The 57,671-nt window shown below is 73.9% G+C and carries 43 protein-coding genes and 1 tRNA gene (1 of these 44 running past the window's edge); 22 read left to right on the top strand and 22 right to left on the bottom strand.

Annotated features, from left to right (window positions below):
* Positions 1-965: the 5' portion of a DNA-directed RNA polymerase subunit beta' gene (locus ABD249_RS16110; RefSeq protein ID WP_344345262.1), read on the bottom strand. Its footprint begins 2,923 nt before the window's first position; the window shows 965 of its 3,888 coding nt (coding positions 1-965); its start codon is at positions 963-965; its stop codon lies beyond the left edge, outside the window.
* Between the two features lie 40 nt (positions 966-1,005).
* Positions 1,006-4,470 carry a DNA-directed RNA polymerase subunit beta gene (gene rpoB / locus ABD249_RS16105; RefSeq protein WP_344345259.1) on the bottom strand — a complete coding sequence of 1,155 codons (3,465 nt, stop codon included), beginning with the start codon at positions 4,468-4,470 and terminating at the stop codon, positions 1,006-1,008.
* 811 nt (positions 4,471-5,281) lie between these two features.
* On the opposite strand from rpoB, the gene ABD249_RS16100 reads away from it, so the two are divergent.
* The 9 genes from ABD249_RS16100 to ABD249_RS16060 all read left to right on the top strand — a co-directional run bounded on the left by ABD249_RS16100 (position 5,282) and on the right by ABD249_RS16060 (position 14,565).
* On the top strand, positions 5,282-6,079 hold the full coding sequence (locus tag ABD249_RS16100; protein WP_344345269.1) for a spermidine synthase: 798 nt from the start codon (positions 5,282-5,284) through the stop codon (positions 6,077-6,079).
* 116 nt (positions 6,080-6,195) lie between these two features.
* On the top strand, positions 6,196-6,759 hold the full coding sequence (locus ABD249_RS16095; protein ID WP_344345257.1) for a hypothetical protein: 564 nt from the start codon (positions 6,196-6,198) through the stop codon (positions 6,757-6,759).
* Between the two features lie 520 nt (positions 6,760-7,279).
* Complete coding sequence (locus ABD249_RS16090; protein WP_344345254.1) at positions 7,280-8,455, top strand: polyamine ABC transporter substrate-binding protein; 1,176 nt, start codon at positions 7,280-7,282, stop codon at positions 8,453-8,455.
* Positions 8,456-8,457: 2 nt separating this feature from the next.
* The gene (locus ABD249_RS16085) at positions 8,458-9,588 is read left to right on the top strand and encodes an ABC transporter ATP-binding protein (protein ID WP_344345252.1); all 1,131 of its coding nucleotides are present in this window, start codon (positions 8,458-8,460) and stop codon (positions 9,586-9,588) included.
* Positions 9,585-10,523 carry an ABC transporter permease gene (locus tag ABD249_RS16080; protein WP_344345249.1) on the top strand — a complete coding sequence of 313 codons (939 nt, stop codon included), beginning with the start codon at positions 9,585-9,587 and terminating at the stop codon, positions 10,521-10,523. The genes ABD249_RS16085 and ABD249_RS16080 overlap by 4 nt, the downstream gene beginning before the upstream one ends.
* Complete coding sequence (locus ABD249_RS16075; RefSeq protein WP_344345247.1) at positions 10,520-11,389, top strand: ABC transporter permease; 870 nt, start codon at positions 10,520-10,522, stop codon at positions 11,387-11,389. The genes ABD249_RS16080 and ABD249_RS16075 overlap by 4 nt, the downstream gene beginning before the upstream one ends.
* A 70-nt stretch (positions 11,390-11,459) precedes the next feature.
* On the top strand, positions 11,460-13,124 hold the full coding sequence (locus ABD249_RS16070) for an amidohydrolase (RefSeq protein WP_344345245.1): 1,665 nt from the start codon (positions 11,460-11,462) through the stop codon (positions 13,122-13,124).
* Between the two features lie 98 nt (positions 13,125-13,222).
* Entirely contained in the window at positions 13,223-13,672 is a 450-nt protein-coding gene (locus ABD249_RS16065; protein WP_344345242.1) for a SprT-like domain-containing protein, read from the top strand.
* Between the two features lie 89 nt (positions 13,673-13,761).
* On the top strand, positions 13,762-14,565 hold the full coding sequence (locus tag ABD249_RS16060) for a spermidine synthase (protein WP_344345240.1): 804 nt from the start codon (positions 13,762-13,764) through the stop codon (positions 14,563-14,565).
* Between the two features lie 69 nt (positions 14,566-14,634).
* Here ABD249_RS16060 and ABD249_RS16055 read toward each other — a convergent pair whose 3' ends face one another.
* Together ABD249_RS16055 and ABD249_RS16050 are read right to left on the bottom strand one after the other, a co-directional pair.
* Complete coding sequence (locus ABD249_RS16055; RefSeq protein WP_344345238.1) at positions 14,635-15,081, bottom strand: hypothetical protein; 447 nt, start codon at positions 15,079-15,081, stop codon at positions 14,635-14,637.
* 110 nt (positions 15,082-15,191) lie between these two features.
* Positions 15,192-15,731 carry an NUDIX hydrolase family protein gene (locus ABD249_RS16050; RefSeq protein WP_344345237.1) on the bottom strand — a complete coding sequence of 180 codons (540 nt, stop codon included), beginning with the start codon at positions 15,729-15,731 and terminating at the stop codon, positions 15,192-15,194.
* A 242-nt stretch (positions 15,732-15,973) separates the two neighbouring features.
* Between ABD249_RS16050 and ABD249_RS16045 the strand changes: the two genes are divergently transcribed.
* Entirely contained in the window at positions 15,974-16,405 is a 432-nt protein-coding gene (locus tag ABD249_RS16045; RefSeq protein ID WP_344345236.1) for a YdeI/OmpD-associated family protein, read from the top strand.
* Positions 16,402-17,064, top strand: coding sequence for an alpha/beta hydrolase (locus tag ABD249_RS16040; protein WP_344345234.1), 663 nt, complete (start codon positions 16,402-16,404; stop codon positions 17,062-17,064). The genes ABD249_RS16045 and ABD249_RS16040 overlap by 4 nt, the downstream gene beginning before the upstream one ends.
* A 1,039-nt stretch (positions 17,065-18,103) precedes the next feature.
* On the opposite strand, the gene ABD249_RS16035 is transcribed toward ABD249_RS16040, so the two are convergent.
* Together ABD249_RS16035 and ABD249_RS16030 are read right to left on the bottom strand one after the other, a co-directional pair.
* A complete protein-coding gene (locus ABD249_RS16035; protein WP_344345232.1) occupies positions 18,104-18,643 on the bottom strand; it encodes a LysR family transcriptional regulator substrate-binding protein in 540 nt (179 codons plus the stop codon).
* A 107-nt stretch (positions 18,644-18,750) separates the two neighbouring features.
* Entirely contained in the window at positions 18,751-19,767 is a 1,017-nt protein-coding gene (locus ABD249_RS16030) for a GNAT family N-acetyltransferase (protein WP_344345229.1), read from the bottom strand.
* 341 nt (positions 19,768-20,108) lie between these two features.
* On the opposite strand from ABD249_RS16030, the gene ABD249_RS16025 reads away from it, so the two are divergent.
* Both ABD249_RS16025 and ABD249_RS16020 read left to right on the top strand, forming a co-directional pair.
* Positions 20,109-20,999: a carbohydrate ABC transporter permease gene (locus ABD249_RS16025; protein WP_344345226.1), complete on the top strand. Its 891-nt coding sequence runs from the start codon at positions 20,109-20,111 to the stop codon at positions 20,997-20,999.
* Position 21,000: 1 nt separating this feature from the next.
* The gene (locus tag ABD249_RS16020; RefSeq protein ID WP_344345223.1) at positions 21,001-21,948 is read left to right on the top strand and encodes a carbohydrate ABC transporter permease; all 948 of its coding nucleotides are present in this window, start codon (positions 21,001-21,003) and stop codon (positions 21,946-21,948) included.
* Here the strand turns inward: ABD249_RS16020 and ABD249_RS16015 are convergent.
* Positions 21,881-22,513, bottom strand: coding sequence for a TetR/AcrR family transcriptional regulator (locus ABD249_RS16015; protein ID WP_344345220.1), 633 nt, complete (start codon positions 22,511-22,513; stop codon positions 21,881-21,883). The genes ABD249_RS16020 and ABD249_RS16015 overlap by 68 nt on opposite strands.
* A gap of 23 nt (positions 22,514-22,536) precedes the next feature.
* Between ABD249_RS16015 and ABD249_RS16010 the strand changes: the two genes are divergently transcribed.
* Entirely contained in the window at positions 22,537-23,709 is a 1,173-nt protein-coding gene (locus ABD249_RS16010) for an MFS transporter (RefSeq protein WP_344345217.1), read from the top strand.
* Between the two features lie 4 nt (positions 23,710-23,713).
* Positions 23,714-24,232: a metallophosphoesterase family protein gene (locus tag ABD249_RS16005; protein WP_344345214.1), complete on the top strand. Its 519-nt coding sequence runs from the start codon at positions 23,714-23,716 to the stop codon at positions 24,230-24,232.
* Between the two features lie 274 nt (positions 24,233-24,506).
* Here the strand turns inward: ABD249_RS16005 and ABD249_RS16000 are convergent, their stop codons facing one another.
* Positions 24,507-25,850 carry an ABC transporter substrate-binding protein gene (locus tag ABD249_RS16000; RefSeq protein ID WP_344345211.1) on the bottom strand — a complete coding sequence of 448 codons (1,344 nt, stop codon included), beginning with the start codon at positions 25,848-25,850 and terminating at the stop codon, positions 24,507-24,509.
* A gap of 229 nt (positions 25,851-26,079) precedes the next feature.
* Here ABD249_RS16000 and ABD249_RS15995 point away from each other — a divergent pair, with 229 nt between their 5' ends.
* Both ABD249_RS15995 and ABD249_RS15990 read left to right on the top strand, forming a co-directional pair.
* Positions 26,080-26,451 carry a hypothetical protein gene (locus tag ABD249_RS15995; RefSeq protein ID WP_344345208.1) on the top strand — a complete coding sequence of 124 codons (372 nt, stop codon included), beginning with the start codon at positions 26,080-26,082 and terminating at the stop codon, positions 26,449-26,451.
* Between the two features lie 129 nt (positions 26,452-26,580).
* Positions 26,581-26,937, top strand: coding sequence for a hypothetical protein (locus ABD249_RS15990; protein ID WP_344345205.1), 357 nt, complete (start codon positions 26,581-26,583; stop codon positions 26,935-26,937).
* Between the two features lie 56 nt (positions 26,938-26,993).
* On the opposite strand, the gene ABD249_RS15985 is transcribed toward ABD249_RS15990, so the two are convergent.
* The 4 genes from ABD249_RS15985 to ABD249_RS15970 form a co-directional block, all read right to left on the bottom strand.
* Positions 26,994-27,084, bottom strand: a tRNA-Ser gene (locus ABD249_RS15985).
* Positions 27,085-27,141: 57 nt separating this feature from the next.
* A complete protein-coding gene (locus ABD249_RS15980; RefSeq protein WP_344345266.1) occupies positions 27,142-27,684 on the bottom strand; it encodes a GNAT family N-acetyltransferase in 543 nt (180 codons plus the stop codon).
* 5 nt (positions 27,685-27,689) lie between these two features.
* Positions 27,690-28,247 (bottom strand): GNAT family N-acetyltransferase, encoded by a 558-nt coding sequence (locus ABD249_RS15975; RefSeq protein WP_344345202.1) that lies wholly within the window; start codon positions 28,245-28,247, stop codon positions 27,690-27,692.
* 579 nt (positions 28,248-28,826) lie between these two features.
* Entirely contained in the window at positions 28,827-29,216 is a 390-nt protein-coding gene (locus tag ABD249_RS15970; RefSeq protein ID WP_344345199.1) for a VOC family protein, read from the bottom strand.
* Between the two features lie 291 nt (positions 29,217-29,507).
* Between ABD249_RS15970 and radA the strand changes: the two genes are divergently transcribed.
* Both radA and ABD249_RS15960 read left to right on the top strand, forming a co-directional pair.
* Entirely contained in the window at positions 29,508-30,863 is a 1,356-nt protein-coding gene (gene radA / locus ABD249_RS15965; protein ID WP_344345196.1) for a DNA repair protein RadA, read from the top strand.
* A 90-nt stretch (positions 30,864-30,953) separates the two neighbouring features.
* Entirely contained in the window at positions 30,954-31,184 is a 231-nt protein-coding gene (locus ABD249_RS15960; protein WP_344345193.1) for a hypothetical protein, read from the top strand.
* A gap of 84 nt (positions 31,185-31,268) precedes the next feature.
* Here ABD249_RS15960 and ABD249_RS15955 read toward each other — a convergent pair whose 3' ends face one another.
* The 4 genes from ABD249_RS15955 to ABD249_RS15940 form a co-directional block, all read right to left on the bottom strand.
* The gene (locus tag ABD249_RS15955; RefSeq protein WP_344345190.1) at positions 31,269-32,813 is read right to left on the bottom strand and encodes an APC family permease; all 1,545 of its coding nucleotides are present in this window, start codon (positions 32,811-32,813) and stop codon (positions 31,269-31,271) included.
* A complete protein-coding gene (locus ABD249_RS15950) occupies positions 32,810-34,186 on the bottom strand; it encodes a flavin monoamine oxidase family protein (RefSeq protein ID WP_425546351.1) in 1,377 nt (458 codons plus the stop codon). The genes ABD249_RS15955 and ABD249_RS15950 overlap by 4 nt, the downstream gene beginning before the upstream one ends.
* A 283-nt stretch (positions 34,187-34,469) precedes the next feature.
* Positions 34,470-35,135, bottom strand: a complete 666-nt coding sequence (locus ABD249_RS15945; RefSeq protein WP_344345187.1) for a hypothetical protein — start codon at positions 35,133-35,135, stop codon at positions 34,470-34,472.
* Between the two features lie 27 nt (positions 35,136-35,162).
* Entirely contained in the window at positions 35,163-35,663 is a 501-nt protein-coding gene (locus tag ABD249_RS15940; protein WP_344345185.1) for an amino-acid N-acetyltransferase, read from the bottom strand.
* 130 nt (positions 35,664-35,793) lie between these two features.
* Between ABD249_RS15940 and ABD249_RS15935 the strand changes: the two genes are divergently transcribed.
* Complete coding sequence (locus tag ABD249_RS15935; RefSeq protein ID WP_344345184.1) at positions 35,794-36,741, top strand: sensor histidine kinase; 948 nt, start codon at positions 35,794-35,796, stop codon at positions 36,739-36,741.
* A gap of 10 nt (positions 36,742-36,751) precedes the next feature.
* Here the strand turns inward: ABD249_RS15935 and ABD249_RS15930 are convergent, their stop codons facing one another.
* Together ABD249_RS15930 and ABD249_RS15925 are read right to left on the bottom strand one after the other, a co-directional pair.
* Entirely contained in the window at positions 36,752-38,509 is a 1,758-nt protein-coding gene (locus tag ABD249_RS15930) for a hypothetical protein (RefSeq protein ID WP_344345181.1), read from the bottom strand.
* A complete protein-coding gene (locus ABD249_RS15925) occupies positions 38,506-39,174 on the bottom strand; it encodes a response regulator transcription factor (protein WP_344345179.1) in 669 nt (222 codons plus the stop codon). Before ABD249_RS15925 ends, ABD249_RS15930 begins: the two co-directional genes overlap by 4 nt.
* Before the next feature lie 172 nt (positions 39,175-39,346).
* On the opposite strand from ABD249_RS15925, the gene ABD249_RS15920 reads away from it, so the two are divergent.
* Entirely contained in the window at positions 39,347-41,299 is a 1,953-nt protein-coding gene (locus ABD249_RS15920; RefSeq protein ID WP_344345176.1) for an Hsp70 family protein, read from the top strand.
* 128 nt (positions 41,300-41,427) lie between these two features.
* Positions 41,428-41,979 (top strand): sigma-70 family RNA polymerase sigma factor, encoded by a 552-nt coding sequence (locus ABD249_RS15915; RefSeq protein WP_344345174.1) that lies wholly within the window; start codon positions 41,428-41,430, stop codon positions 41,977-41,979.
* A gap of 76 nt (positions 41,980-42,055) precedes the next feature.
* Here ABD249_RS15915 and ABD249_RS15910 read toward each other — a convergent pair whose 3' ends face one another.
* The 4 genes from ABD249_RS15910 to ABD249_RS15895 form a co-directional block, all read right to left on the bottom strand.
* On the bottom strand, positions 42,056-45,055 hold the full coding sequence (locus ABD249_RS15910; RefSeq protein WP_344345172.1) for an AAA family ATPase: 3,000 nt from the start codon (positions 45,053-45,055) through the stop codon (positions 42,056-42,058).
* The gene (locus ABD249_RS15905; RefSeq protein ID WP_344345169.1) at positions 45,040-45,606 is read right to left on the bottom strand and encodes a hypothetical protein; all 567 of its coding nucleotides are present in this window, start codon (positions 45,604-45,606) and stop codon (positions 45,040-45,042) included. Before ABD249_RS15905 ends, ABD249_RS15910 begins: the two co-directional genes overlap by 16 nt.
* 11 nt (positions 45,607-45,617) lie before the next feature.
* Positions 45,618-48,662 carry a hypothetical protein gene (locus ABD249_RS15900; RefSeq protein ID WP_344345167.1) on the bottom strand — a complete coding sequence of 1,015 codons (3,045 nt, stop codon included), beginning with the start codon at positions 48,660-48,662 and terminating at the stop codon, positions 45,618-45,620.
* Positions 48,663-48,731: 69 nt separating this feature from the next.
* The gene (locus ABD249_RS15895; RefSeq protein ID WP_344345164.1) at positions 48,732-57,155 is read right to left on the bottom strand and encodes a hypothetical protein; all 8,424 of its coding nucleotides are present in this window, start codon (positions 57,153-57,155) and stop codon (positions 48,732-48,734) included.
* Positions 57,156-57,671 lie beyond the last annotated feature (516 nt).

Genomic DNA, 57,671 nt, shown 5'->3' with positions numbered 1-57,671 from the left:
GGCGGGATGACCGGGACGACGTCGAGGACCATCGCAGCCGGGTTGGTGCCCGTCTGCAGGAACGAGTTGACGACCTTGAGGCGCTTGATCGCACGGATCTTGCGCTGGCCCTTGCCCTCGGCGATCTCGCGGTGGAGATCCTCGCCCTCGGTCTTGAGGTCGAACGCGAGCAGGCGACGCTTGATCGCCTCGGCGCCCATGTAGCCCTCGAAGTAGTCGCCGAAGCGGTCGACCAGCTCGTGGAACACGGCGTCCTCGGGCTTCAGGTCGCCGACCTTCAGCGAGCGGAAGTCGTCGAACACGCGCTCGAGGTGCGCGATCTGCTCGTCGGTGCCCTTGCGGATCTGCGCCATCTCGCGCTCGCCCGCGTCGCGGACCTTGCGCTTCTGGTCGGCCTTCGCGCCCTCCTCCTCGAGCTGGGCGACGTCGGTCTCCAGCTGCTGGAGGCGCTCGGCGATCGCGGAGTCGCGACGCTTCTCGAGCTCGGCCATCTCGAGGCGGATCTCCTGCTCGATGCCGGGCAGGTCCTCGTGGCGTCCGTCGACGTCGACCTCGATGATCATGTACGCGGCGAAGTAGATGACCTTCTCGAGGTCCTTCGGCGCCATGTCGAGGAGGTAGCCGAGACGGCTCGGCACACCCTTGAAGTACCAGATGTGCGTCACCGGGGCGGCGAGCTCGATGTGGCCCATGCGCTCACGGCGCACGGACGACTTCGTGACCTCGACGCCGCAGCGCTCGCAGACGATGCCCTTGAAGCGGACGCGCTTGTACTTGCCGCAGGAGCACTCCCAGTCCCTGGAGGGACCGAAGATCTGCTCGCCGAACAGCCCATCCTTCTCGGGCTTGAGCGTGCGGTAGTTGATGGTCTCGGGCTTCTTCACCTCGCCGTGGGACCACTTGCGGATGTCATCCGCCGTGGCCAGGCCGATCCGGAGCTCATCGAACGTGGTTGCGTCGATCAATGCTTGCTTCCTGTCAGTTCTGAATCTTGGGGCGGCCGGATCAGATCTCGTCGATCGACGAGAGCTCCGGGCGAGAGATGTTGATGCCGAGCTCCTCGGCCGTGCGGAGCGCCTCGTCCTCGTCGTCACGCAGGGTGACGACCTCGCCGGCGGCGTTGAGCACCTCGACGTTCAGGCAGAGCGACTGCATCTCCTTCATGAGCACCTTGAAGGACTCGGGGATGCCGGGGTCGTGGATGTTCTCGCCCTTGACGATCGCCTCGTACACCTTCACGCGGCCGACGATGTCGTCGGACTTCACCGTGAGGAGCTCCTGGAGCGTGTAGGCGGCGCCGTATGCCTCGAGCGCCCACACCTCCATCTCGCCGAATCGCTGGCCACCGAACTGCGCCTTGCCGCCCAGCGGCTGCTGGGTGATCATCGAGTACGGGCCCGTCGAGCGCGCGTGGATCTTGTCGTCGACGAGGTGGTGGAGCTTCAGGATGTACATGTAGCCGACCGAGATCGGGTACGGGTACGGCTCGCCCGAGCGACCGTCGAACAGTCGGGCCTTGCCCGAGCCGTCGATGAGGCGGTCGCCGTCGCGCGTCGGGAGCGTCGAGTCGAGGAGACCGATGATCTCCTCCTCCGTCGCACCGTCGAACACCGGGGTCGCGACCTTCGTGCCGGGGCCGGCCTTCAGGATCTCCTTGGGCAGGTTCTTCGCCCAGTCGGCCTTCGTGTCGGCATCCCAGCCCGTCGCCGCGATCCACCCGAGGTGGGTCTCGAGCACCTGGCCGAAGTTCATGCGCTTCGGGATGCCCAGCGGGTTCAGGATGATGTCGACCGGCGTGCCGTCGGGGAGGAACGGCATGTCCTCCTCGGGCAGGATCTTCGCGATGACGCCCTTGTTGCCGTGACGGCCGGCGAGCTTGTCGCCCTCGGTGATCTTGCGCTTCTGCGCGATGTAGACCACGACCTTCTCGTGGACGCCCGAGCCGAGCTCGTCGTCGCCCTCCTCGGCGTTGAAGTGCTTCACCGCGATGACGGTGCCCTGCTCGCCGTGGGGGACCTTGAGCGACGTGTCGCGGACCTCGCGGCTCTTCTCGTTGAAGATCGCGCGCAGCAGGCGCTCCTCGGCCGACAGCTCGGTCTCGCCCTTGGGCGTGACCTTGCCGACGAGGATGTCGCCGGGCGACACCTCGGCGCCGATGCGGATGATGCCGCGCTCGTCGAGGTCGGCCATGAGGTCGAGGCTCACGTTGGGGAGGTCACGGGTGATCTCCTCCTTGCCGAGCTTCGTGTCGCGCGCGTCGACCTCGTACTCCTCGATGTGGATGGACGAGAGGACGTCCTCCTTCACGAGGTTCTGGCTGAGGATCATCGCGTCCTCGTAGTTGTGGCCCTCCCACGGCATGAACGCCACGAGGAGGTTCTTGCCGAGCGCGAGCTCGCCGTTCTCGGTCGCGGGACCGTCGGCGAGGACCTGACCGACCTCGACGCGGTCGCCTGCCGAGACGATGACGCGGGTGTTGTACGACGTGCCCTGGTTCGAGCGGTCGAACTTGCGCAGGTAGTAGTCCTGCGTGCCGCCGTCGTCGAGCTGGATCGTGACGACGTCGGCCGACACCTCGGCGACGACACCGGCCTGCTCGGCGGTGACGACGTCGCCGGCGTCGATCGCCGCGAAGCCCTCCATGCCCGTGCCGACGAGCGGCGAGTGGCTGCGGAGGAGCGGCACGGCCTGACGCTGCATGTTCGCACCCATGAGGGCGCGGTTCGCGTCGTCGTGCTCGAGGAACGGGATGAGGCTCGTCGCGACCGACGCCATCTGGCGGGGCGAGACGTCCATGTAGTCGACGTCCTCGGGGGCGATGAGCTCGACCTCGCCGCCCTTCTTGCGGATGAGGACGCGCTCGGAGGTGAGCTTGCCGTTCGCGTCGAAGGGCGAGTTCGCCTGCGCGACGTAGTGCTCGTCCTCCTCGGAGGCCGTCAGGTAGTCGATCTTCTCGGTGACGACGCCGTCGACGACGCGACGGTACGGCGTCTCGATGAAGCCGAACGAGTTGATGCGGCCGAACGTCGCGAGACGACCGATGAGACCGATGTTCGGGCCTTCCGGGGTCTCGATCGGGCACATGCGGCCGTAGTGCGAGGGGTGCACGTCTCGCACCTCGACGCCTGCGCGCTCGCGGCTGAGGCCACCCGGGCCGAGGGCCGACAGCGTGCGCTTGTGGGTCAGGCCCGCGAGCGGGTTGTTCTGATCCATGAACTGCGACAGCTGCGACGTGCCGAAGAACTCCTTGATCGCGGCCGACACGGGTCGGACGTTGATCAGGGTCTGCGGCGTGATGGCCTCGATGTCCTGCGTGGACATGCGCTCGCGGACGACGCGCTCCATGCGAGCCAGGCCCGTGCGGACCTGGTTCTGGATGAGCTCGCCGACGGCGCGGATGCGACGGTTGCCGAAGTGGTCGATGTCGTCGGTGTCGAGGCGGACGTCGACGGCCTCGCCCTTGCGGACGCCCGGCAGGGTCTCCTGCTCGGCGTGCAGCGCGACGAGGTACTTGATCGTCCCGACGATGTCGGCGACCGACAGCACCGAGTCGCTCATGGGCACGTCGATGCCGAGCTTGCGGTTGACCTTGTAGCGACCGACCTTCGCGAGGTCGTAGCGCTTCGGGTTGAAGTAGAAGTTGTCGAGCAGCGCACGCGCGGCCTCGGCGGCGACCTGCTCGCCCGGACGGAGCTTGCGGTAGATGTCGCGGAGGGCGTCCTCCTTCGACATCACCGGGTCCTTCTCGAGGGTGGCGAGGATCGACTCGTAGCCCGCGAACTCGCGGGCGATGTCCTCGGCCTCGAGGCCCAGGGCCTTGAGGAAGACCGTGACCGACTGCTTGCGCTTGCGGTCGATGCGCACGCCGACGGCGTCGCGCTTGTCGATCTCGAACTCGAGCCAGGCACCGCGGCTCGGGATGATGCGAGCGGAGTAGACGTCCTTGTCGGAGGTCTTCTCGGCCGTGCGCTCGAAGTAGACGCCCGGCGAGCGGACGAGCTGCGACACGACGACACGCTCGGTGCCGTTGATGATGAACGTGCCCTTCTGGGTCATGAGCGGGAAGTCGCCCATGAAGACCGTCTGCGACTTGATCTCGCCGGTCTCGTGGTTCATGAACTCGGCGGCCACGTAGAGCGGCGCCGCATACGTCTTCGAGCGCTCCTTGCACTCGTCGATCGTGTACTTCGGCTCCTCGAGGCTCGGCTCGGAGAAGGAGAGCTGCATCTTCTCGCCCAGGTCCTCGATGGGGGAGATCTCCTCGAAGATCTCCTCGAGGCCCGACTGGCGGGAGATGTCGTCGCGACCCTCCGCGTCAGCGAGGGCGAGCCGGTCCTGCCAGCCCTTCGATCCGATGAGCCACTCGAAGCTCTCGGTCTGGAGAGCGAGAAGGTCGGGGACCGTCAGGGTCTCGGGGATCTTCGCGAAGCTCAGACGGGCGGCGCTGCGCCCGGTGATGGCATCTGCCAAGGTGACTACCTCCGTGCCGCATGCGGGTTGCAGCCGCTGCGGGTCGACGTCGTAAGGTGAGGTGCTCGCTGTCTCCGACTGCGCTGTGGGCGCACGCCGACCGCAATATGAGGGCATGGGGAGTCCAGGAGCAAAGTCCTACGATACGCCCGGGCGATTCGCGTGTCCACTCCCCGGCGTGTCTCAGGACCCGGATCCCGTGCGCTGGGGGCGAACGCCGGCGGTGGCGGGTGCGCGACCGGGGCTCCGTGCGTCGACTGGTCACGATCTGCGCCGACTGGTCGCGATCTGCGCCGATCAGTCACAATCTGCGCCCGACCGGTCGCCATCTGCGCCGACCGGTCACGATGCGTTGCCGACCGGTCACGATCTGCGCCGACCGGTCACGATTTGCGCCGACCGGTCACGATCTGCGCCGACCGGTCACGATCCGTTGCCGAGCGGTCCACATCTGGACCGCTCGCCCGTCGAACGGTCCAGATCTGGACCATTCGACCTCCCGCCGGGCACAGAGGTCCAGAGGTGGACCACTCGCTGCCCCGTTCCGGCTCAGCCCTCGATCGGTCACGATCGGCGGCCGAGCGGTCGACATCTGCGCCTCCGACCCGTCGAACGGTCCAGATCTGGACCGTTCGAGGTCCCGCCGAGCACAGTGGTCCCGATCTGGACCGGTCGAGCCGTCGGATGGGCCAGCAGGGACCGATCGACGCTCGGCGCCGCGCCCTCGGCTCGGCACCGTGCCGACGGGGAGGGCACGGGCAGGCAGGATGGAGGCGTGACCGGCCTTCCCTCGACGACGCTCTCGAACGGCATGCATGCCGAGATGCGCTTCGCCGGCGAGGGCGGATACCAGCTCGTCGTCGACGGCACCCCGCAGTCGCACGTCGACCCCGAGCGGCCCGAGCTGCTCGTCTACGAGTACGTGCAGCGCATCGGGCACGTGCTCGACGCCATGCGACCCGGACCCCTCACCGCCGTGCACCTCGGCGCCGGCGCGCTCACCCTCCCCCGCTACGTCGCGGCGACGCGGACCGGATCGCGCCAGCAGGTCATCGAGCTCGAGCCGGGGATCGTCGAGATCGTCCGGGAGGTTGCCCCGCTCCCGCGCGAGGCGAGCATCCGCATCCGATACGGGGACGCGCGCGCCGTGCTCGAGCGCCTGCCCGCCGGCCTCATGGGGGTGTGCGACCTCGTGGTGGTCGACGTCTTCGCCGGATCGCAGACGCCGGCGCACGTGACGTCGCTCGAGTTCCACGAGCGCGTGCGCGCCCTGCTCGCCCCCGACGGCGTGCTGTGCGTCAACCTCGCCGACGGGAAGGAGCTGCGCTTCGTGCGCTCGCAGCTCGCGACCCTCTCGACCGTGCACCCGCATGTCGCGGCCATCGCCGACACCGGGTTCCTCAAGGGCCGTCGCTACGGCAACCTCGTCGCCGTCGCCTCGGCCCAGCCGCTGCCGCTCGACGGCGTGCCCGCCGCGCTGCAGCGCGACCCGTGGCCCGCGAAGGTCGTCGTCGGCGACGAGCTGCGCCGCTTCGCCTCGAGCGGCGCGATCGTGACCGACGCCACCGCGCTCCCCTCTCCCCCGCCCAGCCGCTCCGTCTTCGGCTGACGACGCACTCGGTCGGCGCCCTCGACCGCCGCCGTGCTCGCCCATCCGTCGGCGTGTCTTCGGCACCCCGGGCGATGCGCCCCGATCCCGTCGGCGGTCGGGTGCAGGATGTGGCCATGCATGCGGTGCTCGGGTTCGACGTGACGACGTTGCGTCCCACCGTCGACGTCGCGGCCGCGACCGCGCGCATCGACGCGATCGGGCTGTCACGGGCGATGGCCGACCTCGCCGAGCGTGCGTGGCTGCTGCTCGCCGTCGGCCGCACCGACGAGGCCGCCGGCAGCGCGGCGCGGGCGCTCATGGTGGCGCGCGCCACGGGCGATCGGCGCGAGAGCGCGCGCATGCGGCTGCTGCGCGCCGCGATCGCCGTGGGCAGCGGACGCGTGCCGGCTGCGCTGCGCGACTGCGACTCCGTCGTCGACGAGGCGCGCGCATCGGGGTGGGATGCCGTGCTCGCCGAGGCGCTCCACGAGCGAGGCGTCGCGCGCTTCGCGGCGCAGCGCTGGCGCGAGGCGGCCGACGACCTCGGCGAGGCGCTCGCGCTGCTGCGCGAGGCCGAGGCGCCGCTGGAGGAGATCGACGCCGCGGAGGTGTCGCTGCTCGTCGCGCTCGACCGCGCCGATCGCGCCGACGGTGCCACGGGGCGTGCGCGGCCGACGCATCCGCTCTTCGGCCGCTGAGGGTCGCGAGCGCCGGGCGGCCGTGACCGCCGGGCTCATGAGTGGTCGCGTCCTGCGACACGCGGCCCGCTCGAGGGGTCACGTCCTGCGCCCGCGTCGTCGAGTGGTCGAATGCTGCGCGGCCGCAAGATCGATCGGTCCAGATCTGGACCGTTCGACGGGTCTCACGCGCAGAACGCGACCGATCGGTCGCAGAACGTGACCAGTCGCCGCCAAACGTGACCGATCGGCCGCAGAACGTGACCAGTCGACGCAGAACGCGACCAGTCGACGCAGAACGCGACCAGTCGACGCAGGAAGCGACCAGTCGACGCAGGACGCGACCGGTCGAGCCGTACCCCGGGCGCTCACGCCAGCATCCGCTCCGCCACGGAATGCGTCGCATGTGTTGCGTCAGGGTCACGGAAGCGTGACGATCCGCATCCGTCACGACCGAATCCATTGTCGAGAGCATTACCTGCGCCCTACGCTCACGGAAACCGGAACGCCCGTCGCGACGGACCGAACCTAGGGAGCACCGATGGCACGACGTCCCATCCGCATCCTCGCGAGCCGAGCCGGCTCGCAGGCGATCACGAGCGAGCTGACGAGGCGAGGCTTCCTCGCCGTCGCAGCCGGATCCGGTGCGACCGCCTTCCTCGCCGCGTGCTCCGGCCCGTCGACGAGCGCGGCACCCGAGGCGAGCGGCGGCGCCCTCGAGGACGCCCTCGCCATCTACACGTGGGGCGAGTACGACGCCCCCGAGGTGCTCACCGAGTTCTCCGACTCCGAGGGCCCGCAGATCACGCTCGACTCCTACTCCTCGAACGAGGAGATGATCGCGCGCCTCGTCGCCGCGAACGGCACCTCCGGCTTCGACATCATCGTGCCCACGGGCGTCTTCATCCCCCAGCTCATCGAGCAGGGGCTCGTGCAGGAGCTGAACCTCGACCTCATCCCGAACCTCGCGAACCTCGACCCCGCGTTCGCGGCGCAGGACTGGGATCCCGAGAACGCCTACTCGATCTGCAAGTGCTGGGGCACGACGGGCTTCGTCTACGACTCGACCGTCATCACCCGCGACCTGCAGACGTGGGAGGACTTCATCGACGCCGCGCAGAACGAGGCCAGCGGCCGCACGAGCCTGCTCGACGCCCCCGAGGACCTCACGGGCATCTACTTCTGGGCGAACGGCATCGAGTGGACGACCACCGACGACGCCGACCTCGACGCCGCCGAGGACTTCCTCGTCAACACGCTCGCACAGCACATCTCGGCCTTCGACTCCTACCCGGGCTCGGGCGCGATGCAGCAGGGCACCCAGGTGCTCATGCAGTGCTGGAACGGCGACGCGCGCCTCGGCATCCTCGAGTCGGAGGACCCGGACCGCTGGCAGTGGCGCCTCGGCGCTCCTGACACCGAGCTGTGGATGGACAACTGGTGCATCCCCGTCGGCGCCCCGCACCCCGAGGCGGCCCACGCCTTCATCGACTACGTGCTGCGCCCCGAGGTCTCGCTGCAGGAGCTCGACTACATCGGCTACAACACGGGCGTCGCCGGCATCGAGGAGGCCGCGGAGGCCGAGGGCCTCGAGCGCACCGACATCGTGTTCTTCACCCCCGAGCAGCTCGAGACGATGCACAACGGCGAGGTCAACGAGGCGCAGCCGCGCGGCGTCGAGATCTGGAACGCCATGAAGGCCGCGGCGGGTCAGTAGGGATGACCGACACCGCAGCCCAGGCAGCCCTCCACGCCGCCTCCGAGGCGCGTGCCGGCGACGTGACGCTCACGGGCGTCACGAAGCGCTACGGCGACCAGACCGCCGTCGACGGCCTCGACCTCCACATCGCGCAGGGCGAGTTCCTGTCGCTGCTCGGGCCGTCGGGCTGCGGCAAGACGACGACGCTGCGGATGATCGCGGGATTCGAGGAGCCGGACGCCGGCGACATCCGCATCTCCGGATCGTCCGTCGTCGGCGTCCCGCCGCATCGGCGCAACGTCAACACGGTCTTCCAGCAGTACGCGCTCTTCCCCCACCTCACGGTGGCGGAGAACGTCGCGTTCGGGCTGCGCCGCACGCGCGTGCCGCGCAGCGAGATCCGCGACCGCGTCGTGGAGGCGCTCGACATGGTGCGCATGCGCAGCTTCGCCGACCGGCGCCCAGCGGCGCTCTCCGGCGGCCAGCAGCAGCGCATCGCGCTCGCTCGCGCGCTCGTGAACCGGCCGTCGGTGCTGCTGCTCGACGAGCCGCTGTCGGCCCTCGACCGGCAGCTGCGCGAGGAGATGCAGGTCGAGCTCAAGCTGCTGCAGGCGCGCCTGGGCACGACCTTCGTCTTCGTGACGCACGACCAGGGCGAGGCGCTGTCGATGAGCGACCGCATCGCCGTGATGCGCGCGGGCCGCATCGAGCAGCTCGCGGACGCCGACACCGTCTACGGTTCGCCGTCGTCGGCGTACGTCGCGGGCTTCATCGGCAGGCAGAACTTCTTCTCCGGCACGGCCGCGGGCGCGACGGTCGAGGCCGACGGCCTCACGCTGCGCGGCACGGCCGACCTCGTCGCCGGCACCGCCGTGCGCGCCGCGATCCGCCCCGAGGCGGTGCGGCTCGCGCCCGGCGAGGACGCGGGCGAGAACCGCATCGTCGGCAGGCTCGTCGGCATCAGCCACCTCGGCGAGTCGATGCAGTACATCGTCGAGTCCGGCCGGCACTCGATCATCGTGCTCACGCCGCGTCCCAGCGCCCCGAGCGTGCGACCCGGCGACGCCGTGACCCTGTCGTGGGCCGCGTCGGACGTCGCGATCTTCCCCGACGACGGCGCGACCCCCGCGCCCGCGACGGCGGCGGCGTGACGACCACGGCGCCCCCGCAGCAGCGTGCGACGCTGCCGCCGGCTCCGCGCCGCAGGCTGCGCCTGCCGGGCTTCCTCATGGCGCTGCCCGCCTGGTCCTGGCTGCTCGTCTTCTTCGTCGCGCCCGTCGGGCTCGTCATCTACTACTCGTTCGGCTACAAGCCGGGCCTGTTCGCGACGCACGCGACCGACGTCCTCTCCTTCGACCGCTACCTCGAGGCGCTCTCGCCCACCTTCGCCTCCGTGTTCCTCAACACGCTCTGGGTCGGGGTGATCGGCACCATCCTGTGCCTCCTCATCGCGATGCCGGCCGCGTACTGGATCGCGACGAAGGTCCCCGCGAACCGCCGCGGCCTCATGCTCGGCCTCGTGCTCGTGCCGTTCTGGACGAACTTCCTCGTGCGCACCATCGGCTGGCGGGTCATGCTCGCCCCCGAGGGCTTCCTGTCGGAGTGGATGGTGGGGCTCGGGCTCGGACCGATCGAGATCCTCAACACGCGCCTCGCCGTGCTCATCGGCGTCGTCTACAACTACCTGCCGCTCATGATCCTGCCGCTGTACGTCGCCTTCGACCGCGTCGAGGGGCCGCTGCGCGAGGCGAGCAAGGACCTCGGCGCCGACCGCGTGCGCACCTTCCTCACGGTGACGCTGCCGCTCGCACGACCCGGCATCATCGCGGGCGTGCTGTTCGTCTACATCCCGCTCATGGGCGACTACATCACCGCGACCGTGCTCGGCGGCGCCCAGGGCACCATGGCGGGCCAGCTCGTCGCGAGCCAGTTCACGACGGCGCAGAACTGGGCGCTCGGGTCGGCGATGGCCGTCGTGCTCATCCTCACGACCGTGCTGTCGGCCGTCGCCGCCGCCGCGATGCTGTGGCTCGTCACATGGCCGCTGCGGCTCGCGAACCGCATGCGCATCGGGGAGGCATCGTGAGCGAGCGCACCCTCGCGCGTCGACGCAGCGGCAAGCCCGTCACCGACGTGCTGCTGTCGATCTGGGGCTGGCTCGTCATGGCCTTCCTCTTCGCGCCCATCCTCGTCATCGTCGTGTACTCCTTCAACGAGGGGCGGCTGCTCGCGTCGTGGGACGGCTTCGGCTTCGCCGCCTACGAGGCCGCGTTCGCCAACCGGCAGATCGTCGCGACCGTGCTCGTCACGATCCGCGTCGCCATCTGGTCGGCCGTCGTCGCGACGCTGCTGGGCACCATGGCCGGCATCGCCCTCGCGCGCAGGCCCGGACGGTGGACGGCGTGGTTCACGGGCCTGCTGCTGCTCGTGACCGTGACGCCCGAGATCGTGGATGCCGTCGCCCTGCTGCCGTGGTTCGTGCAGCTGGGCACCGAGCTGGGCGTCACGATCCTCAACGACGGCATCGTGCGCCTCGCGATCGGCTCGTCGCTGTTCTCGACCGCCGTGGTCGCCTACCTCGTGCGCTCGCGCCTCATCGGCCTCGACGAGCATCTCGAGCACGCGGCGACCGACCTGTACGCGACGCCGTTCCAGGCGCTCACCCGCGTGACGCTGCCGCTCACGGCGCCCGCGGTCGTGTCGGGCTTCCTGCTCTCGTTCACCCTGAGCCTCGACAACACGATCATCGCCGCGTTCGTCTCGGTGCAGGGCGCGACGCCGTGGCCGGTCTACATCCTCGGCTCGGTGCGATCCGGGCTGCGACCCGAGATCGCCGCGATGTCGACGATCATGCTCGCGCTCACCCTCGTCGTGCTCGTGCTCGTCGCGATCGTGCTGCGGCGCTCGGGCGACTCGACGACGCAGATCGCTCGCACCATGACGGGCGGCTGACGCCGCAGCCCGCCGCCGCATCCGTGCGGCGGCGGGCGACCGGCGCCCGATCGCGAGCGCCGCATGCTCGATGCAGACGACGGAAGGCAGGCTCGTGGTCGACGCGATCTTCACGAACGGACCCATCTACACCGCCGACGCGGCGCGATCGTGGGCGACGTCGCTCGCGATCTCGGGCGACCGCATCGTCGCGGTCGGCCACGACGAGGTGCTCGAGCTGCGCACCGCCGCCACCGAGGTCGTCGACCTGCGCGGCCGGCTGCTGACGCCCGGGTTCGTCGACAGCCACGTGCATCCCGCGTGGGGCGGCCTCGACATGCTGCGATGCGACCTCGCAGGCACCGACCCCGATCGCGACGCCTACCTCGCGACGATCGCGGCGTACGTCGCGAGCCACCCGGACGAGCCGTGGCTGCTCGGCGGCGGATGGGCGATGGCCGCCTTCCCCGGCGGCACGCCCCTCGCATCCGACCTCGACCGCGTCGTGCCCGACCGGCCCGCCTTCATCACGAACCGCGACGGTCACGGCGCATGGGCGAACGCGGTCGCCCTGCGGATGGCGGGCATCGACGCCTCGACGCCCGACCCCGCCGACGGCCGCATCGAGCGGCTCGCCGACGGCTCGCCGAGCGGCACGCTGCACGAGGGCGCCATGACGCTCGTCAACCGCCTCATCCCGGTCGAGAGCCCGGAGCGGATGCGCGAGGGCCTGCTCGTGGCGCAGGCGCACCTGCACTCGCTCGGCGTGACGGGCTGGCAGGACGCCATCCTCGGCGACTACGGCGACGCGCCGAACCCCGGGCCCGCGTACCTCGCGCTCGCGGAGGCCGGCGAGCTCACGGCGCGCGTGCGCGGCGCGCTGTGGTGGGAGCGCGGGCGCGGCGTCGAGCAGATCCCGGAGCTCGTCGAGCGCCGCGCCGCCTGGCAGGCGGGCACGTTCGCGGCGACGAGCGTGAAGATCATGCAGGACGGCGTCGCCGAGAACTTCACCGCGGGCATGCTCGAGCCGTACTGCGACGGCCACGGGCATGCGACCGCGAACGACGGGCTGTCGTTCCACGATCCCGCCGTGCTCGCCGAGGCGCTGCCGGAGCTCGAGCGGCTCGGCTTCCAGGCCCACTTCCACGCGATCGGCGACCGCGCCGTCCGCGAGTGCCTCGATGCCGTCGCCGCCGCGCGGGCGGCGAACGGCTGGATCGACGGACGGCACCACATCTCGCACATCCAGGTCGTGCATCCCGACGACCGTCAGCGCTTCCGCGAGCTGGGCGTCGCGGCGAACATGCAGATGCTCTGGGCCGTGTACGAGGACCAGATGCTCGACCTCACGATCCCGTTCCTCGGCGGCGAGGCCGCCGAGCGCGTGTCGTGGCAGTACCCCTTCGCCTCGCTCGCCGCCGCGGGTGCGACGCTCGCGGCGGGGTCGGACTGGTCGGTGTCGACCCCCGACCCGTGGGCGGCGATCCACGTGGGCGTCACGCGCACCGAGCCGGGCACGCGCGGGCACCGGCCCTTCCTCCCCGAGCAGGCGCTCACGCTGCCGACGGCGCTCTCGGCCTACACGGCCGGCTCGGCCTGGGTGAACCGGTGGGAGTGCGGCACGCTCGCTGCCGGCCGTCTCGCCGACCTCGCCATCGCGAGCCGCGACCCGTTCGGCGGCGATGCCGAGGAGATCGGCGACACCGTCAACGACGAGACGTGGGTCGGCGGGCGCCGGGTGCACGTGCGGGAGTGACGGCCGCGCCGGGGTACGGGTGGGCGCGGCTGCCCCCGGCGTCGGCGGTCGGTGTCACCATGGACGCGTGGGGATGCACGGGGCGCGGGTCGGTGCGCATGGCTGACCTCGACCGCGTGCGCGTGTGGGCCGAGTCGCTCATCCGCATCCATCTCGACGACTCGTGGTCGTTCGGGTTCGACCACGCGCGGCGTCGCGCGGGGCTGACGGACCACGGGGCCCACCGCATCTCGGTGTCGCGCCACCTCGCCGCGCGCTACGAGGACGACGAGGTGCACCAGGTGCTGCTGCACGAGGTCGCGCACGCGCTCGCGGGCTTCGACGCCGGGCACGGCGCCCGCTGGAAGCGCGTCGCGAAGGAGCTCGGCTACGAGGGCGGCCGGCTGCACGACGGTGCGATCGCCACCGAGCTCGCGCCGTGGGTCGGGCACTGCCCCGCCGGGCACGAGCACCATCGCTTCCGCCGACCGACGCGCACGGCGAGCTGCGGCCGATGCTCGAAGGGCTTCGACGCGCGGCATCGCATCGCGTGGAAGCGCGTGCGGTGAGCGCGGGCGCGGGGTTGGATGCGGCTGGCGGCTCGGACGACGTCGGCTCCGACGCGTCGGGTCGCGGCCCACGTCCGGGTGGAGACGGCGTGCTGCTGTCGAGCGGGCAGCGCGCGACCGTCGTGCCGCTGAGCGACGGGTGGGCGCTCGAGATCGACGGCTTCCGCCAGTCGCACGTGGGCGCCGATGCCGAGCCGTCGCCGCACGCGACCGTGCGGTGGATGCTCGCGGCGCTCGCCGGCCCCCTCGCCGCATCCGATGCGCCGCGCATGGCGCACGTCGGGGGCGCGGCGATGAGCCTGCCGCGGCAGGTCGCGCACCGCCGGCCCGACGCCCGGCAGGCCGTCGTCGAGCTCGAGCAGTCGATCGTCGACCTCGTCGTCGCGCACGCGCCTCCCCCGGCAGGCATCGACGTCGCCGTCGGCGAGGGCCGTGCGTGGCTCGAGGCGGCCGCGCCCGCATCGCTCGACGCCATCGTGATCGACGTCTACGCGGGCGGGCGCATCCCACCGGCGTTCACGTCGCTCCAGTGCGCCCTCGCCGCCCGAGCAGCCCTCGCGGACGGCGGCATGCTCGTCGTGAACGGCGTCGCGGGGCCCGAGCTCGACTTCACCGCCGCGCATCTCGCCGCGCTCGAGCGGGCCTTCGGCCATGCGGCGCTCGTCGTGCAGGGCTCGGTGCTCGCGGGCGCCCGGTTCGGCAACGCCGTGCTCGTCGCGAGCGCTCGACCCATCGACGCCGAGCCCATCCGCGCCGCCCTCGCCGGCGATGCGTCGCGCGGGGCGCTCGTCGTCGACGTGTCGCGCATCGTCGCCGATGCCGAGCCGCTGCGCGACGCCGACGAGCGCTGGTCGCCCGAGCCCATCCGCTCGGCCTTCATCACGCCGGCCTGACCTGCGGGGCTCACGTCAGGCGGAGACGCCCACGCTCCGCGAGCGCCGGCCTGACCCGCGGGGCGCGCGTCAGGCGGAGACGCCCACGCTCCGCGCGGCCTGCTCGGCGCGCACGAGGTGGCCGGCGGCGCCGCGCAGCGCCGTGGCTGCGGCGCAGGCGACGGCGGCCTGGGGCGAGTGGAAGTCGATGCCGCGCTCGGCGAGCGCGTCGACGACCCGACCGGCCACGAGGGTGTCGGCGACGCTCACGCGCAGCGAGCCGTCGGGCCAGGCATCGCCGGCGGCCGCGATCGTGATGGATGCGCGGCGACCCAGGCGCGCCTGCTCGGCGAGCACGACCTCCGCGATCGCGTCGGCGCCCTCGAGGGTCGCTGCCAGCACGAGCCCCGCGGGGGCCGCCCGGAGCGCGTCGCCCGTGGGGCCGGCGTCGGCGTCCGCGACGATGACGACGTCGGCGGGGTGGGCTCGCAGCGCCTGCGGACCCCACTCGAGCTGGACCTGGTACTCGGCGGACATGCTGGCGACTGTAGGTCAGCGCCGCGTGCTGCTGCGCGCGGGCTCGTCACACTCCGTCACGGATGGTCCGGCACGCGGTGGGCGCAGCGCACCGTCGACGCAGCGCGTGGTCAGCGCAGCGCGCCGAGGTGGGCGAGCGCCGTGCGCACGAGCGCGCCGCGGCCACCCTCCATCTCGGAGGTGACGATCTCGGACGCCGCCTGGTCGGGGGTGAGCCACGTGAGCTCGAGCGCGTCCTGGCGCGGCTCGCACGTGCCGGTGACGGGCACGATGAAGACGAGCGACACGGCGTGCTGACGGTCGTCGTGGTACATGCCGTCGGCGGGCAGCGGCATGTACTCGGCGACGTGGAACGGCGTCGGGCACGGCGGCAGCTGCGGGAACGCCATCGGCCCGAGGTCCTTCTCGAGGTGACGGTCGAGGGCGTCGCGCAGCGTCTCGCCGTGCATGACGCGGCCCGACACGATCGTGCGAGCGATGGCGCCGGATGCGCCGACGCGCAGCAGCAGGCCGATGTCGGTGACACGGCCGTGGCCGTCGAGGCGCACGGGCACGGCCTCCACGTAGAGCATCGGCAGCCGACGCCTCGCCTCGGCGAGGTCGTCGTCGCTCAGCCAACCGGGATTGCGATCGGGGGTGCGCACGGACATGCCTCCCATGGTCGCATCCCCCGACGGCTTCCGCCCGCCGCCACCACGACCGGCCACCGCCCCGCCCTCGGCGCCCTCCGGTCCCGACTGGTCACCGCTGCACCCCGACTGGTCACCGTTCGACCTCGACTGGTCGCGGTTGCACCTCCAGGCGGCCCCTCGAGGTGCAACCGTGACCACCGTCGGCCGCACGCGTCCTAGGCTGGCGCCGAGCGCCGCGGCGCGCACGAGAGGAGCGGGCCATGCCCACCTTCACCACCACGCTCATCCAGCAGGGCAACAACGTCGGCATCGAGGTGCCGGAGGAGGTCGTCACGAGCCTCGAAGCGGGCAAGCGCGTGCCCGTCGTCGTCACGCTGAACGGCCACGTCTACCCGTCGACGATCGCCGTGATGGGTGGACGCTTCCTCATCCCCGTCTCGGCGCAGATCCGAGCGGACGCCGGCGTCGCGGGCGGCGAGACGCACGACGTGACGATCGAGCACGACACCTCCAGTCGCGACACTCCCGTCCCCGACGACCTCGCCGCCGCGCTCGACGCCGCCGGAGTCCGAGCGCGATTCGACGCGCTGTCGCCCTCGCGACGCAAGGAGCACGTGCGGCAGGTGACGAGCGCCAAGGCCGAGGAGACTCGGGCTCGCCGCATCGCGACGATCGTCGGAGGCCTCGCATGACCGACGCGACCACGATGCATCCCCTCGACGCCGACGCCGTGCTCTGGCGCGACGGCATCGACGGCCGTGCGGGCTCCGACCTGCTCGTCGTCATGCACGGGATCGGCAGCCACGAGGGCGACCTGTTCGCGCTCGCCCCCTTCCTCCCGGAGCACCTGACGATCGCGGCGCTGCGCGCACCGCTGCGCTACGGACCGGGCCACGCCTGGTACGCGGCGGGCTCGCAGATGTCGACCGATGCCACGCTCATCGACGCGTCCGCGCGCGGCGTGCTCGCGTGGCTCGACGGGCTGGAGGACGAGTTCCGCTCGGTGTCCCTGCTCGGGTTCTCGCAGGGCGGCGCGATGACGCTGCAGCTGCTGCGCCTCGCGCCCGAGCGGTTCGCCGCCGTCGTGCAGCTGTCGGGGTTCGTGTTCCGCGGCGCGAGCGAGGGGGATGCGGCGCTCGCCGCCGCCGAGCCGCGCGTGCCCGCCTTCCAAGCCTGGGGCACGCAGGACGACATCATCGCCCGTGACGCCACGTCGCGGACGGTCGCCTGGATGCGCGAGCACACCGACGTCGAGGCGCACGAGTACGCGATGTCGCACTCGATCGTGCAGGAGGAGCTGCGCGACGTCGCGGCCTTCCTCGAGCGGGTGCTGCCGGCCTCCGGCCGCTGATCGGCCGGCGGCCGCCGGAACCGCGGCTGAGCGGCGGGCCAGGTGCGCATTCCGTCCCACGGGCCGCTCAGGCGTGGATCCGGCGGCCTCCACGTGGGGCACCGCCATCGAAGCCCGGCCGATCGCAGAGCCCGGCGAATCGCCGTGCGGCCGCCGGGATCGCGTCGGATCGCCGGGCGGCCGCCGGGTTCACGGCTGAGCGAGAGGCCAGGCCCGCATTCCATCTCGCGGGCTGCTCAGGCGTGGATCCGGCGGCCTCCACGTGGGGCACCGCCATCGAAGCCCGGCCGATCGCAGAGCCCGGCGAATCGCCGGGCGGCCGCCGGGTTCACGGCTGAGCGAGAGACCAGGCGCGCATTCCATCTCGCGGGCCGCTCAGGCGTGGATCCGGCGCCCTCCACGTGGGGCACCGCCATCGAAGCCCGGCTGATCGCAGAGCCCGGCGGATCACCGGGCGGCCGCCGGGTTCACGGCTGAGCGAGAGGCCAGGCCCGCATTCCACCTCACGGGCCGCTGAGGCGTGGATCCGGCGGCCCCTACGTGGGGCACCGCCATCGAAGCCCGGCTGATCGCAGAGCCCGGCGGATCGCCGGGCAGCCGCCGGGATCCTGACGAACAGTCCGGCGGCCGCCGGGATCGCGGCTGAGCGGCGAGCCAGGTGCGCATTCCATCTCGCGGGCCGCTCAGGCGTGGATCCGGCGGCCTCCACGTGAGGCACCGCCATCGAAGCCCGGCTGATCGCAGAGCCCTGCGGATCACCGGGCGGTCGCCGGGATCACGGCGGATCACCGGGCGGCCGCCGGGATCGCGGCTGAGCGGCGAGCCAGGTGCGCATTCCATCTCACGGGCCGCTCAGGCGTGGATGCGGCGGCGCGGGCGCGCGGCCCGTGCCGCAGAGGACCGGGGAGGCGCAGTGGTGCGGAGGAGCCCGGCAGCCGCGCAGCCCGGCAGCCGCGCAGCCCGGCACCCGCGCAGCCCGGCAGCCGCGCAGTCCGACAGCCACGCAGCCCGGCCGCGCAGCCGGGCAGCCGCACCCGCCCTAGCGGGACGAGCGGGGCGAGCGGCCGCGGACGATGCCGGCCAGCGCCTGCACGTCGTCGCCGTCGCGCGTGCGCAGCCAGGCGAGCGCGACGGTCGTCGGCGGGAGGTCGACGACCGGCAGGGAGGCGACGTCGCGACGGTCGTGCAGGCGCGCGAGCGACTGGGGCATCGTCGCGATGCCGACGCCCGAGGCGACGACCTCGACGAGCTCGGACCAGGTCATCGTGCCCCGCTCGAGGAGGGGCGAGTCGGCGAGGTCGGCGAGCGCCACCTCGTCGAGGTCGGCGGCGGGGTGGTCGATCGGCACGACGACGAACGCGCGCTCGTCGTACAGCCGCACGACGTGGAGGTCGTCGCCCGCGACCGGCAGGCGCACGATGGCGGCGTCGGCCGAGCCGTCGCGCAGCGCGACCTCCTGCTCGGCCTCGTCGACGAGCTCGTGCTCGAGCGGCTGCGGCATCTGCTCGGCCCACGCGCGGATCCACTTCGCGGGCGTCGCTCCCTCGACGTAGCGCAGGCGGAAGGGCTCGGTCGGCACGACGACGGGCGCCTCGACCGGCGCCGGCCTGCTCGGGCGCGCCTTCGGACGCTCCGCGCGTCGCTGCGCCGCCGGCCGCGCGGGCCGTGCCGGTCGCCCGCGGCCCTTCACCAGGCGCGCTCCAGCACGACCGACTGCTTCGCCGTCGTGAATCCGAGACGCTCGTAGAGGCCGACGGCCCCCGTGGGCGACTCGGAGTCGACGTCGAGCACCGCCCGCTCGAGGCCGGCGTCGCGTGCGGCCTCGAGGGTGCGCGTGAGGACGCGCGGGGCGATGCCGAGGCCGCGGTGGTCGCGGACGACGCCGACGAGCGCGACGTAGACGGACGTGTAGCCGGCGACCTCGGCGTCGTCGGGGTCGTGCTCGGCGAGGGAGAACCCGACGATGCGGTCGCCGTCGACGGCGACGGCGGACAGGTCGGCGCGCACCACGGGCCGCGCCGCGAAGCGCTGCCACCGCTCGGGCGTCGTCGGCTGCGAGCCCCAGTGGTCGCGGAAGGCGTCGTTGCGGGCGATGCGGCCGGCCTCGACGAGGTCGGGCGTGAACGGCACGATCGTGAGGTCGCCGTCGTCGAGCGGCTCGATGGGCTGCGACAGGTCGCGGTGCAGGTCGGTGAAGTACCGGGCGATCGCGTAGCCGGCTCCCGTCAGGAACGGCACGACCGACGTGTCGGCCCCGGCCCACACGTGCAGCTGCGCCGGCAGCGCGTCGTCGCCGTGTGCGCGCAGCTGCTCGGCGGCACGACGCTCCTGCCACGCGAGGAGCGCGGCGCCGATGCCCTCGCGTCGCGCCTCGGGCACGACGCTGCCGCCGAGGTAGGCGCGGCGCACGTCGACCTGGCCGGGCGGCAGGATCGACGAGCCGACGACGACCACCTCGCCATCGCGCTCGCCGACCACGAGGTCGTGCGCGGGATCGACGTGGCTGACCTCGAAGTCCTCGACGACCTCCTGCAGCGGGATCTGGAACTCGGGGTGGTCGACGCGCGCCGCGCGGTTCATCGCGACGTGCATCGCAGGTGCGTCCTCGACGGTCGGTCGACGCCACGCGACGCCCGCGACGGCCTCGGGCAGCCCTGCGGGCCCGAGGTCGGGGACGCGTGCGGAGATGGGGGCGATGCTCATGCGTCGAGCCTACGGCGGAGCGCGAGCGGCGACGCGACGTCGCACCCGGACCACCTCGAGGCATCCGATGCCATCCCCTTGCGCGTCGAGACGCTTCTACGCGAGAAGCAGTGCTGCTCGCAACGCCCTGCCGAGAAGCGCTGCTCCACTCCTAGCGTCCGAGCAGCGGCGTCCCCCAGCGCCCGGCAGGTGGAAGGACGACTCCGATGGCGGTGAGCGAGACGGCGGCGACGGCGACGACGGACGAGACGCACGAGGGGCGCGAGGCTCGTCGAGCCCGAGGCAGGGCATCGGGCGGAGGCCCGCCGACGCCGCGCAGGACGGTGCCGTGGCGAAGGACCATGCGCGGCCGGGAGGCGATCGCCGGCTACCTGTTCATCAGCCCCTGGCTGCTCGGCTTCCTCGTCTTCACGCTCGGCGCGATGGTCTACAGCCTCGTCATCTCCTTCAGCAGGTACCAGCCGGCGACGGGCGTCGCGACGCCCATCGGCACGGCCAACTACGAGCGCCTCTTCGAGGACCCCATGGTCGCGACGGCGCTCGGCAACACGCTCTACTACGCCGTGCTCGCCGTGCCGCTCGAGGTGTGCGTCGCGCTCGGGCTCGCGCTGCTGCTCAACGGCGTGCGGCGAGGCTCCGGCGTCTTCCGCACGATCTTCTACCTGCCGAAGATGACGCCCACCGTCGCGACGGCATCCGTGTTCCTCCTGCTCCTCAACGGCAACCAGGGTGCGATCAACCGCGGGCTCGCGGCGATCGGCATCGACGGGCCGCAGTGGCTCGTCGACCCCGCCTGGATCAAGCCGTCGATCGTGCTCATGACGGTGTGGGGCGTGAGCGGCACGATGGTGATCTTCCTCGCGGCGCTGCAGCAGGTGCCGCGCGACCTGTACGAGGTCGCCGAGCTCGACGGCGCCGGCCGCATCCGCCGCTTCTGGTCGATCACGCTGCCGATGATCTCGGGCGCGATCTTCTTCAACGTCCTCGTGCTCACGATCGCGGCGTTCCAGATCTTCGACCAGGCGTTCCTGCTCTTCCATCGCGATCAGGTGCAGGCCTCGTCCGACGCGTCGGTCTTCTACGCGATCTACCTCTTCCAGCAGGCCTTCCGGCAGTTCGACTTCGGCTTCGCCGCGGCGATGGCGTGGCTGCTGTTCCTCATCGTCCTCGTGATCTCGCTCATCCAGGTCCGCGTGGGCAACCGCTTCGTCTACTACGAGAGCGAGCGCTGACATGTCGACCTCGACGCAGACCACGACGGCCGTGCAGACGGCTGCCGTCGCCCCCACCCCGCGTCGTCGCGCACGCGGCGGCGGCGATCGCCCGCGTCCGCTCACCGGCTGGGGATGGGCGGGCCAGATCCTGCGCTGGGCGCTGCTGCTCGGCTGCTCGGCGCTCTTCCTCTACCCGCTCGTGTGGCTCGTCGCCGCGAGCCTCAAGCCGCGCGGCGAGGTGTTCGACAACCGGCTGTGGCCCGAGACGTTCTCGCCGGAGAACTACGTGGAGGTGTTCTCCGAGCTGCCGCTCGCCGCATGGGTCGGCAACAGCGCGCTCATCGCGGTGCTCGCCGCGGTGCTCGTGGCGGTGTCGTCGTCGCTCGTGGCGTTCGGCTTCGCGTACTTCCGCTTCCCCGGCCGCCGCATCCTCTTCGGGCTCGTGCTCGCGACGATGATGCTGCCCGGCGCCGTGACGCTCGTGCCGCAGTACCTCATCTGGAGCGAGCTGGGCCTCGTCGGCACGAACGTGCCGCTGTGGGGCGCGAACCTCTTCGGCTCGGCGTTCTACATCTTCCTGCAGCGCCAGTTCTACCTGGGCCTGCCGCGCGAGCTCTTCGAGGCGGCGACGGTCGACGGGCTGCGACCGTGGGGCATGTTCTGGCGCATCGCGTTCCCGCTGTCGGTGCCGTCGTTCATCATCGTGCTGCTGTTCGAGTTCCAGGCGTCCTGGAACAACCTGCAGGCGGCCATCATCTACCTCAACACCGGATCGGCGGACGGCTACACCGTGCCGCTGGGCATCGCGAGCGCCATGACGCGCTTCAGCCCCACGAACGGCGGCCACGGCGACTACCAGTACGTCATGGTGGCGGCGCTGCTCGTGACGCTGCCGATGCTCATCCTGTTCGCGTTCGGGCAGCGCTACTTCGTGCAGGGGATCGCGACCCAGGGTCGGAAGGGCTGAGCCCGGTCGCGGCGGCGACGAGCGCCGCCGCGATCGCGCGCGCCGTCGCGGTGTCGCGGACGCGCTCGCGCAGCCGCATGGCGAGGTCGCCGGTGATGACGAGCAGCAGCTGCTCGGCGAGGGCGTCGGCGTCGGTCGCGCCGGCCTCGGCTGCCGCATCCCGCAGTCGCGTGCGGAGGGCGTCGGTGTCGAGGCGCACGGCGCCTGCGACCTCCGCGGGGGCGTGCGGATGCTCGGCGGCCGCGCCGAGGAAGGCGCACCACCGCGATCCGGCCGGGCGGTCGCGGAAGGCGTCGAGGGCGTCGAAGACGGCGAGGATGCGGCCCTCGGGCGTCGTGGCGGCGTCGATCGCCTCGTCCCAGCAGGCGAGCCATGCACGATGGCGTCGCTCGAGGACGGCGCCGAGCAGCGCCTCCTTGCTCGTGAAGCCGCGGTAGAGGGTCGCGCTCGAGACGCCTGCGCGCTCGAGCACGGCGTCGACGGGGGTGGCGATCGTGCCGTTCGTGGCGAAGAGGGCCTCGGCGGCGTCGAGGATCCGTCGCTCGGTCGACGTGCGCAGGGCCATGGCAGCACCCTAGACTCACGAAAGTGAAACGTGCGTTTTTGTTCTTGGGCTCGCCGCTGCCGGTGGCGGCCGCGGCGATGGCGCTCGTCGCGGCGACGTACGGGCTCGTGCGCCTCGCCTACGGCCTGCTGCTGCCCGACGTGCAGGCCGAGCTCGGGCTCGGCGTCGCGGCGGCGGGAGCCGCGTCGGCGGGCGCGTCCGTCGTCTACTGCCTCTGCGCCGCAGTCGGCTTCGTGCTGGCAGCACGGCTGCCGAGGGCGCTGGTGGCAGCGGCCGCGACCGGCGCCGCCGTCGGTGCGGTCGGCATGGCGACGGCCGGTGACGCGACCGTCTTCGCCTGCTCGGCGATCCTCGCCTCCTCGGGCGCCGGCCTCGCCTCCCCCGCGCTCGTCGCCCTCCTGCAGCGCGACCGGGCCGCGGCACCGCATCCGCGCCTGCAGACCGTCGTGAACGCGGGCACGGGGCCCGGCCTCGTCGCCGCGGCCGCGCTCGCGATGCTGCTGCCGGACTGGCGGCTCGTGTGGCTCGTCGCCGCCGTCGTCGCGGTCGCGGCCGCCGTCGCGACCCTCCTCCTCCATCGCCCTGCGAGCGCGGGCGGGTCGGATGCGGCGCTCGCACCGTCGGCGCGGTGGCTGGCCGCGCACGTGTCGGCGATCGCGGGGGCGCTGCTGCTCGGCGTCGGCTCGGCGGCAGCGTGGAGCTTCGGCCGCTCGATCCTCGTCGACGCCGGCGCGAGCGACACCGCGTCCCTCGTGGCGTGGGTCGGCATCGGCGTCGGCGGCACCGTCGTCGTCGCGACGGCCCGACCGCTCGAGCGGCTCGGACCGCGCGGCGCATGGCTGCTCACCGCCGGCGCGACGGGTGCGGCGACGGCCGCGCTCGCCGCGGGGGCGAGCGTCACGGCGCTCTCGCTCGTCGCGTGCGTCGTCTTCGGCTGGGGCTACACCGCCGCATCCGGAGCCCTCATCGGCTGGACGGCGTCGATCGACCCGGGCCGGGCGGCCGCCGGCACCGCGATGCTGTTCGTCGTGCTCGTGCTCGGCCAGGCCGTCGGCGCTGCGGCCATCGGGGTCGTCGCGGAGGGGGTGGGACTCGCGGTCGCCTTCGCGGCCGCGGCCGTCGTCACGGCCGGGGGTGCCGCCGCCGCCCTCGTCGCGCGTGCACCCCGTCACGCCGCACGCGTCGCGGCAGACTGAGGGCATGACGACGCGCATCCTGCTGCTGAGCGACACGCACCTGCCCACGCGCGCGGCCGCGCTGCAGGAGCAGGTGTGGGGGCTCGTGGAGGACGTCGACCTCGTCGTGCACGCCGGCGACTGGATCGAGGCGTCGCTGCTCGACGAGCTCGAGCGCCGCGCCGCGCGGCTCGTGGGCGTCGCCGGCAACAACGACGGCGAGGAGCTGTGGAGCCGGCTCGGCGAGGTCGCGCACGTGGAGGTCGAGGGCGTGCGCATCGGCGTCGTGCACGAGACCGGTGCGGCGACGGGTCGCGAGCGCCGCTGCGACGCGCGCTTCGGCCCCGACTCGGAGACGCCGTGCGACGTGCTCGTCTTCGGCCACTCGCACATCCCCTGGGACACGACGACGCCCGCGGGCCTTCGCCTGCTGAACCCCGGCTCGCCGACGGACCGCCGGCGGCAGCCGGTGGGGACCGTGATGACGCTGGTGGTGCACGACGGGGTGGTGGGCGACGTGACGCTGGTGCCGACGCCGCGGTGATGGGTGGGGGGCGGCGAGTGGTCGCGTCCCTGCTGACTGGTCACGTCCTGCGTCGAGAGGTCACGATCGGAGGCCGAGAGGTCCAGATCTGGACCGTTCGCCCGTCGAGTGGTCCAGATCTGGACCATTCGGCGGAGCCGGCCCGCAGAACGCGACCACTCGGCGACGGCGAACCGCAGAACGTGCCCACTCGGGGTCGACCGCTCGGCGAGAGCGACCGCGAGCACGAGCCGCAGGACGGGCCCGCTCGGCGCACCGAGCGGGCCCACCACCCCTACGACGTGCCGGCCACCTGCTCGTAGGCGCGCATCGCCGCATCCTGCGCGTCGGCGAGGGCGTCCTCCGGGGTCGCCTCGCCCAGCAGCGACGACAGCACGGCGTCCTGCAGCTCGGACTGCAGCTGCTGGCCCGCGGGCGTCGCGCCGAACGAGACGCCGTCGGCCGCGACGTCGTAGTACGCCTGGATCGTCGCGTCGAAGCCGGGGTAGCCCGTCGCCTGCACGAACTGGTCGCGCACCGCCTCGTCCGCCGCGGGCGAGCCGGTGAAGATGCCGGCGTTGATGCCGTTGCGCTCGGGCTCCGCCGCCGTCGTGTCGGCACGGGCCTGGCCCGCCGCGAGCCACGCGTCCTGCGAGGTGAGCTCGAGCATCCATGCGCATGCCGCCGACGGGTGCTCGGCGCCGATGGGGATGACGAACGCCTGGCCGCTCCCAGCCGTGAAGGGCGAGCCCTCGGCGTCGAGCAGCGGCGTAGCGCCGATCTGCACCTGGTCGGCGTACGGCGTGAGGACGTTGACGTACCACTGGTCGAAGACCGCGGCTCCGACCTGGTCGGTCACGTACGGGTTGCCGTCGCCGAAGAGGTCGAACGCATCGACGAACGAGCGCACCTCGGCGTAGCCGCCCTGCGCGTCGTACACGCGCTGCAGGAACTCGATCGCCTCGACGTTCGCCGGGTCGTCGAGCGCGGGCATGCCCTCGTCGTCGACGATGCTGCCGCCGAACGCGAGCATCCACAGCGCCGCCTTCGAGACGCCCTGCGGGTCGAAGCCGATGCGCGTGGGCGTGCTGCCCTCGAGCACCGTCATCTGCTCGGCAGCCGCGACGATGCCGTCGAGGTCGGTCGTGTCGAACGCGGATGCGTCGAGGCCCGCCTGGGCGAGCACGCGCTCGTTGAGCAGCACGAGCGGCGGCTGGTAGAACTGCGGCACACCCCACATCTGGTCGTCCCACGTCACATCCGCCGCCACCTGCGGGTACCACTGCTCGTCGGCGTCGACGTCGTGCAGGGCGAGGCACTCGTCGAGCGGCACGATGAGACCCTGCGCCGCGTAGGTGGCGACGAAGTTGCGGTCCATCTGCACGACGTCCGGCAGGTCGCCGCTCGCGGCCTGCGCCGTGAAGCGTTGCGCGTCGAACGCCGCGGCGTCGACCTCGACGTCTACCTCGTCGAGCGCGGCCGCGGCATGGTCGAGGCGCGACTGCCCGACGTCGTCGGCGTTCTCGAAGCCCCACACCTGCACCGTCTCCTCGAGCTCGTCCGAGAACGAGACCGGGCCGGACGCGGAGCCCCCGCCGCATCCCGTCATCGCGAGCACGGCGACGCCCCCGATCGCCATCACCGACATCCTGCCTCCGCGCATCCGCACGCCTCCTCGTCGTCGAGCCTCGGCCGCCCCACGGCGCCATGAGCCAGACGCTAGGGAGCGCGCTCGGCGTGCCGGGAGGCCGTTGCACGGAGGAGGAGAACGTGCTTCTGCGTCTGAAGGGATGGTCGCCTCGGCGCAGGCTCGGACGCGGATGCCGGGGCCTCGCGCCGCGCGGACGTCCCCGCGTACCGTGGACGCCATGGCACCGCTGCAGCCGCTCCTCGCCCTCCCCGCCGACGGCATGCCGGAGTGGCTGCGCATCGCGATCGGCGTCATCGTCGTCGGCGCCACGCTCGTCGGCATCGGCGCGATGATCTCGGCGCTGCGCCGCAACCGCGACCTGCAGGACGGCGCGCCGCCCCTGCCCCATCGGCCCTGGTCGCGACCCGACGAGCCCGGCTTCGACGCCCGGATGCCGGGCCCGCCCTCGCCCGTCGCCCCCGACGACGCGACGCTCGAGCAGCGCCTCGACGAGATCGACGCCGCCCACGCCGAGGGGCGCATCGACGCGACCGAGCGAGAACGTGCTCGGCGCGACCTGCTGGGCGACGACCCCGACGGGGATCGCTGACGGAGACGACCGCGCGCCGGAGGCGAGGTCCTCCCGAACGCGGCACGCGGCGATCCCGAGCAGCGGCGTCGCCGAGCGCCGTGCGCAACCCGGGTGGCGACGCCGCCCCGAGCACGAGAGGGTGGACGCATGACCGATCTCGATGAGGCATTCGTGGACGCGGTGGCGCAGACCGCCCTCCACGTCGACCACCGCGGCACCGACGTGCTGCTGCGAGCACCCGGCATGGAGCCCGCGGGCGCCGTCGGCGGGCCGCCCGTCTCCGCGCCGAGCGACGACGAGGACGGCGACGACCACGGCAACGAGGTGCGCCTCGACGGCGGACGCCCCGACATCGCGCTCGAGGTCGTCGTGGGCGGCCGCACCGTCGGCGCGATCGTGCCCGTCGGCGACGGCTACGGCGTGCTCATGATGCCCGAGGACGGCGACGAGCCCTCCGGCGAGCAGGAGACCCTCGAGGACGCGCTCGACGAGCTCGGCGTCTGACGCCGACGACGCCTGCGAACGACGGAAGCCCCGACCTGATGGTCGGGGCTTCTCGTTGGCGGTGACGGTGGGATTTGAACCCACGGTGGAGGGTTACTCCACACAACTTTTCGAGAGTTGCACCTTCGGCCGCTCGGACACGTCACCGCGGTCGAGGATACACAGGTCGGGGCCCGGTCCCCAAAACGTCTCCCCGGGCGGGGCTCAGACCGCGGGCAGGGTGCGCACGCGCGCGCGATCGACGAGCGTGCGGGTCGGATCGGTCTCGACGTCCTCGAGGCGTGCGCCGTCCTCGGTCCAGCCGTAGCGCTCGTAGGCCTGCTCGGCGGGCGCGTTGCCCTCGAGCACCCACAGGTAGGCGTGCGTGCAGCCCGCCGCCGCGAGCCGGCGCTCGACCTCGGAGACGAGCGCGCGGCCGACGCCCGAGCGCGCGGCCGCCGGGGCGACGTAGAGGCCGGCGAGCTCGCCCCATCCCGCGCGATCGGCGGCGCGAGCGGGGCCGAACGTCGCCCACCCCACGACCTCGGCGTCGCGCTCGGCGACGAGCAGCTCGTGCCGCACGTCGCCGTCGGTGCCATCCCCGCGCAGCGAGCGCGCGATCCACTCGCCCCACGACGCGGTGCGCGCATCGACGTCGAGCGCGTCGAGCACCGCGTCGCCGACGAGGCCGCGATACGCGTGCTGCCACGCCCCGACGTGGATGCGGGCGACGGCTGCCGCGTCGGCAGGCCGGCCGTCGCGCACCATGACGGTCACGAGACCGCCTCCGCGAGGTCGCGGATGCGCCGGCGCTCGAGCAGCGGCACGAGCACGCCGCCGTACCCGAAGCGCTGATCGATCCACGAGTGGCCGTCCTCGCGCCAGCCGCATCGCTCGTAGAAGCGCGCCGCCCGATCGTTGCCGTCGAGCACGTACAGGCACGCTCGCTCGAAGCCGCCGTCGCGCAGCGCATCCTCGGCGGCGGCCATGAGCGCCCGGCCGACGCCGGACGACCACGTGCTCGCGACCGCGTAGATCGCGTACAGCTGGCCGTGGCCCGGCAGGTCGTCCTGGTCGGTGGCGCCGACGCTCGCCCAGCCGACGACGGCGCCGTCGCGCTCGGCGACGAGGTCGATCGCGCGCGGGTCGGCATGCCGCTCGTCCCACAGCGTCGCTCGGCGCTCGGCGTTGCGGTCGACGTCCATGCGCTGCAGCAGCGGCGCCGGCATGAGGTCGGCGTAGGCGGCGCGCCACGTCTCGACCTGCACGGTCGCGATGGCGCGGGCGTCGTCGACGGTCGCGACGCGCACGGAGACGGGCTGCTCGGGCATCCCCCGACGGTAGCGGCCGGGTCGTCGCCGGCCTCGGATGCCGGGCCGCTCGGCCGGGTCGACGGGTGGGGCCCGCCGGAATCACGACTGAGCGGGACCTCGGCTGCAATGCGCAGCCGACGACGCGCTCAGCCGCGGATCCGGCGGCCACCCCGTCCGGCGCTGGCCACGATGCACGCGCCTGCTCGAGGATCTCGGCACCAAGCCCGCCGGAATCCCGGCTCAGCGACACGTCGGCTGTACTGCGCAGCCGACGACGCGCTCAGGCGTGGATATGGCCGCCATCCCGTCTGGCTCGGCCACGATGGACGCGCCTGCTCGCGGAGCTCAGCACATGGCCCGCCGAGATCACGGCTGAGCGACACGTCGGCTGCGATGCGCATCCGGTGCACCGCTGGGGCGTGATCGCGGCGGTGCCTCGCCGCATCCGCCGAACGCTGCCTCTGCCGGTCGGTCCGCATCGATGCGCGGACGCCCGCCGTGAGGATGGCCGCCGATCGGGGTCGACGCATTGCCCCGCGGCCCGGGTCGGCGCATGGCCGCGCGCGCCCGGGTCAGCTCCCGGGTCAAGCGCCCGGGTCAGCGACCGGCCGCGCGGGGGCCGAAGCCCTCCCAGCCGGCGGCGTCGACGACGCAGAGGCGGTTGCCCTCCGGGTCCTCCATGATCACGAAGTCGGCGTCTTCGGGGCGGCGATCCCACGGCACGACGACCGCGCCGAGCGCTTCGAGCCGCGCGACCTCGGCGCGCTGGTCGTCGGCATAGAGGTCGAGATGGATGCGCGGCGGCAGCACCCGCTCGCTCGGCATGGCGTCGAGCGAGACGTTCGGCCCGGAGCCCGTGCGCGGTCGCAGGAGGGCGAAGTCGACGTCGATGGGCTCGCGCACGCGGTAGTCGAGGGCCGCCGACCAGAACGCGATCTGAGCATGGAGGTCGTGCACGCGGATGACGATCGACCCGACCACGAGCATGCGGTCACCCGACGCTCGCCCGCCGACCAGGGCGACGACGGAGTCCGCAGATGACGAGGAAGGCGACGACGGAGTCGGTCGAGGACGAGGAGGGACGACCAGGCCCGCGACGGGACACCACGGCGACGACGACGCGGTCGGCCGCGTGAGGCCGACGATGACCGTGGCCGCGACCGGGCGACGGCCCGACGGGCCACCGGCGACCACGACGACGACGGCCCCGGCGGCCTGCCGCGACCGCGCCGCCGAGGGCGGCGGCCCGTGTGGGCGGCGGGAGGTAGCGTGCAGGGCATGCCCAAGAACGACGCGCGATTCCGCTGCTCCGAGTGCGGCTGGACGACGGCGAAGTGGGTCGGACGCTGCGGCGAGTGCCAGCAGTGGGGCACGGTCGAGGAGGTCGGGGCCGCGGCGGCCGACCGCGTCAAGGCGGCCTCCATCCCCGCCATGCGGCGCGCGCGTCCCATCACCGAGATCGACGTGTCCGACGCCCCGCGCTGGGCGAGCGGCATCGGCGAGTTCGACCGCGTGCTCGGCGGCGGCATCGTGCCCGGCGCGGCGGTGCTGTGCTCGGGCGAGCCCGGCGTCGGCAAGTCGACGCTGCTGCTCGAGGTCGCGAGCCGCGCGGCGCGATCGGGCCGACGCGTGCTCTACGCGAGCGCCGAGGAGTCCGTCGCGCAGGTGCGCCTGCGCGCCGAGCGCACGAACGCCCTGCACGAGCAGCTGTACCTCATCGCCGAGACCGACCTGTCGCAGATCCTCGGCCAGATCGCGGCCGTCGAGCCCGACCTCGTCATCGTCGACTCGGTGCAGACGGTCGCCAACGCCGACAACGATGCGATCGCGGGCGGGCCGAGCCAGGTGCGCGACGTCGCCAACGCCCTCACGCGCCTCGCGAAGACGACGGGCATCCCCATCCTGCTCGTCGGCCACGTCACGAAGGACGGCACGATCGCCGGCCCCCGCGTGCTCGAGCACCTCGTCGACGTCGTCATGCACTTCGACGGCGACCGGCAGACGGCGCTGCGCTTCGTGCGCGCCACGAAGAACCGCTTCGGCCCGACGGACGAGATCGGCTGCTTCGAGATGACGGGCGAGGGCATCGCCGAGGTGCCCGACCCCTCCGGCCTCTTCCTCTCCCGCCAGACGGCACCAGACTCCGGCTCGTGCGTCACGGTCGCCCTCGAGGGGCGTCGGGCGATCCCGGTCGAGATCCAGGCGCTCGCCGTCACGTCGTCGGCGCCCAACCCGCGCCGCGTCGTCAACGGCGTCGACGCGTCGCGCGTCGCGATGCTGCTCGCGGTGCTCGAGAAGCGCGTCGGCCTCCGGCTCGCCGACCGCGACGTCTACGTGTCGACCGTCGGCGGCATGCGGCTGCACGAGCCGGGCGCCGACCTCGCCATCGCCCTCGCGATCGTCTCGTCGGTGCGCGACGTGCCGCTGCCCGCCCGGCTCGTCGCCGTGGGCGAGCTGTCGCTCGCCGGCGAGATCCGCCCGGCCACGTCGTCGCGGCAGCGCGTCGCCGAGGCCCGCAGGCTCGGCTACGAGCACGTGCTCGACGACGGCGCGGTGCACCTGCGCGGCGCGGTCGAGACGATCACGCTCCTGTCCGACGCGTTGCGCGAGCCCGCGGGCGTCCGCGAGTTCTAGCGCCTGCGGCGATGCCGCGCCACCGCACGGCAGACAGAGGCGATCCATGGGCGCATCTGCGAGCCTGGTCACGTGGGGGATGACGCGAGCATGACCGAGACCAGCAGGTTCCCGTGGCATCTCGTCGTCGCGGCCGCGACGGCGATCGCCGTCGGCGCCGGCGTGCGCGCCCTGCTCGCGCAGCTGCGACTCTTCACGATCGTCGAGTGGGGCGTCGCGGTGCTCGTCGGCTTCGTCGCCGGCCTCGTGGCCGCCAACGTCGTCCTCGCCCGCTCGCGACGTCGTGCGCGCGACGCGAGCACGCAGCCGTCCGCACGCTAGGAGGGCCACGACGCCGGCTGCGACGGGAGATCGCAGCCAGCACCGTGGCCCGGTGCTCGAGGAGCCGACCCGCTCCTCGAGACGTCAGTCCTGCACGCCCTTCGACGTCACCTCGGTGTCGATCGTGCCGGTCGCGGCGCCCGCATCCAGCGTCCTGCCGAGGAAGAAGCCCGGCTCGCGCACGCGCTGCACGATCATGATGATCGCGCCGAGCACGAGCACGACGACACCGAGCACGAACACGAGCCCCAGGCCGCCGATCGACGAGCCCGAGCCGTAGTCCGGGTCCATCGAGTCGACGAGCGTCGTCACGAACAGCACGCCCAGCACGACGCCGCCCACGAGCGGGAAGACCAGCTGGAACATGGCGTTGCGGAACGACTGGAACCACGTCGTGCGGAAGTACCAGACGGTCGCGAACGCCGTGAGGCCGTAGTAGAAGCAGATCATCATGCCGAGCGCCGTGATGGTGTCCCACAGCACGTTCTCGCTCACGAACCGCATCACGGCGTAGAACGCGGATGCGACGACCGCGGCGACGAGCGTCGCGAACCCTGGCGTCTTGAAGCGCGACACCTCGGCGAACCGCGACGGCAGCGCGCCGTAGTGGCCCATCGCCAGCAGGGTGCGCGCGGGCGAGACGAACGTCGACTGCAGCGACGCCGCGGACGACGACAGCACCGCGAGCGACACGAACGCCGCGAGCGGGCCGAGGATGGGGCCGGCGAGCGCGAAGAAGACGTTGTCCTGGATGTCGGGGTTGCCGAGGCCGAACTCGCCCTCCCCCGTGCCGGCGAAGGCCGTGAGGCCGACGGCGAGCAGCAGGTAGAGCACGACGATGATGACGACCGTGATCGTCGCCGCCCGCCCGGGCGTGCGCTCGGGATCCTTCGTCTCCTCGTTCATCGTGAGGGTGACGTCCCAGCCCCAGAAGATGAAGATCGACAGCGACAGGCCGGCGACGAGCGACGAGAACGAGTCGATCGCGAACGGGTCGAACCACGACGGCGAGATGGGCGTCGCGTCGAACGCCGTGCCGTTCGCGACGTGCACGAACGCGGCGATCGCGAAGACCACGAGCACGAGCACCTGGAAGCCGACGAGCACGTACTGCACGCGCTGCGTCGTCTGCATGTCGCGGTAGGCGATGAAGGTCGCGCCGGCCATGAACGCGAGGCACGTGACGACGTTGACGAGCGGATTCGTCGCGATGTCGGCGATCTCCGCCTGGCCGGTGATCTGCGCGATCAGCAGGTAGAGGAAGTCGACGGCGATGCCGGCGAGGTTCGACAGCACGAGGATCGTCGCGGCGATGAGCCCCCAGCCGGCCATCCAGCCGACGTAGGGGCCGAAGGCGCGCGTCGCCCACGTGAACGACGTGCCCGAGTCGGGGATGACGCTGTTGAGCTCGCGGTACCCGAACGCCACGAGCAGCATGGGGATGAAGCCGAGCAGGATGATGGCGGGCGCCTGCGATCCGACGGCGCTGACCGTCGGCCCGAGCGCCGCGGTCAGCGTGTAGGCGGGTGCGATGCACGAGATGCCGATGACGACGGCACCGATGAGCCCGACGGAGCCCTTCGCGAGCCCCTTCGTCGCGACCTTCTGGGTCGCGATCTGGCTGCTCACGAGACGCTCGCGCGCGACGCGTCGAGCGCTGCGACGACGTCGGCCGCCGCGGCCCAGCCGGAGCGGATGCCGCCGTCGACGTGCTGGAAGCCGAGCCCGGCGAAGTCCGAGCAGGCCCAGTGGATGGGGCCGACGGGCGTGCGCTGGTCGGCGCCGTACCGGCTGAGGCCGCCGAGGTCGTACGAGGCGCCGTACGCGCCGCGCGTCCACTCCTCGGTGCCCCAGTCGCTCTCGTAGTAGACGACGGGGTTCGCCGCCTCGGGACCGAAGTAGGCGGCGAGGTCGGCGAGGATGCGCTCCCGGCGCTGCTCGGCATCCATGGCGAAGACGCCGTCGGCGTGCTCGTCGGAGACGAACCCGACGAGCGTGCCGCGCTCGTCCTCGTGGTTCGTGTTGTCGTACGCCTCGTGCACGAGCAGGTACGGGCTGAACGCCGTGCCCGACAGTCCGTCCTCGCGCCAGAACGGGCGGTCGTAGACGGCGTGGACCTTGATGACGAGCCCGAACGACAGGTGCTGGTGCAGCTGGTGCTGACGACGCGGCAGCGGCGGCTGGAAGTCGATGCGCGGGATGAGCGTCGGCGGCATGGCGACGATCGCACGTCGTGCGCGCACGACGACGCGGTCGCTCGTGACCACGACGCCGTCGGGCGTGTGCTCGAGGCGGCGGACGGGCGTGCCGGTGCGCACGCGCTCCCCCAGGCGCTCGGCGAGCGTGAGCGGCACGCGCTGCAGGCCGCCGACGACGCGGCGATCGAGGATGAACTCGGAGTCGACGAGGTTCGAGAACGATCCGGCGGATGCGGCCATGAGCACCGCCTGCAGCGCGCTGAACGCGTGCGCGGGCTTCGTGAGCATCGCCTCGCCGATGAACATGGCGATGTGGCGGCAGGCGACCTCGTCGCTCGACTGCTGCGCGAGCCACGCCGCGAACGACACGGTGTCGAGCTCGCGGGCCCGCGGGTGCGCCCACGGCTCCTCGGCGCCGATGTCGGCGACGAGCTCGTCGAGCAGCGCCGTGAGGCGCTCCATCTCGGCGACGGTGTCGTCGGCGACGGGCAGCTGCTCGCCGGTGAAGCGGATGCGCTCGCCCGCGCCGTCGACGTAGACGCTCTCGCCCGCGCGGTAGCGCTCGAAGGTCTCGAGCCCCAGCGTCTCGACGGTCTCGAGCAGCGCCGTCTGGTCGGGCGACACCCACTGGCCGCCGAGCTCGAGCAGCGTGCCGCCGATGACCTCGGTCCAGAGGCGCCCGCCGACGCGCTCGCGCGCCTCGAGCACGACGACGTCGTGGCCCGCCTCGACGAGTCGGGGGGCGGCCGAGAGTCCGGCGACCCCGGCTCCGATGACGACGACATCGGCGTCGATGTGCTCGATCTGCTGCGGATCACTCATCCTGTGGGCTCCTTCACGATGGATGTCGTCGCATCCTATGCCCGCGCTCGACGGAATCGGTAGCGGTGGCGACTGCGATGTCACGCGGTGGCGTGCATCGCGCTCGTGAGCCGGCACCGCGAGCGCAGAGGCGGAGCGTCGCGTCGCGCGCGCCGCGAGCACGGACCCGGCAGCCCCCCGCCGCGCCGGGCGCGCTCCCGCCCTGGGACGACTCCGCCGAGGCCCCAGCCCTCCGGCGGCCGGCCGGCCGCCCGCGTCGGCGGCGTCAGGACAGGATGATCTGCTGCTCGGATGCGCTCTGCACGCCCGAGACCGTGATCGACAGGTGGTAGCTCGCGCCGCCGGCGACGACCTGGTCGCGAGGCGACGCGCACGTCTCGGGCGAGGACGCCGTGCGATCCCACACCACGGGGATCGTGCGTTGCGGGACGCCCGGGGCGAGCTCGACGATCTGGTCGACCTGGTCGACGGGGCAGTCGCTCGAGCGGAAGACGACCTGGTCGCCCGTGCGCACCTGGTACGACTGCTGCGTCGTGCCGACGTTGAGCCTGCAGGGGTCGCCCGAGACGTTCTGGATCTGGAACGACATCTCGACCGGCTGCCCCGCCGCGTACGTCACGGCGTCGGTGATGGGCGTCACGAGCACCTGGTCGGGCGTGCACGCCGCCGAGCCGTCGCCGTCCTCCGGGATGCCGCCGATGGGCGTGTACTGCTGGGTCGCCGTGGGGCTCGGGCTGGGGGTGGGCGACGCCGACGGGGTCGGCGAGGCCGACGGCGCCGGGTCGGCCGCGGCGTCCGCCGCACCCTGCCACGGCCGCAGCATGAGGGCGACGACGACGAGCGCGGCCACGACGAGCACGAGCAGCATCGCGAGCGTGCGACGTCGGCGTGCGACGGCCTGCCGCCGCCTGCGCTCCCTGTCCGTCGTCACCTCACAAGGGTAGGTGGCGAGGCGGCGTCAGAGCCGCTTCACCATGCGGGTGTTGCCGAGCGTGTTCTGCTTCACGTGCGCGAGGTCGAGGAACTCGGCGATGCCGTCGTCGTGCGAGCGCAGCAGCTGCTGGAACACCTCGGGCGGCACGACCTCGTCGGCCACGGCGTCGAAGCCGTGCCTGCCGAAGAACGCCGTCTCGAACGTCAGGCAGAACAGGCGCGAGAGGCCGAGGCCCGCCGCGCGCTCCTCGAGGGCGTCGAGGATCGCGTGGCCGACGCCCGCGCCGTGCACGTCGTCGGTCACGGCGATCGTGCGGATCTCGCCGAGGTCCTCCCACATCACGTGGAGCGCGCCGCAGCCGACGACGCGGCCGTCGAGCTCGGCGACCACGAACTCCTGCACGGCCTCGAAGAGCGTCACGAGCTCCTTGCCGAGCAGGATGCGGCGCTGCACGTAGGGCTCGATGAGGTCGCGCATCGCGCGGACGTCGGTCGTGCGGGCCTGACGGACGACGACGGAGGGCATGCCTCCACGGTAGCGGCGCCGCGACGCCCCGCCCGCCCACGCGCGAGACCCCGACCCACGGCCGCCCCGCCGCCCGCCGCCCGAGGCGCGGCTGCCTCGGGCCCCGAGGCACGGCTGCTAGCGTCGCGGCATGCGTGGGGCGGACAGGATCGGCGCCGCGCTCACCGCCGCCCTCACCGCGTCCGAGACGCCGCCGCCGCCCTCGACGCTCCTCGGCATCGTCGCCCAGGCGATCGGCGCCGAGCGCTGCGAGCTGCGGCTGGGCACGAAGACGCTCAGCTGGAGCGCGCGCGACGCGCAGGAGGGCGACGACGCCAGCACGCTCGCGCTCGGCGCGAACCCCGACGTCGTGGCGACCGTCGCGCCCGCCCGTGCGATGCCGTCGGCCGCCGCATGGCAGCCGCTGCTCCTGCTGCTCACGCCCTACGCCGCCGAGGACGCCACCTGGCACGCGCGGCGCAGGCAGCAGGAGGCCATGGGCCGCGTCGACGACGTGCGCTGGCGCGCGTCGGCCGACATGGAGCACGAGCGCCGACGCCTCGAGCGCGACCTCCACGACGGGGCGCAGCATCACCTCGTCGCCCTGCGCATGTCCATCGCCCTCGCCGACCATCTGCACGGCGAGCCGGGAGGCGACGCCCGGATCGCCGCGCTCGGCGAGCAGCTCGACGCCGCGGAGGCGCTGCTCATCGCGACCGCGCGGGGCGTGCTCCCGAAGGTGCTCGCCACCACGGGCCTGCGCGGCGCGCTCGGCGAGCTCGCCGGCGGCGACGTCGCGGTGCACGCCGACGTCCCGCGGCTCATGCCCGCGGTCGAGTCGGCGCTCTACTACCTCGCGCTCGAGGCCGTCAGCAATGCGCGCAAGCACGCGCCCGGCGCCTCCGTCGCCGTCGACGCACGCGTCGAGGACGGACGGGCGATCGTCGAGATCCGCGACGACGGGCCCGGGTTCGTCGTCGGCGACGACGTCGGCGGCCTGTCGTACCTCGCCGATCGCATCGAGGCGATCGACGGCACCCTGGAGGTGCGCTCGGCACCCGGCGCGGGCACGCGGGTCATGGCATCCGTGCCCTGCTGACGCACGACGCTCAGCGCGCGAGCAGGCCCTCGGCGCTGCGCTGCAGCAGGTCGGCGGCCCTGCGGCTCGCGCTGTCGAGCCCGGGCCTCGCCGCCACCTGACGCCAGCGCTCGAGCGCTGCGAGCGCCGCGGCCCGCAGCGCGTCCCGCCCGGCGTCGGCGACGAGGCCGAGCCGCATGTGCGCCTCGCCGCCCTCGGCGCCGGCGAGCCGCGCGGCGACGGCGTCGACGACGACGGGCGCCGTGCCGCGCGCGACGTCGTCGAGCAGCGCGTCCTCGGTCAGCTCGTGGGCGTCGGCGCGCAGCTCGTCGACCTGCCAGCGCAGCTCGGGCGTGCCCGCCTGCGCCGCACGCTCGGCGAGCCGCTCGAGCACCCGCCGCGCCGCGAGCACGGGCGCCCTGGCAGCGAGCGCCGCCACGGCGTCGGCGGGCGCGATGCCGTCGCGGAAGAGCAGCGTGCGCTGCGGGAGCCCCTCGGCGAAGTCCGCACGCGGCGCGAGCGCGCAGACGACGGCGTCGACGACGCCCCAGCGACCCGCCCGATCGGTGATCTCGGCCGCGAGCGCCGCGTCCGGCGCGGCATCGCACAGCACCGTCTGCACGCCGGGCATGGGAGCGGGAGGCGGACCCTGCACGACGAGCAGCGCGATGGGCGCCTCGAGCGCGTCGCGACAGGCCTCGAGCTCGTCGTGCGGCAGCCCCGCCGCCTCCACGAGCGTCGCGACCCTGCCGTGCACGGGCCGCGACGCGATCTGCCGTCTGCCGATGGGCAGCGACGTCACCTCGCTGCGGTCCGGCATCGACACGGTGACCTCGACGACGCCGGCGCCGCCGTCGCGCGGTCGCACGACGAGCTCGCCGCCGAGGGATGCGATGCGCTCGGCGCCCGCGGCGAGCGCTCGGTCGATCGACGCGGCGTCGAGCGGCCCCGTGCTCGCGACGGTCGCGACGAGCTCGGCGCCCCGTCGGAGCGCGACGGCGACCGGCGAGCCCGCGCGCGCGATCGCCTCCATCGCGCCCGCGACCGCGTGGTAGAAGCCGGACTCGATGTCCCATCCGGCCCTGCGCCCCAGGTCGCCGGCGACGTCGACGCGCACGGGCAGCGCCGCCGCGAGCTCGCGCAGGGTCTCCTCGACCCCGCGCTCGGGCAGCATCGCGGGGAAGACGCCGCGCACGGCGTCGCGCAGGTCGTCGATGAGCCGCTCGGCGAGCGCGTGGATCGCAGGCCACTCGAGCGCGCCCGCAGGCTGGTCGAGCAGGCTGCGCAGCGCCGCGAGGTCGTGGACCGTCGCGGTCGTGATCGTCTCGACGAGGCGGATGCGCTCGGTCTCCCGCACGCGGGCCGCGCGCACCTGCGCGCGCTCGGCCTCCGTCGCATGCTGCACGGCGTCTCGTCGTGCGCGCTCGAGGGCCCGCATGCTGCGCTCGGCGCGCGCCGTCGCGCCCAGCCAGACGCAGGTCTCGTCGAGCAGCCGCCGGCGACGCGCGGTGCCGAGATCCGGCCGGGGCCGGATCTCGAGCACGCCCACCCCGGGCACGGGATGCCGCTCGCCGTCGCCCAGCGCCGTGACCGCGTCCTCCTCGCGCCAGGCCGCGAGCTCCTGGTGGTGGCCGTCGTCGAAGCTCCGCAGCAGCCGCAGCTGCGGCGCGGCGCCTCCGCGGGCCGCGACGCCGCGCGCGAGGTTCTCGAGCAGCGCGGGCACGAGCGACTCGCGCGGCGTCGATGCGAGCACGTCCGCGACCTCGCGCGGTGCGGCCTGCGGCGTCATCGCTCGCCGTCGCCCCGCTGCGCCTGCAGGTAGCTGAGCACGGCGAGCACCCGGCGGTGGTGCATCGTCGCATCCTCGGGGATGCCCAGCTTCACGAACAGCGATGCGACGTGCTTCTCGACGGCCTTGACCGAGACGAACAGCTCCTCGGCGATCGAGCGGTTCGCACGGCCCTCCGCCATGAGGCGCAGCACGTCGAGCTCGCGCGGGCCGAGGCCGCCGACCGCGCCGTCGCGATGCTCGCCGATCTCGACGAGCCTGCTCGCGAGCACGGGCTCGATCACGATCTCCCTCGCCCGGATGCGCTCGAGCGTGTCGTTCAGCATCTGCACGCCCGCGATGCGCTCCTTGAGGCGGTAGCCGATGCCCTCCGTGCCGATCGTGAGCATCGTGCGCAGGTAGTGCGACTCGGCGTAGTGCGACAGCAGCAGCAGGCCCACGGCGGGATGCCGCCTGCGGATGGTGGCGGCCGTCGTGAGGCCGCCCTCCTCCCCCGGCGGCATGCGGATGTCGAGCACGGCGATGTCGACCGCGCGCTCGTCGAGCGTCGCGAGCAGCGCGTCGCCGTCGTCGTGCGCGGCGACGACCTCGTGCCCCGCCGCCCCGAGCAGCAGCACGAGACCCTCGCGGAACAGCACGCCGTCGTCGGCGATCGCCACCAGCATCGATGCCTCTCCGACCCGTCGGACGCCCCCGCTCCGGCGGGTGCACGAGCAAGGCTATCGGGGGCCGAACGCGACATTGTGACTCACGAGTTGCCATCATCACGTCACACCGGTCGTCTATCGTCTGCTCCGTCCGAGTGCCATCCTCGAACCAGGAACTGGGAAGGGACCCATGCGCTACTCCATCGGCGTCGACCTCGGCGCGACCTCGCTCGCGGTCGCGATCGGAGACGACCTCGGCACGCGTGCCGCCCCGCTGTCGCCGCTGCTCGTGGAGCCCTCGGTCGCCTTCTGCGCCTCCGACGGCACGATCCTCACCGGCGAGGCGGCGCTGCTCGCCGCGACCGACGATCCGACGCGGCTCGTGCGGGGGTTCAAGCGGCGACTCGGCGACCCGACCCCGATCATCGTGGGCGGCGTCGGCATCGCGCCCGAGGCGCTCATGGCCGCGCAGCTGCGCGACGTCGTCGCGCAGGTCGCCGAGCAGCAGGGCGAGGCGCCCGAGCGCGTCGTGCTCACGTGCCCGGCCGCATGGGGTCCGTACCGCCGCGAGCACTTCGCGAAGGTCGCCGAGCTCTCGGGCGTCGCGATCGACGAGATCGTCACCGACCCCGTCGCCACCGCGACGTACGTCTCGCACGAGCGACGCCTCGAGGAGGGCGCGGTGCTCGCCGTCTTCGACCTCGGCGGCCGCACGTTCGACGCCACGGTGCTGCGGATGCGGGCCGACGGCCTCGAGGTGCTCGGCAACCCCGAGGGCGTCGAGCACCTCGGCGGCGACGACTTCGACGATGCGGTCCGCGGCCTCGTCGACCAGCGCGTGGGCGGGCGCATCTCGGCGCTCGACGCCGCGAACCCGCACGACGCCGCGACGCTCGCGACCATCGACGCGGCGTGCACGAGCGCGAAGGAGGCGCTCTCCGTGCGCGAGGAGGCCGTCGTGCGGATGGTGCTCGACGACGGCGAGCACGAGGTCGCCATCACGCGCGCCGACCTCGAGCGCAGCATCCGTCCCGCCGTCGGCCTCGCGGTCGCCGCCCTGCTGCGCACGATCGACTCGGCGGGCATCGACGCCGACGCCGTCGACACCGTGATCCTCGCGGGCGGCTCGTCGCGCATCCCTCTCGTCGCCGAGGAGGTCGCGACGATCGGCCGACCCGTCACCGCCACGCACCACCCGAAGTTCACCGTCGCCCTGGGCGCGGCCGAGCGCGCGCGCAGGCTCGCCGGCGAGGCGGCGGCGCCCGCCGCCGACGGCGCAGGCGGCGACCGGGTGCCCGTGACCTCCGCACCGACGCGGGGGCTCGCGGCCACCCGCCGCACCCCGCGCCGCCCCCGCGTGCAGCGGACGACGGCGATCGTCGCCGGCGTCGCGCTCGCGGCGATCGTGGCCGTCGCGATCGTCGTCGCGACCGTGCTCGGCCGCTCGGGGGGCATCGACGCCGCGGGCACCGACGCGAACGCCGTCACCGGGCAGAGCGCCGAGGCCTCCCCGTCGCCGAGCGTGCCCCCGACCGTCACCGCCTCTCCCGCGCCCGCGACGTCCGGCTCCGAGGATGCGCTGGAGGCGACGACCGCCGCCCCCGTGCTCACGGGCGGCAGCTCGACCTCCGGCCTCGCATGGTTCCTGCAGTCGAACGACGAGTCGGGCGCGTGGGGCCTCACGCCCCTCGAGTCGGGCGAGGCGTCGCGACCCCATCTCGCGCTCACGCAGTCGGACGGCGGCCTGCGGGCGCGGTGGACGACCGGCGGGCCCGCGCAGCTGTACGCGCAGACCACCGGCGACGCGATCGACCTCGGCGAGATCGCCGACGACGGCGGCGCCCTCGTGTTCGACGTCACGCACAACGGCGGCACGGCGGAGCTGCTCGAGATCGCCGCGCACTGCGGCTATCCGTGCGGCGTCTCGGTCGACATGACCGAGACCATCAACGGCATCGCGCAGGGCGCGACGCAGCACGTCATCATCCCCGCCGAGTGCTTCACCGCCGCCGGGCTCGCGCCCGAGGCGATCGACACGCCGTTCCTCGCGCTCGGCAGCGGCGACGTCGACCTCACGTTCTCCGAGATCCGCTGGGAGAACCTCGTGGGCGCCGACCCCTCGGCCGTGCGGTGCGCCACGTGACGCCCGGGTAGGGACACCCCTACCCCCGGCGTCGGGATGGCAGCCCGAGCCGGGGGGTGGACCCAGAGACAGCGCCTTCGCGCGGTCGGACGATCGAAGCAGACGTCGACCGAGGGAAGGACCCCATCATGGCCATCACCGAAGCACCGACCGCGACGACCACCACGACGACCACCAGCGAGGCCGCTGCGTTCGACGAGCTCGTCGCCACGCACCGCCCCGGCCTCGTCCGCTACGCCACGAGCCTCATGAGCGGCGACGTCGCCGCTGCCGAGGACGTCGTGCAGGAGACCATGCTGCGCGCATGGCGCCACCTCGACCGCCTCACGGAGCAGCAGGGATCCGTGCGCGGCTGGCTCACGCGCGTGACCCACAACATCGCGATGGACCAGCACCGTGCGCGTCGCGCTCGCCCGACCGAGATCGCCTGGTCGGAGTTCGACGCCGAGCGCGCCGCGTCGCTCGACGACCCCGCGCGCGAGGTCGAGGACCGCGTGCTCGTCACCGAGCTGCTCACGCACGTCTCGCAGGCGCACCGCAGGACGCTCGCGGAGGTCTACCTCGCCGACCAGACCGCCGCGGCGGCCGCCGTGCGCCTCGGCGTGCCCGTCGGCACCGTGAAGAGCCGCGTGTTCCACGCGCTGCGCACGATGCGGTCGCAGACGGCGCTCGCCGCCTGACGGGCGCCGCGTCTCCCGATGCCCGCCGGGCCGAGCCCGGCGGGCATCGTCGTGCGCACGGGCGTCGGCGCCTCGCTCACGCCCCGATCGCATCCGGCGTCGGCACGTCCTCGGGCAGCAGCAGCACGAGGTCGTCCATCGTCGGATCGTCGATGGCGCGCGTGCGCCGAGCGTGGTTCGCGATCGAGGCGTCCATGACCTGCCTCGCGTACCGACCGTTGCCGAACGACGCGGTGCGGTCGACGGCGGCGAAGTGCCCGCGCAGCGCGGCGACCGTCGAGCCCGTGCACTCGTAGCCGGAGGCGGTCGCGTGCTGGTTCACGATCGTCACGAGCTCGTCCGGCGTGTAGTTCGCGAACCGCACGCGGTGCGAGAAGCGGGAGTCGAGGCCCGGGTTCGTGCTGAGGAACGCATCCATCTCCCGCTCGTAGCCCGCCGCGATGACGACGACCTCGTCGCGATGGTCCTCCATGAGCTTCACGAGCGTGTCGACCGACTCCTTGCCGAAGTCGTTGCCGCCACCGCCTCCGGAGGCGAGCGTGTAGGCCTCGTCGATGAACAGCACGCCGCCTCGCGCCCTGTCGAACGCCTCCGTCGTCCGTCGCGCCGTGTGGCCGACGTACTCGCCGACGAGGTCGGCGCGCGACACCTCGGTGACCTGCCCCTGGGCGAGGACGCCGAGCGCGGTGAGGAGCGAGCCGTAGAGCCGTGCCACCGTCGTCTTGCCCGTGCCGGGAGGCCCCGCGAAGATGAGGTGCCTGCTGAGCGACGGCGCCGGCAGCCCCGCCGCCTGCCGACGTCGAGCGGAGGTCAGGAGGTCGACCATGCCCTGCACCTCGGCCTTCACGCCGTCGAGGCCGACGAGCTCGCGCAGCGTGCCGAGCAGCTGCTCGACGCGCTCCTCGTCGACGCGGCCGACGCCCGCGCCGATCGACGAGCCGGGCAGCGGGCCGAGGTCGTCGGGCACGAGCCGCGTGAGGGTCAGCGCGTCGACGTCCGCGTCGCCGCCGAGCCGGTAGGCCTGCCTGCCGAGCATCTCCTCGAAGACGCTGCGCGCGGTGCGGCCGTTGCCGAAGGTCTCGTCGCGCGGAAGGTCGGTGAAGTAGCCGTGCAGCGCAGCCCGCGTCTCGAACTCGAGGCTGTAGTGGTTGGCACGGCACAGGCCCTCGACGATGGTCACCATCTCGGCCGACGAGTAGTCGGTGAACTCGATCGTGCGCGAGAAGCGCGACGAGAGCCCCGGGTTCGCCGCCATGAACGTGCGCATGTCGTTCGTGTAGCCGGCGACGATCACCACGACGTCGTCGCGGTGATCCTCCATGAGCTTCACGAGCGTGTCGATCGCCTCGCCACCGAAGTCGTTGCTCGAGCCGCCGTCCTTCGACAGCGCATAGGCCTCGTCGACGAACAGCACGCCGCCGAGCGCCTTCTCGAACATCTGGGTGGTCTTGATCGCCGTCCCGCCGATCACGGCCGCCACGAGGTCGGGGCGTGCGACCTCGACGAGCTGGCCGGTGCGCACGACGCCGAGCGCGGCGAGGATGCGGCCGTAGAGCCGCGCGACCGTCGTCTTGCCCGTGCCGGGCGAGCCCGCGAACACGAGGTGCCGCGAGACGGGCGGCGACGGGAGGCCGGCCGCGGCCCTGCGCTCCGCCATCTGGTGCATGCGCACGAGCGTCTCGACCTGCCGCTTCACGCCGTCGAGCCCCACGAGCTCGTCGAGCTCGGCGAGCAGTCGGTCGAGCTCGTGCTCCTCGGTCGCGGGGCGCGGCGGCTCGCCGGCGGCTGCGGTCGTGGCGTCGGCGCGCCGCGTGGGCGCGCCATCCTGCGCGTCGTCGTCGGACTCCCGCAGCTGCTCGACCTCGACGTCGGCCTCCGGCTCGACGCGCACCGCCTCGCCGCCCACGTCGACCACCGTCGTGCGCCGGAGCGCACCCGTCGCGGCGTCCTGCCAGACGACGCCGTGCCTGCAGCCGCGCACCGAGCCGTCCTCGACGACGAGCCGCGCCGCGTCCCGCGCGACCGCGCCCTCCGACTCCGCCCCGGCGATCCGCACGTTCGAGAGGGTCGCGCTCGCGTCGTCCGAGACCGTGACGCCCGTGCCGCCCGGCCGCTCGATCGTCGAGTCGACGAGCGTGAGGGATGCCGAGCCCGCGACGACGATCGCGTCGTGGCCCGCGGCGCGCAGCTCGCACGCATCCGCGGCGAGCCTGGCCTGGTCGATGAGGTGGAGCGCATGCGTGGAGCCGTCGCCGATGCGGACGCCCGAGAGCTCGATCGCCGCGTCCGCCATGCCGACGACGCCCTGGCCGACGAGTCGCTGCATCGTGACGTCGACGAGCGAGGCCGAGGCGCCCGTCGTGACGAGGAGGCCGATCCCCTCGCCGTCGGCGATCGTCGTGCCCGTCGCGTCGAGGCTCGCCCCGCCCTCGACGGTGATGGCGGCGTTCGCGATCGTGCCGATCGTGCCGCGCACGAGCGTGACCTGCCCACCGTCGGCGACGAGCAGCGCGCCCTGCGCGTCGGCGATCGCGACGTCGGTGAGCTGCGCGGCGCTCGGCCCGCGCACGACGAGCGCCGTGGTCGCGACGTCGTGCAGCCCGCCGCCGGTGAGGTCGGCCCGGCCGCCCTCGTAGACGAGCACGCCGGCGCCCGCGTCGTTGCGGACGCTCGAGTCGTGCATCGACAGCTGCGCCTCCGACCGCACGACGATCGCCACCTCCGTCGAGGCCTCGACCGTGCAGTCGTCGAGCGACAGCGCACCGGACTCGACGTCGACGGCGACGTCGCCGCCCGCACGCGAGATCGTGACGCCCGAGACCCGCACCTCGACGGCAGCGCTGCGCACGGCCGGCCCGGCGCTGCTCTCGATGCGCACCTCGCCCGCGTCGCCGACGCCCGAGAGCGAGACGGCGCGATCGATCGTGAGCGACTCGCGGTAGACGCCGGGGCGGATGGAGATGACGTCGCCGTCGTTCGCCGAGGCGAGCGCCGACGCGATGGACTGGTGGCAGTCGCGCTCGTCGACGGCGACCGTGTGCACCGAGCGCTCGGCGGCGATCAGTCGAGTGGCCATGTCGTGCCCTCCCAGGCGTCGGGGCGGATGGCGGCGGAGAGCCGCCGCCAGGTGCCCGCATCGATCGGCGCGGCCGGGCCCGCGGTGCGCAGGTGCGCGACGAGCTCGGCGTCGGGGGCGATGCGGTGGCGTTCGAGGTAGTAGGCGACGGCGTCGCTCCAGATCCAGGTGCCGTCCGAGCGCAGGTCGGCGGGCACGACGGCGTCGACGTCGCCGAGGTCGTCGCGCATCGGCTGCGACGCGTGGACGACGATCGAGCCGGTGCGCAGCAGCGCGAGCAGGGCGTCGCGCTCGACGGCGTCGACGATCACGGGATGCTCGGGCGCGAACCAGGGCGTGCCGTCCCGCTGCCCGTCGAACACGCGCGCGACCCTCGGCGCCGTCGGCCGACGCGCGGGCAGGCGGCCGACGATGCCGCGCAGCAGCCGCCGCACGCCGTGCGCGGCGGGAGCGCGCGTCGCGGCGGGCGCGGCCACCGGACCGGCGTCGCCCGCGGGCTCACCGACCGCATCCGCCGCGTCGCGCTCCTGGGCGGAAGGCTCGTGGGTCATCGTCATGCTCCTCATGCCGCCACGGGAAGGTCGCCGAGCCAGCGGTCGTCGGCATGGATGCCCAGGTCGCCGCGCGCCTCGGCGGCCGCCTGCAGCCGCACGAGCGCCTGCTCGGCATCCGTGCCCTCCTCGGCGAGCAGCAGCCTGGGCGCGGGGCCCGCCGCGCTGCCGAGCACGCGGAGCCTCGTGCCGGCGGGCAGCACGACGTCGGCCGCCCCTGGCGCACCGTGCAGCACGCGATCGAGCCGCCGCCCGCTCGTCGTCCAGATGAGGGCCTCCGCCGGGCCCGTCGCCGGCCCGTCGGCCGCGGCGGCGACGAGCGGCGCGCGCAGGCGCAGGACCGTGCCCGGCGTCGCGTCGATGGCGACCGGGATGCCGCGCACGACGACCGACCGCGCCGTCGGCAGCATCGAGAGCCCCTCGGCGAGGCACGTGTGGAAGTCGAGGTCGTAGTCGGCGTGCGGCTCGGCGGCGAAGACCCGCACGAGCGAGAGACCGGTGAGCATCGCGGACCGGTCGCCTGCCGCGACGCGCATGCCGGGCTGCTGCGCGAGCAGCTGCGAGACCGTGCGGCTCGCGACGTCGTACCGTGCGCCGAGCGCCGAGCGGACCCGGTGCCGCTGGTCGGCCGTCGAGCGCGCGTCGGCGGGGACGTCGATGGGCGACGCGCTGCGGTGCGGGGCGGCGGCCGGGGGCGCGGGGGTGGCGGCGGGTGCGGGCGCCGAGGTCGCGGGCGCCGTCATGGACGCTGCGGACGCTGCCGATGCGGAGACGGCGGGCACGGAGGCCGCCACGGCGGCTGCGGGCGCGGGGACTGCGGGCGCGATGGTTTCGGGCGCGGTGGCTGCAGGCGCGGCTGAGACTGGCCCGGCTGCGACGGGCAGGGGTCCAGCGTGCGAGGCCGGTGCAACAGGAGGGCAATCGCGGACGGCGGCTGCGGCCTGCGCGATCGTTGGGGCTGACGGACCGCTCGCACGCGAGCCCCGCTCCAGCGACGCTCCTGCGCTCGCCGTCGGCGACGCCTCGGGATCGACGGGACGCGTCGGGCCGACCTGCCCCGACGGCGCGCTCGTGCCGCGGGCGGCACCGCCGAGGGATCGCGCGGCCGCCGAGCCCTGGAGCGCTCGCGCGATCGCGTCGCTCGCGGCGCTCGCCGAGGTCCGGGATGCGACCGACCCGTCCCCCACGACCGCGTCGGACGCGGCGTGCGGCTGCGGCAGCTCCTCCTGCGGCCGCGGCGTGGACTCCGACGCGTCGGTGGGCATCGGCTGCGTGCCGGCGGACGGCGCCTGCGCGCTGGTCGAATGCGGCTCCGCGCTGGTCGAGCGAGGCTCCGCGGCGGTCGGCAGCAGGTCGGCGACGGTCGCCAGCGGCTCCGCCTCGGTCTCCGCGAGCGCAGCCCGCCGCGGCGCCGCGGCCGCGTACCAGGCAGCCGCGGCGTCGTCGGCGCTCGGCGAGGTCGAGACGACGGCGTCGCGCACGTGACGGCCGGACGGCTCCATGTGGGCCTGCGACGCCGTCGCGGCGGGGTCCGCGCGGACGACCGCATCCACGTCGTCCGTCCGCGCGATCGTCTCCGGGGCCTCGCCGGCCCCGTCGACGGGCTCGCCGTCCACGACGGCTGCGGGAGCGTCGACCTCGACGGCGGGCACGGCGTCGTCGACCGCTGCGTCGTCGACCGCTGCGTCGTCGATCGCCGCGTCGTCGACCACCGGGTCGTCGCCGACGGCGTCGTGGCTCGCCACGCCGACGCTCGCCGCGTCGGCATGCGCGACGTCGGGGTCGACGGTGTCGCCGCTCGCGTCCGCGGTCGCCGCGACGAGCCTGCCGTCGGCCGTGATCGCGAGCGCTTCCGTCGGCGCCCACGCCCCCGGGTACGCGTCGCGCACGACGCGCCTGGCGGCGGCGTCGATCGGATGCAGCGTCACGGCACCGCGCTGCGCGAGCCGCTCGCGCAGGGGCTCGAGCAGCGCGGGCAGCGCAGCGGGTCGCTGTGCGCCGTCGCACTGCACGAAGACGCCGAGCGAGCCCACGGGCGGCGAGAGCTCGGCAGCATCGGCGAGCGGCTCGTCCTCGGAGCGCACCACGAGCCCGGCCGCGACCACGTCGACGACCCAGCGATCGCCCGCGCGCCGTCGTCTCCTCGGCGTCTCCCCCAGTCGGTACGACGCGGCGCCCGCGCCTGCGAGCCCGGGTGGAGCCGCCCATCGCTCGAGCGTGATCGTGCCGTCCGGCGCGCACACGCTCTCGAGCGCGAGCGTGGCCGGGAGCGTCTCGCCATCGCCGTCGATGCGGGCCGGCGCACCGCCGATCTCGACGCCGTGGGCGATGCGCAGCGGCTGCTCGAGCGCGGCCGCGAGGGCCCGGACGGTCTCGAGCGGCAGGCTCGCGTCGCCGAATCCCGCGAGCACGACCGCCGACCGCGTCTCCGCCGGCAACGACCGCAGCACCGCGAGCAGCCGCTCCTCGCTCGGTGCGGGCTCGGAGGGGCTGCCCACGACGACGAGCAGCTGCCGCTCGCGCACGGCGACGCCCGCGAGCCGTACCGCGTGCCGCGGCTCGGTGCCGGACGTGATCCACAGCCCCGCGGGGATGTGCGCCGCGCCGGACAGGTCCTGCGGCAGCTGCGACTGCCACGTCGGTGCGGGATAGCGACGTCCTGCGGCCACGCGCGCGCCGCGGGGGCTCTGCGCGATCCAGCCGTCCCCGCCACCGACGGAGAACAGGGTGCCCTCGCAGCGGATGAACCGACCCTCCGGCGCGATCACCGAGACGCCGAGCGCCTGCGCCAGGCGCGTGCTCGCGGCCTCGCCGTCGTCGCCCGCACCGGCGAGCCCGGCCTCCGGCACGACGACGGCGCCGTCGAGATGGGGCAGGACGGCGTCGACGAGCTCGGCGTCCGCGTCGCGCAGCGCCTGGCGGAGCGCGGGCGTCGTCGTCAGGTATCGGGCGGCGCGCAGCGGGGGCAGCCCGTCGAGGAGCGTCGCCGCATCCGCGTCGCCATCCTCGGCGACGACGATGCCGAAGCCCGTCCCCTGCACGGTGATCGACGTCACGGCATCTCCTTCCCTCAGCTCGACCACGCGCGACGATGCGCGGGGGGTTCACCGAGGGACGCCGGCGGGTCAGCCGATGCGACTGAGGGCGTCGTCGACGAACGACTGGGCGTCGAAGGGCGTGGCTCCCCCGGTGCGCGTGCCGTCGGGCAGCAGGACGCTGCGGTCGTCGCCCTCGTCCTCCTCCTCGGGCACGTAGCCGGACATGGGTGCCGAGGGGATCCACGTCGTGCTCGAGCGTGGTGCCGGCGAGGCGGGTGCTGCGGGCTCGGCGGGCGCGTCGGACGCGTCGGACGCCGGGCGTGCGGCACCGTCGGCGTGCGGCTGCGACGACGATCCTGCGGGGTCGCGCTCGGCATCCGCTGCTGCGGTGGCCGGCGTCGGGGGTGCCGCTCGGGTCGTCGACGCGGCGCCCGGGTCCGCCACGCTGCCGGTCGCGCCCGGGCCCCCGCGCTCGTCGTCGCCCTCGCCCTCGCCCTCGGAGGCCGTGACGTACTCGGCGTCGCTCTGCGTCTCGGGTGCCGTCTCGTACTCGGAGCCGGACTCGGACTCGGACGTCGAACCAGAGTCGAGCTCGCCGTCGAGCCGACCGTCGAGGTCGCTGTCGAACGTGCCGCTGCCGGACCCGAGCCCAGCCTCGGCGTCGGGCCCTGTGTCCGTCGCGATGTCCGTCGCGACGTCGGCATCGGCATCGGACTCGGAGCTCGAGGCAGGGACGGACGGCGGCTCGGACCCGATCTCGGACCCGACGCGGATCTCGCTGTCGCCGCCGTCGTCGCTGTCGACCTCCGCCTCGTCGTCGCCGCTGTCGCCGTCGGCCTCGGCCTCGTCGCTGTCGACGTCGGCCACGTCGTCGCTGTCGCTGTCGACGTCGGCCTCGTGGCCATCGTCGCTCAAGCCGTCGTCGCTGAAGCCGTCGTCGCTCTCGCGGTCGCCATCGTCATCGACCTCCGAGTCCGCGTCGTATCCGGCGTCGGAGGCGTCCGAGTCGACGGCGTCCGACGCATCGGCGTCCGAGTCGACTGCGTCCGACTCGACCGCGTCCGACTCGAGGTCGTCGGACTCCTGCGCGTCCGACTCGACGGCGCCCGTCTCGGACTCCTGCGACTCGTCGGCGGCCGAGTCGGGTGCGTCCGACTCCGCGACGTCCGACTCGATGGCATCCGAGTCGTCCGACTCGATCGCTGCGGGGTCGGATGCGTCCGATCCGGCAGCCTCCGACTCCACGCCATCGGACGCCGCGACGTCCGACTCGACCGCCTCGGCGTCCTCCGAGCCCACGGCCTCCGGCTCCGAGGCACCGGAGTCCGCGGAGTCGGGATCGGCGGCGTCGGACCCCGACCCCGTGGCGTCCGAGTCCGACGGGCGCGCGGGCTCCGACGTGGACGTGGACGAGGACTCCGACCCGGACGAACGCTCCGACGGTGACGCCGACGCGGACCCGGACGCGGACCCCGTCTGCGACTCCGACTCCGACTCGACCTCTGACTCCGACTCCGACTCCGAAGCAACCTCCGACTGCGACGCCGACTCCGACCCGGAGGCGTCCGGCACGACGGCATCCGACTCCGTCTCCGAGTCGGCGGGGTCGGTGGGGTCCGGCACGGCAGCGGGCATCGCGAGACCGAGCGCGCCGAGCTGCTGCTCCCACACCTGGAGCACCACGGGGACGTCGATCTGCTGCGGCGTCCTCGGCCCGCCGCTGCTCACGATCGTCGTGGTGCCCGCGCTCACCTGCAGTCGCAGGTGCGCGTCGACGATGACCGACCTGCCGGTGTGCACGATCTTCTCGGAGGTCTTGACGTCGGTGCCGACCTCGTCCGTCCGGCTCGAGCCGATCTTGTACGACGGCGCGAGGCCGGCGACGACGAAGCCGGCGTCGCTCATGCCCGACATCGCGAACGGCACGGCCATGCCCGTGTCGTCGGTGCGCTTCCTCGCGTCGGAGACGCCGGTGCCGAGGTCGACGGTGTGCTGGAGCGTCGTGTCGGGAGCGACGCTGCCCTGGCGCACGACGGGCTGCACGATGGCGCCGGAGATCGCGACGTCGGAGCGGATGTCGCGGAAGGCGCCACGGCGAGCGATGAGGCCGCCCACGTCGAACGACTCCCCGGCGACGATCCGAGGGATCGCGCCGAGCAGCATCGCGTTCGAGAGGGTCGTGCGCAGCGCCTCGTCGTACACGTCGCCCGCTCGCGCGGCACCGCTCGGCCCGAGCTGCCGCTGCACGGCGTCGCGCACGGCGTCCACGGCGGCGTTGTCCCAGCGCACGGCCCTCCACGCCCCGACCTCGGGCAGCCGGTGCGAGGCCGTGACGGCGGCGGGAGGGGCGGGAGCGTCGACCATCGGCGGCGAGTGCTGCGGTGCGACGAGGTCGAGCGATCCGGCGAGCGCGACGGTGCCGAGGTCGCGATGCGCGCCACCGGTGATGGCCCTCGGCGCGAGCGAGTCGAGCGCGCCGCCGAGATGCTCGTGCAGCTGCAGGTCGACCGTGTAGGTCACGGGCACGTGGTGCTGCTCGAGCGCCGAGTGCTCGGCGGTCACGGCGATCTTCGGCGACGTCGGGAACGCGACGCTCGCGTCCTTCCTGCGGTTGAGGAGCGTCAGGTCGTGCTGCGCCGCGACCTCGCCACCGGGCAGGTCCTGCGTCGCGTCCGGCCTGCGGAGGTACCCGATCCGGCCGTCGGCGACCGCGCTCGCCTGGTGGAAGCGCGTGCGCTTGCCCGTCGCGCCGCCCGCACGCTCCGTCGAGATCCTCTCGCCGACGAGCGCGGTGGTCGTCGCCGGATCGGCGGGATCCGGCCGGTGCGCGACCGACACGTCGATGCTCACGGTGCGCTGCAGGAACGGGCCGGAGGGCAGCGCGAGCGTCACGCGGTTCGGGCCGACGACCGCGTCGCGGAGGAAGCCGGAGCCCGAGCCCGCCGACAGCAGCCTCCGCACCTCCTGCAGCACGAGCGCGCGACCGTCGTCGTCCAGGGCGGCCGGATGCCACGTCTGCTCCATGGCCGTGAGGTCGGCGGCGGCGACGGTGCCCGCGCCGACGACGGCATCGGAGTCGTGCTGGAACGGGGCGAGCGGGTCGGGCCCCGCGTGCAGCGGCACGAGGGGGATGCCGTCCCCGTCGGCGGGCGGGATGGGGGCGATGACGGGCGGTGCGGGCGCGCCGGTCGGCGCGGCGGCGGCGCCCTGTCCTCCGGCGACGGCCGGCGGGGCGACCGGCGCGTGCGGCGCGAGCTCGGGCGGCAGCGCGATGCCGTGCTGCTGCAGCAGCGCCGCTGCCTCGCGCACCGGCAGCTCGACGTCGACCGAGGCGGGCTCGTAGCGGGTGAACGAGGGGTTCGCGAAGGCGTTCCTCCATCGCCACCGCCGCAGCTCGAGCGACGGCGTGTAGCTGCGCTCGGCGTCGAAGCGCAGCACCGCCGTCTCGCCCTGCGCGGTGCGCTCGGTCGCGGTGCCCGTCGAGCGCTCCTGCTCGCGGGAGCGTCCGTACGCGTACCCGAGCTTCGCGCCCACCTGCGCGAGCAGGTTGTCCCTGCCACCGGGCGCGGTGGCTCGCAGCGAGCCGTCGAGGCCGACGGCGAGGCTCCACTCCTTCGACGACGAGACGGCGCGGTCGTCGGCCGTGCCGCGCACGAGGGTCCGGTCGCTCCTCGTCGTGACGAACGCGGGGTTGCCGAGCCGCTGCCGCACCTCCACGGAGCCGTGCAGGTCGACGATCCTGCCCGGCAGCCGCATCGCACCGGTGCCGACCGAGCGATCCGCGAGCCCGGCGTTCGCGATCGTGCGCAGCCCCGCATCCGACCCGAGCGCCTCGACGGTCGCGGCCGTGACCTCGCCGGGACGCGTGAAGGGCGAGAGCGCGAGCGCGGGCCTGCCGTGCAGCGCGTCCACGGCACGCGACCCCCAGCTGGAGAAGTTGCCGCTGCCCGCGTGCGACCGGTGGACGGCGGCGGCGTCGCCCACGGTGTCGGCGCGCTTCGACAGCGCGGCCTCGAGCAGCGACGCGTGCGCGTCGTGCCCGTGCATGCGGTCGATCTTCGCGAACGTGCCGAGCGACGCGGGATCGATCGCCCGGAACGCCGGGTCGGATCCGCCGACGATCGTGCGCGCGACCCCCGGGCGCTGGGCGTCCGCGTCGAGCTGCGGCCTGCGCACCCTCACGCCGTCGACGGGCAGCACGCGGCCGACGCCGCCCTCGAGACGGTGCCTGCCGAGCGCCGGCCCGCTGCCCAGCAGCCTGCCGCCGAGCAGGCCGCGCTGCACCGCGTTCGGATCCTTCGTCGACTCGTGCACGACCTGGAGCGTGGTGAGCGCGTCGTGGTACGCGGCGACCGACGTGCTCGATGCGGCTCGCGTGTCCTTGACCGTGTGCGAGGCGGCGTTCTTCGCCGTGCGCTGGTGCCCGCCGGTGAGCTGGAGGATGCCGCCGCCCCAGTTCGTGCCGCCGACGGTGATGAGCGCCTGCGGGCCCACGGTGATGCCCTGGCCCGCCTTGGAGTCCATGCCGATCTCGCGCTTCGTCGCGAGCGACTCCTCCTGCTTCGTCAGTCGGCCGTCGCTCGACAGGTCGGCGGTGCCCAGGTCGATCGCGGCCGTCACCGTGAGGCGATGCGTGCGACCGCCCTCCTGCCAGACCGTCGTCGTGCCGCCGTTGGCCGCGTCGTGCAGGGCCACCGTGCCCTGGTCGCCGTCGAACCGCCGTGCGACGGCCGCCCGTCCGGCCTCGGAGAGCGCGAAGCGCCGACCGATGCGGTCGGCGAGGTCGGTCGGCACCGACACGAGCGAGTCGCGCGAGGGATCGAACGCGCGCTCCTCGAGCGCCGGCGCGGGATCCGCAGCCGCCTTCGGCCCCACCGCATCCGGCAGCCAGAGGCCTCGCGCGACGGCGTCGGCGATCGGCACCGATAAGGTCGTCTGCACGTCGACCGAGCGCGCGGGCCCGCGCCCCGTCCTCGCATCGACGGTGCGCGTGAGCGCGTAGACGGCGACCGCGTCGTCGTCGCTGCGCGACGTGGCGTGCTTGACCTCGGTCGAGCCGCCGATCTGGCCGCTCGTCGTCGCGGAGACGCCGCTGCCGAAGCGCAGGACGCTGCGTATGCGTCCGCGGGCGCCGGCCGCGATGCTCGTCTCGACCGCCTTCGACCAGCCGGAGGAGAACGCCGTGCCCCGCGCGGTCTTGGATGCGCCGTCGGCGATGCCGAGGAAGGTGGCGGTCGGCGCACCGGCGGCGACCGAGAACGTCGTCGTCTCGCCGCGCGCCTGCGCGACGCCCGTGGCCGTGAGGACGCTCGTGAGCGCGTCGACGTCGCGCTGCGAGCGCGGCCGCACGGTGCCGTCGGACAGGTGGGTGACGCGTCGCGGTCGGATGCCGCGGAGGTCGGCACCCGCGGGCCGGTTCGCACCCGGCAGCGTGCCGTCGGGCACGACGTGCTGGAGCCTCGGCATGGAGAGCTGCACGTCGGCGTCGATGGGGGTCGTCGTGCCGCCGGTCGTGAGGCTGAGCGTGACGGTGGCGGGGACGGGCGTCTCGGCGACCGTCGGAGCGACGGCGTCGCGCAGGGACGTCTTGAGCCCGAGATCGGCGCCCTCCGTCGTGGAGATCCCGAGGCTGACCGACGGGTAGCCGGGCGTCGGCGCCATGCTCACGGCGAGCTGGAGCTCGGCCTTGACGGAGCTGCTCGCGGACACCTTGGCCGACGTCTCCACGTCCTGCGTGCGGGAGAAGACGTCGCGGGCCTCGACGGCACCGTCGGGCCTCGCGGCGGGGTCGGCGGGGCGAGCGGGGTCGGCAGCACGGGCCGGGCCGCCGGGACCGGCAGGATCGGTAGGACGGGCAGGATCGGCGAGCGGCGCGTTCGCGGGCGCGGCCGGTCGGGGCGCCGGCGTGCGCACGTCGGTCCTGCGGACCTCGGCCGTCACGGTGCCCACCGTGATCGAGCCGGCATCGAGCACCCGACGCCATGCCGCCGCCGTCTGCGCTGCCGTGGCGTCGTCGTCGAGACCGAGCGCGTCGCGCACCTCGGCCGGCGTGGCGCCCAGGGTCCGCGCGACCTGCCGGTGCAGGCGGTCCGGGCCGTCGATCGACGTGAGCGGCAGCGGCTGACCGTGCAGCATCGCGTTCCAGGGATAGCTGCCATCGACGCGCGCCGGCGGTACCGGGGCGAGGTCCGGGTCGGGGTCGGGCGCGGGGTCCGGGTCGGGTGCGGGGTCCGGGTCGGGTGCGGGGTCCTGGCCGGGTGCGGGGTCCTGGCCGGCTCGGGGGTCGGGCGCCGGGTCCGGGTCGGGCGCGGGGTCCGGGTCGGGTGCGGGGTCCGGATCGGGTCGCGGGTCGGGTGCGCGGTCCGGATCGGGTGCGTCATCGGCCTCGGGTGCGGGATCTGCGTCGCCTGCGGGATCCGCCTCGAGTGCGGGATCCGCGTCGGGTGCGGGGTCCGCGTCGACGTCCGGGTCCACCGCAGGGTCCGGCCTCGCAGCCGCGTCCGGCTCGGCAGCCTGGTCGGGCTCGACGATCGCGTCGGAGCTGCCGGTCGGGTCGGGCTCCACGCCGACCTCGGGTGCCCGATCGGGGCCCGCCTCCGCCTCGGGTGCTGCATCGTACGGCGCGTCGGCTCGAGGCTCGGGAGCCGCGTCACGCTCGGGCTCGGGCGACACCGCATCCGCCTCGGCATCGGGCGTCGCCGGTGCTGGCGGCTCGACGTCGCGAGCCGGCAGCGGGCCGGAGGCCTCGCCGGCCTGCGCCTCGGCCTCGACCCCGCGCGCTGCATCGGCGTCGTCGAGCGGACGCCTCGGCGCGGGCGCGGCCGTCTCGCTCGCCGTCGCGGTCGCGATCGGCGTGCGGGAGGGGGTCGGCGCCTCGGCCGTCGAACGCGTGATCGATGGCTCGGCGGCCGGTCGGCCACCCCTGCTCGCGTCGGACGGCCCGGGTGTGCCTGGCGTCACGCTCGGGCTCGGCGCCCGCGACGTGGGCGACGCCGGCAGCCCGGCCGTCGGCACCGGTGCCGACGTCGACTGCTGCGACTCCGCGTCGGATGCCGCCGTGGGCTCCGAGGCGGCGCCCGTCTCGCGCGGGCTCGAGTGCGACGGCGACGCCGACCGGCCGGGCGCGGCCCCCTCGACGTCCGGTCGCGACGACGAGGTCGGCGTCGTCGCGTCAGCCCTCGACCCCTCGGGGTTGCCGGCGGCGCCATGGTCGTCGGGTGTCGAGCGGGGGTCGGTGGCCGCGTCCGCACGTGGGTCGGAGCTCGTCGCAGACGGCGCATCGGGCGTCGCGACCGCGTCGCTCGCGGCGACCTCGCCGTCGGCCCGCGCGGCGTCGGGGCTGGGGGGACGCGTGCCCTCCACGGTGGCGGGCTGCCCGACCGGGCGCTCCCCGCCATCGGGCGTCGAGCCGTTCGACGCGACGGCAGTCGGGCTGGAGGCGGGGGCGTCCCCGGTCGACGCCGAGCCCTCCGGCGACGAGGCGAGCGCATCCGCGGACGACGCGTCCGCGTCCGAGGCGGGCGCGTCCGTCGTCGGACCGCCCCCGAGCGACGCGGCGCCATCGGACGCAGGCGCGCCCGTCGTCGATCCGACGTCCGGCGACGAGGCGCCGTCGACCGCATCGGCCTGAGCGCCGGGCGACGTGCTCGGCGCCGTCGTCGGGCCGGCGCTCGACGTCGGAGCGTGTCCGGGCGCGGCTGCCGTCGGAGCCGCCGCGGCAGTGTCCGACGAGCCGTCCGATCCGGTCGCGCTCGGTGCGACCCCTGCGACGCCGTCCTCGGACCCGAGCTCCGGGCCGGCCGCGGCATCCTCGCTCCCCACCGAGTCGGAGCCCGTCTCGACGTCTGCGGTCGCGGGGGCGTCGGAGCCGGTCTCGACGTCTGCGGTCGCGGAGACGTCGGAGCCGGTCTCGGCAGACCCGGCCTCGGCCTCCTCGGGCACGGCCGCGTCAGACCCGGCCTCGACGTCCGAGCCGGTGTCGGCATCGCCGTCGGACGCCGCGTCGGAGCCGGTCCCCGCATCCGACCCGGCGTCGGACGCGTCGGAGCCGGAGGCGGCATCCGAGCCGGATGCGCCATCGGACCGGGAGGGACGATCCGCGCCGGACTGCGCATCGCCATCGGGATCGCCGTCCGCGCTCGACGCGGCATCGTCGGACGACCCGGCATCCGCGCCCGACGCGGCATCGTCGGACGACCCGGCATCCGCGCCCGACGCGGCATCGTCGCCAGGCTCTGCACCCGAGCTCGACGGCTCGGTGCCGGATGCCGCACTCGCATCCGCCGTGCCGTCGGCGTCCGATGCCGCATCCGTGCCGGGTGCGGCATCCGCGCTCGGCGCCCCGCCCTCGTCGGGCGCGGCGTCGCTGATCGACGTCGCGTCGGCGTCGGACGCGTCGGCGTCGCTCTCGGAGGGCCGGGGGTCGGTTGCCGCATCCGCGGTCGGTGCGCCGCCTGCGTCCGTCGCCGCGTCCGACGGCGGCTCGGCCGAGTCCGCGGCCGGGTCATGCATCGAGCCGGGGCCGGACGTCGCATCGGGCGTCGGCGACGCCTCGTGGTGGCCGGGCAGCGCGCTCGCCGTGCCCTGCGTCGAGGCACCCGGAGCCGACGCCGGTGATGCGCCGTCGCGCGCGTCGAGCTGGCTGCCCTCGGATCCCGGGGCGGCGCCCCCGCGCGGAGACTCCGGGGCGATGGTGCCGCCCTGCGGATCGGTGGCCTGGCCGGGCGTGACCGTCGAGGGTGCGCCTGCCGTCGCAGCCTGCGCCGGAGCCGTGCCGGAGACCGGTCGCTCGCCGAGCGGAGCCGGCGCGCTCGACGCGCCGCCGGCGCCGCCTGCGCCGCCCGCGCTGCCCAGGCTGCCGATGCCATCGGCGCTGCTCGCGCCATCGGTGCTGCCCGAGCCGGCGGCGGCGTCGGTCCCGCGGCCGCCCGACGTCGCGTCCGACCCTCCTCGCGCGGCCTGGGCGCCGCTCCCTCCGGCGCCGACGCCTGCGGCCGAGCCCGCGCCGAGCCCCGGGCCGGCGGCCGG

It is taken from the genome of Agrococcus versicolor (genome assembly GCF_039531815.1).
Lineage (GTDB): Bacteria > Actinomycetota > Actinomycetes > Actinomycetales > Microbacteriaceae > Agrococcus > Agrococcus versicolor.
The sequence above is the reverse complement of the archived record's forward strand: the minus strand, read 5'-3'. Positions and strand labels throughout refer to the sequence as shown.

Bases quoted from the DNA above. Each gene is read 5' to 3' on its own strand.
- ABD249_RS16100 (WP_344345269.1), top strand. From the start codon at position 5,282: ATGCATGCCGAGATGCGCTTCGCCGGCGAGGGCGGATACCAGCTCGTC.
- ABD249_RS16095 (WP_344345257.1), top strand. From the start codon at position 6,196: ATGCATGCGGTGCTCGGGTTCGACGTGACGACGTTGCGTCCCACCGTC.
- ABD249_RS16090 (WP_344345254.1), top strand. From the start codon at position 7,280: ATGGCACGACGTCCCATCCGCATCCTCGCGAGCCGAGCCGGCTCGCAG.
- ABD249_RS16085 (WP_344345252.1), top strand. From the start codon at position 8,458: ATGACCGACACCGCAGCCCAGGCAGCCCTCCACGCCGCCTCCGAGGCG.
- ABD249_RS16070 (WP_344345245.1), top strand. From the start codon at position 11,460: ATGCAGACGACGGAAGGCAGGCTCGTGGTCGACGCGATCTTCACGAAC.
- ABD249_RS16065 (WP_344345242.1), top strand. From the start codon at position 13,223: ATGGCTGACCTCGACCGCGTGCGCGTGTGGGCCGAGTCGCTCATCCGC.
- ABD249_RS16055 (WP_344345238.1), bottom strand. From the start codon at position 15,081: ATGTCCGCCGAGTACCAGGTCCAGCTCGAGTGGGGTCCGCAGGCGCTG.
- ABD249_RS16050 (WP_344345237.1), bottom strand. From the start codon at position 15,731: ATGTCCGTGCGCACCCCCGATCGCAATCCCGGTTGGCTGAGCGACGAC.
- ABD249_RS16045 (WP_344345236.1), top strand. From the start codon at position 15,974: ATGCCCACCTTCACCACCACGCTCATCCAGCAGGGCAACAACGTCGGC.
- ABD249_RS16040 (WP_344345234.1), top strand. From the start codon at position 16,402: ATGACCGACGCGACCACGATGCATCCCCTCGACGCCGACGCCGTGCTC.
- ABD249_RS16030 (WP_344345229.1), bottom strand. From the start codon at position 19,767: ATGAGCATCGCCCCCATCTCCGCACGCGTCCCCGACCTCGGGCCCGCA.
- ABD249_RS16025 (WP_344345226.1), top strand. From the start codon at position 20,109: ATGCGCGGCCGGGAGGCGATCGCCGGCTACCTGTTCATCAGCCCCTGG.
- ABD249_RS16020 (WP_344345223.1), top strand. From the start codon at position 21,001: ATGTCGACCTCGACGCAGACCACGACGGCCGTGCAGACGGCTGCCGTC.
- ABD249_RS16015 (WP_344345220.1), bottom strand. From the start codon at position 22,513: ATGGCCCTGCGCACGTCGACCGAGCGACGGATCCTCGACGCCGCCGAG.
- ABD249_RS16005 (WP_344345214.1), top strand. From the start codon at position 23,714: ATGACGACGCGCATCCTGCTGCTGAGCGACACGCACCTGCCCACGCGC.
- ABD249_RS16000 (WP_344345211.1), bottom strand. From the start codon at position 25,850: ATGGCGATCGGGGGCGTCGCCGTGCTCGCGATGACGGGATGCGGCGGG.
- ABD249_RS15995 (WP_344345208.1), top strand. From the start codon at position 26,080: ATGGCACCGCTGCAGCCGCTCCTCGCCCTCCCCGCCGACGGCATGCCG.
- ABD249_RS15990 (WP_344345205.1), top strand. From the start codon at position 26,581: ATGACCGATCTCGATGAGGCATTCGTGGACGCGGTGGCGCAGACCGCC.
- ABD249_RS15980 (WP_344345266.1), bottom strand. From the start codon at position 27,684: ATGGTGCGCGACGGCCGGCCTGCCGACGCGGCAGCCGTCGCCCGCATC.
- ABD249_RS15975 (WP_344345202.1), bottom strand. From the start codon at position 28,247: ATGCCCGAGCAGCCCGTCTCCGTGCGCGTCGCGACCGTCGACGACGCC.
- ABD249_RS15970 (WP_344345199.1), bottom strand. From the start codon at position 29,216: ATGCTCGTGGTCGGGTCGATCGTCATCCGCGTGCACGACCTCCATGCT.
- radA (WP_344345196.1), top strand. From the start codon at position 29,508: ATGCCCAAGAACGACGCGCGATTCCGCTGCTCCGAGTGCGGCTGGACG.
- ABD249_RS15960 (WP_344345193.1), top strand. From the start codon at position 30,954: ATGACCGAGACCAGCAGGTTCCCGTGGCATCTCGTCGTCGCGGCCGCG.
- ABD249_RS15940 (WP_344345185.1), bottom strand. From the start codon at position 35,663: ATGCCCTCCGTCGTCGTCCGTCAGGCCCGCACGACCGACGTCCGCGCG.
- ABD249_RS15935 (WP_344345184.1), top strand. From the start codon at position 35,794: ATGCGTGGGGCGGACAGGATCGGCGCCGCGCTCACCGCCGCCCTCACC.
- ABD249_RS15930 (WP_344345181.1), bottom strand. From the start codon at position 38,509: ATGACGCCGCAGGCCGCACCGCGCGAGGTCGCGGACGTGCTCGCATCG.
- ABD249_RS15925 (WP_344345179.1), bottom strand. From the start codon at position 39,174: ATGCTGGTGGCGATCGCCGACGACGGCGTGCTGTTCCGCGAGGGTCTC.
- ABD249_RS15920 (WP_344345176.1), top strand. From the start codon at position 39,347: ATGCGCTACTCCATCGGCGTCGACCTCGGCGCGACCTCGCTCGCGGTC.
- ABD249_RS15915 (WP_344345174.1), top strand. From the start codon at position 41,428: ATGGCCATCACCGAAGCACCGACCGCGACGACCACCACGACGACCACC.
- ABD249_RS15910 (WP_344345172.1), bottom strand. From the start codon at position 45,055: ATGGCCACTCGACTGATCGCCGCCGAGCGCTCGGTGCACACGGTCGCC.
- ABD249_RS15905 (WP_344345169.1), bottom strand. From the start codon at position 45,606: ATGACCCACGAGCCTTCCGCCCAGGAGCGCGACGCGGCGGATGCGGTC.
- ABD249_RS15895 (WP_344345164.1), bottom strand. From the start codon at position 57,155: ATGCATGACCCGGCCGCGGACTCGGCCGAGCCGCCGTCGGACGCGGCG.